Here is a 55,203-nt window from a genome sequence, read left to right on the forward strand (position 1 = left end):
GGACAGTCATGGCTTACAAGACGGATATCGAGATCGCGCGGGAAGCGAAGAAGAAGCCGATCCAGGAGATCGGGGCGAAGCTGGACATACCGAGCGAGCATCTTCTGCCGTTCGGTCATGACAAGGCGAAGGTCTCGAACGAGTTCATCCGGAGCGTTCAGGGCAACGCGGACGGCAAGCTGATCCTCGTGACGGCGATCAACCCGACGCCTGCGGGCGAGGGCAAGACGACGACGACGGTGGGTCTTGGCGACGGTCTGAACCGGATCGGCAAGCGCGCGGCGATCTGCATCCGCGAGGCGTCTCTGGGCCCGTGTTTCGGGATGAAGGGCGGGGCCGCGGGGGGCGGCTATGCGCAGGTCGTCCCGATGGAGGAGATGAACCTGCATTTCACCGGGGATTTCCATGCGATCACCAGCGCGCACAATCTGCTCTCGGCGATGATCGACAACCACATCTACTGGGGCAACGCGCTGGAGATCGACGAGCGCCGGGTGGTCTGGCGGCGGGTTCTGGACATGAACGACCGGGCGCTGCGCGACGTGGTCACCTCGCTGGGGGGCGTGGCCAACGGCTTCCCGCGGCAGACCGGCTTCGACATCACCGTGGCCTCGGAGGTGATGGCGATCCTGTGCCTGGCGACGGACCTGGCGGATCTGCAGCGCCGTCTGGGCGACATCATCGTGGCCTACACGCGCGAGAAGAAGGCGATCACCTGCCGCGACATCAAGGCCGACGGGGCGATGACGGTGCTCCTGAAGGATGCGATGCAGCCCAACCTGGTGCAGACGCTGGAGAACAACCCGGCCTTCGTGCATGGCGGCCCGTTCGCCAATATCGCGCATGGCTGCAACTCGGTCATGGCGACGACGACGGCGCTCAAGGTTGCCGATTACGTGGTGACCGAGGCCGGTTTCGGGGCCGATCTGGGGGCCGAGAAGTTCATGAACATCAAGTGCCGCAAGGCCGGCCTGGCGCCCTCGGTGGTGGTCGTGGTGGCCACGGTGCGGGCGATGAAGATGAATGGCGGCGTGGCCAAGGCCGACCTGGGCGCGGAGAACGTGGAGGCGGTGAAGAAGGGCTGCCCGAACCTCGGCCGTCATATCGAGAACGTGAAGAGCTTCGGGGTGCCGGTGGTGGTGGCGATCAACCATTTCGTGACCGACACCGAGGCCGAGATCGCGGCGGTGAAGGAATATGTCTCCGGGCAGGGCTCGGAGGCGATCCTCTGCCAGCACTGGGAGAAGGGCTCGGAAGGGGCGGCCGAACTGGCCACCCGCGTCGCCGAGATCGCCGATGCCGACATGGCCAATTTCGCCCCGCTCTACAGCGACGAGCTGTCGCTGCTGGCGAAGGTCGAGACGATCGCCAAGCGCATCTACCGCGCCGACGAGGTGCTGGCCGACCAGAAGGTGCGGAACCAGCTGCACGAATGGGAGGCGGCGGGGTACGGCCACCTGCCGGTCTGCATGGCCAAGACCCAGTACAGCTTCACCACCGACCCGAACCGGCGCGGCGCGCCGACCGGACACTCGGTGCCGATCCGCGAGGTGCGCCTGTCCGCCGGCGCCGGCTTCGTCGTCGTCATCTGCGGCGAGATCATGACCATGCCGGGCCTCCCGCGCGTGCCCTCCGCCGAGGCGATCATGCTCAACGACCAGGGCCAAATAGAGGGGCTGTTCTGACATCATGGCAAGGATTTACACCATAACCCTGCCGGTTCGCGGCGACGGCAAAGGCGACAATGTCTTCGCCCACGCCGCGGCCCTGGCCAGGCGCTTCGGCGCGCATGTGCAGGTCCTGCACTGCCGGCCGACCCCCGAGGATCTGATGCCCTATGGCGTCGTGGTCCCGAATTTCATGCGCCGCCAGATCGAAGATGCGGCCAAGAAAGCCTCGGAGGTGGAGGAGGACAAGCTGCGCGAGGAGTTCCGCGAACTTTCCGTCAAGCTGGGCCTGACGGAACAGGACCCCGATCCGGGCACGGCGACGACCGGCTTTGTGGAATATACCGGCAAACAGGTGGATGCCGTGCGCCATTACGGACGGCTGGCCGATCTGGTCTGCGTTCCTTCGCCCGACCGCAAGCGCAATCTCGGCGAGAACACGCTGAAATCCGCGCTCTACTCCACCGGCCGGCCGGTGCTGATCTGCCCGCAGCGCGACAGCATCCCGGACGATCTGGGAAGCCATGTCGCGATCGGCTGGAACGGCTCGCTGGAGGCCACGCGCGCCGTCGCCATGGCGATACCGTTGATCGAGGCGGCGTCGAAGGTGACGATACTGACCACCGGCAAAGAGGTTCACGCGGCCACGGCCGAGGAGCTTGTCGCCTATCTCGCCCTGCGCGGGGTAAGCGCGACAGTGAGTCGTTTCGAGCGGCGCGGCAATATCGGCCGCAGCCTGCTGGAACTGTGCAAGTCGGAAGGTGCAGATATTCTTGTCATGGGCGCCTATCACGAAAGCTACGAGCGCGAAACGATCTTCGGCGGCAACACGCAGGTTGTCGTGGATGAAGCGACCATTCCGGTCGTTCTGGTCCATTAGGAACGAGGGCCAGATATAAGAACGCCCGGACGGCCTCGAGCGGAAGAAAGCTGCCGGGCGAATCATCAAGCGGACAGAGATCCGCGAAACGGCCGCCGATCGGCGGCGCTAAACGGCCCTGAAGGGGTCACATACTTGGGAGGAAAGACATGAAGCTCATTAAAGTACTGGCAACCAGTGCCGCGGCTCTCGCGGTCATGGCGCCGGCGGCATTCGCGGAATGGCAGCCGCGCAAGCCCATCGAGTTCATCATCATGGCCGGCAAGGGCGGCGGCGCCGACCAGATCGCGCGCCTGCTGCAGGGCCTGATCGAGAAGAAGGACCTTTCGCCGCGCCCGTTCATCCCGATCAACAAGCCGGGCGGCTCCGGCGCCGAGGCGCTGCGCTACCTGCAGGACAAGGCCGGCGACAACCACACCGTCATGATGACGCTCAACAGCTACTACACCACGCCCGTGATCCAGGAGGGTCTTGGCGTGGACATCACCGAGTTCACGCCGATCGGCCTGATGGCGCTGGATACGTTCCTGCTGTGGGTCAACACGGACCGCGAGGACATCACCGATCTCGACAGCTATGTCGCGACGGTGAAGGAGGCCGGGCTTGACTGGAAAGTCGGCGGCACCGGCTCCGGTCAGGAGGATTCGATCCTAACCGCGATGATGGAGGCCGAGTTCGGCTATGAGGTGACGTATGTCCCCTTCCCGGGCGGCGGCACCGTGGCCAAGAACCTCGTCGGCAACCACATCGATTCCACGGTCAACAACCCAGCCGAGCAACTCGAATTCATGCGGGCCGGCAACTCCAAGCCGTTGGTCCAGTTCACGGATGAGCGCATGGCGGCCTTCCCGGACGTCCCGACCGCCAAGGAACTGGGCGTGGACATCGAGTACTACATGCAGCGCTCGGTGAACGGCCCTCCGGGCATGGATCCGGAAGCGCAGGCCTGGTACGAGAACCTCTTCCAGGAGCTCTATGATTCCGAGGAATGGCAGAGCTTCTGTGCCTCCGAGGGCCTGGACTGCGCAGGCATGATGCGCGGCGAGGAACTCGGCGAGTTCCACGAGAAGCAACTTGCCGCCCATATCAAGCTGATCGAAGAGGTCGGCGCAGACAAGATCACCGGCGAGTGATCGACCCGCCGGGCCGGGCACAAGACCCGGCCCGGCCCCCCGCCGGATGTATCTGAAACCCTGAAATCGGTCGCCCTTGCAACGGCGAAACGGGTGAGGTGCATCTTGCGGTCAATGACGAAATTCACGCAACGCGGCATTGGAGCGCTAGAATGACAGTCCGAACCGCAGAACTCTTGATGGCCATCGCGACGTTTCTGGCGTCCCTTGGGCTCATGCTGAATGTCTATGTGTCCGATCTGAACATCGGATGGGTCGAGGGCCGCGGACCCGGCGCCGGGATGTGGCCCTTCTGGCTCGCCTTCGTCATGGCGCTCGCGTCCTTCGCCACGCTCGTGCGCTGGATCCGCGGAATCACGCCGGAATCCCGATCGACCGAGGACTACGTCGACCGCGACACGCTCTTTCTTGTCGTCATCTCGGCCGTTGCGCTGCTCGTGCTACTGATCCTGTTCGAGATCATCGGCGCCTATTTCTCGCTGATGCTCTTCATGTTCTTCTATTTGCGCACGATCGGCCGCCACGGCTGGGTGGCCACCTGGTCGCTGGTGATCGGTACGCCGATCTTCGTCTATCTCCTCTTCGAGGTCGCGCTCACGAAGTACCTGCCCAAGGGGCTGCCGTTCTTCGAGAACCTCTTCCTCTATGTCGATGACATCCGCTACTCGCTCTTCTGAGCGGCGCGCCGAACAAAACAGGTAGACCATACCATGATGGAAACCGTTCTCTCTTCACTCGGTTCGGGGCTGCTGCAGTCATTTGAGCCGCTCAACCTCTTCATGATCTTCGCCGGGTGTCTGGCCGGGCTATTCGTGGGCGCCATGCCCGGGCTCGGTTCGGTCAACGGGGTGGCAATCCTGCTGCCGGTGACGTTCCTGGTGCCGCCCACCGCGGCGATCATCTTCCTGGCCGCTCTCTATTACGGGGCGATGTATGGCGGCGCGATCAGTTCGATCACGCTGGGCATACCAGGCTCGTCAACGGCCGTTGCGACAGTCTTCGACGGGCGACCGATGGCGCAGGCCGGCAAGGCCGACCAGGCCCTGACGGCGGCCGCCATCGCGTCTTTCATCGGCGGCACGATCTCGATCATCCTCTTCACGCTCTTCGCGCCGCCGCTAGCCGTCTTCGCCCTGAAATTCGGCCCACAGGAGGAATTCGCCCTCATGGTGCTGGCCTTCGCCACCTTCATCGGGCTGGGCGGGGACGACATTCCCAAGACGATCTTCTCGATCATGGTCGGCCTGGTGCTGGCGGCGGTCGGCTTCGACATCATCTCGGGCAAGCCGCGGCTGATCTTCTTCGACATGGTCGATTTCCAGCGCGGGATCGAGTTCCTGGTCCTGGCGATCGGCATCTACGGCATCGGCGAGATGCTCTGGACGCTGGAGAGCACCAAGGGCGCGATCACGCTTCACAAGGTCGATACGAGCTGGAAGAAGTTCCGCCATAATCTCGGGCAGGTGCGGGAATATATCGGGACCACCACGCTGGGCGCGATGATCGGCTTCTTCGTGGGCACCCTGCCCGCGGCGGGGGCGACGCCGGCCTCGCTGATGTCCTATGGCCTGGCCAAGACCTTCTCGAAGGACCCCGACAGCTTCGGCAAGGGCAACATCGCCGGTGTGGCTGCGCCCGAGGCAGGCAACAACGCGGCCTCCACGGGCTCCATGCTACCGATGATCACGCTGGGCATTCCCGGCTCGCCCACCACGGCGATCCTGCTGGGCGGGATGATCATCTGGGGGCTGCGGCCCGGCCCGCTACTGTTCACCGAAAGCCCGGATTTCGTCTGGGGGCTGATCGGGTCGATGTATGTCGCCAACACGGTCACGGTGTTGCTCAACCTCGCGCTGATCCCGGTCTTCATCCGGGTGCTGGCGATGCCCTTCACCATCCTGACGCCGATCATCTTCGTGCTCTGCGTCGTGGGCGTCTTCGCGACCACCGACCGGATGTTCGACACCTGGCTGATGCTGATCTTCGGGGTCGTGGGCTACCTGATGCGCAAGCTGAACTACCCGGTCGCGCCGGCCGTGCTGGCCATCGTGCTGGGGCCGTTGGCCGAACGCTCTCTGCGGCAGTCGCTGATCTCCAGCCGGGGGGACGCGATGACCTTCCTGGAACGGCCGATTTCGCTGGCCTGCATCCTGGTCGCGGCGGCGCTGGTGGCCTATCCGATCGTCAACGGGATGCGCCGCCGCCGCAGGGCGCGGGCGGCCCAGGAGTAACGAGCAGCGCACCGTCCCGCCCGCGCGGCGGGGCGGCGCAACAGGTGACGGAGTTTGCGCCGTCGCATGACGTGCATCGCCCCGCACGGAAACCGACAAGCGGGACGGTCGCGGACGGCGCAGAACCCGCAGGCCGGGCAGGGGGCCATCCTGCCCGGCCGCACGTATGAAAGGAACGTTATGGCCGATGCGGAGGAGCAACTCGACGCCTGGAACCCGGGACTGACATCGGAGATCCCGCGAAGGCTCCTGCCGCAGGTGACGCTCTACCGTCCCGAGAATGCGACCGTGGGCTACGAGGAGGCGCGCGATGCCGCGGATTTCTGCGGATTGAGGCCGCAGGACATGATCGCGCTCAATGCCGGGCGGCTGGTGATCCACGAAATGCTGATCCGCGTGACCGCCGATCTGCATGTGCCCGACGGCCCAAATTACGAGGAACTGGGCCTGAACCTGCGCAGCATGGCGGCGCGCATCCTCAACAAGCATATCCAGCCGCGGATGGGAGATCTGGAGACGCGCTTCGCTGAATTGCGTGCAGAGGCCCAGGTGCGGCTCGCGGAGATACTGGAGCGCGATATTTTCGCCCGCCACCAGCGCGGGCAGCAGGACGCGCCGGGATTCTTCGCCCGGCTCATGGGCCGCAAGCCCCCGCCGGCCGAGACCGAACGCCCGGAGATCCTGGCGCTGGCGGAGTGGAAAGCAGCCATCGGCGACGCGGCCGATCCGCTGGAGACCGCCTGCCTCGACGCGCTCCGCGCGATCGTTGGCGGCATGGTGGGCCAGCGCGGGCGGCTCTTCGCGGATCGCGAGACGATCCTGCGCCTTGCCGCCAACCGGGTGTGCAACGATTTCGGCAGTCGGCGGATCGGCGAATGGATCACGCCGATCATTGCCGAAGCGGCGGAGACCGAAGGCTACCGGATGCTGCCCTTTCAGGACAAACCCTTCATCATGAACGTCAAGGGCGCCTCGGCGGCGGGCAAGAGCACGATCCGCCCGCTGCAGAAGGAACTGGCCGAACGGCTTGAAATTCCCTGGCAGGATTTCGCGCTGATCAGCCCGGATTACTGGCGGAAATTCCTGCTGGACTACAAGAGCCTCGGGCCGGATTACAAATATGCCGCCATGCTCACGGGCCAGGAACTGGAGATCGTCGACAAGAAGCTGGACCGCTACATGCAGGACAAGGCGATGCGCCAGGAAATGCCGCATCTGCTGATCGACCGCTTTCGCTTCGACAGCTTCTCCTCGCCCAATTCCAATCAGGCCGACGGCAAGCTGCTCAGCCGTTTCGGGGATACCGTCTTCCTGTTTCTCATCATCACGCCGCCCGCGGAAACGGTGGAGCGTGCCTGGACTCGCGGGCTGACCACCGGGCGGTTCAAGGCGGTGGACGATCTGCTTTATCACAATATCGAGGCCTATATGGGGATGCCGCAGCTCTTCCTCTCCTGGGTCAACAAGAAGCGGCAGAAAATCCATGTCGAGTTTTTGGACAATTCCGTGCCGTTGGGTCAGCGCCCCCGGACCGTTGCCTTCGGCTGGAACGGTGAGGTCACGATCATCGACCCCGACTGCATGCGCGCCATGAACCGCTACCGCAACATCAATATCGACGCGCGCAGACCCGAGGACGTGTTCCTTGAGGCGAAAAATCCCGGCAAGGATATGCTGGCCGAATGCGTGGAGGCGGTTCCGAAGGTGACATTCGCCGATCCCGCGACGCTGGAGATACGCGGCCAGACGCAGGATGGCGTCTGCATCTACGAGGCGGACGGGTATTTCGAGCGGCTTGGTCTGGCCGGGATGCCGAGGCGGCCCGACGGGGACGCCCTTGGCAGCCCGCCGAACCCGGCACGCATTGATGCAGAGCGCGAGAGGCGCTTCACGGTCGGAGACTGGGACGGGGGCTGACCGCTCAGCCCTGCGGAGCCAGCAAAATCTTGCCGTGATGGCCGGCGCTTTCCATCATCGCATGGCCCGCCGCCGCCTCCTCGAAGGGAAAGACCTTGAAGGTCTGTGCCGAAAGCGCGCCCTTTGCGAAGAGCGGCCAGACCGCCTCTTCCAGGTCGCGGGCAACCGCGCTCTTGAACGCGGCGGGACGCGAGCGCAGGGTGGAGCCCGTATAAACCAGCCGCTTGAGCATGATCGGCATCAGGTTGATTTCCACCTTCGAGCCGGCGTTGAAGGCAATCTGCACGATCCGGGCATCGGGGCTCGCGGCCTTGACGTTTCGCGCCACGTAGTCGCCCCCGATGATGTCGAGGATCAGGTTCGCGCCGCCCGCCTCGCGCACCACATCGACGAAATCCTCGTCGTTGAAATTGATTGCGCGCTCGGCGCCGAGAGACCGGACATAGTCACAGTCGTCGGCCGTGGCGCAGGTGGTGAAGACGCGCAGACCAAGCGCCGCGCCAAGCTGCACGGCGGTGGAGCCGATGCCACCCGCGCCGCCATGGATCAGCAGCAGATCGCCCGCGTTGCGCGGCAACTCAAAGAAAAGGTTGCTCCAGACAGTGAAATAGGTCTCACAAAGCCCGGCGGCGTCCTGCTCGGACATCCCGCCGGGAAGGGGCAGGCAATGGGTCGCGTCCACCGCGACATATTCCGCGTAGCCCCCGCCATTGGTCAGCGCGCAGACGCGGTCCCCGACGGCCCAGCGTCGGGCGTCTTCGCCAAGCGCCACGACCTCACCCGAGACCTCGAGCCCCAGAAGGTCGGAGGCGCCCTTGGGCGGCGGATAATGCCCGCGCCGCTGCACCAGGTCGGGGCCGTTCACCCCCGCCGCCGTCACCCGGATCAGAACCTCGCCCGCGCCGGGCTGCGGCAGATCGCGCGTGCCTGTCTCCAGCACCTCCGGGCCACCGGGTTCGCGCATCTCGACCGTCTTCATCCTGGTTGGCAGCATGTCCTGTCTCCGCTTGGAAATCGCTGGATAATCGGGGCGGCGGCACTTATCCTGAGGCCGAAATTATGGCCTACCCCGAGGGATGGCAACCGGAAAGCCCCATGCTGCGATGACCGAAATCCGCGATCTCAAAATGCTGGTGGCGCTTTCGCAATACCGCCATTTTTCCAGGTCCGCCGATGCCTGCGGCATCTCGCAGCCCGCCTTCTCGGCGCGGATACGGAAAATGGAAGACGGGTTCTCCATCCCGCTGGTGCGGCGCGGAAACCAGTTCATGGGTTTCACCCGCGAGGGGGAGGTCGTGCTGAAATGGGCCCGCAAACTGCTGGCCGACATGGACGGCATGAACCAGGAGATCGCGTCGCTGAGCGACAATCTGGGCGGCAGGCTGGTGATCGGGGTGATCCCGACGACGCTGCCCTTCGCGGCAAGGGTCTCGGCCAATCTGCGGCGGCTCCATCCCAACCTGATGGTGGAGATCCTGTCGCTCTCCACCGGGCAGATCAAGGCGCAGCTCAACGACTATTCGATCGACGCCGGCATGATCTACTTCCGCGATGCCGAACCGGGCATGGCCGAGCGGCTCTATGACGAGAGTTACGTGCTGATCGCGCCGGGCGAACTGGCGCCGCGGAGCAGCGGCACCGCAACCTGGTCCGAGGCCGCCGCGCTGCCGCTTTGCCTGTTGACGCGGGACATGCGCAACCGTCAGCTCGTCGATGACATTTTCGCGCGGATTGAAAGGGTTCCGCAGGTGGTGATGGAGGCGAATGCCTTCACCGCGACGCTGGCGCAGGTGGCCAGCGGCAGCGCCGCGACAATCGCGCCGCTCAGCGTGGCCGAGACCTTCTTCACCTCCGACGCGCTGGTGCGCCTGCCGCTCGTGGAGCCGGAGGTCACCCATGCCATCGGGTTGTCGGTCAAGGACCAGGATCCCATCCTTCCGGTGATCGGCGCATTGCGCGTGGCGGTACGGGCGTCATTATAGCCAGGACAGATGGCGCCTTCGGAAATTCGTATTTGAATGTATGATGACTTTCCGCGATGTTCAGGCAACGAAGTGGAGGCGCTTTCATGAATGCACAAACACCGGGGGCCGGGGTCTGGAAATCCGGCCGTGGCAAGGGTCGCAAGACACCGAAGGGCCGCCAGATCGAGGATGCGGCGCTGGGGGAAGTGCGGACCCTTCTGGGCGACCGCCCGCGCCGGCGCGACCACCTGATCGAGTTCCTGCATCTCATCCAGGACGAATACGGCCATCTTTCCGCGGCGCATCTGCGTGCGCTCGCCGAGGAAATGCGCGTCGGCCAGGCCGAGGTCTACGAGGTCGCCACCTTCTACGCGCATTTCGACGTGGTGAAGGAGGGCGAGACGCCGCCGCCGGCGCTGACCATCCGGGTCTGCGATTCGCTGTCTTGCGAACTCGCCGGGGCGCAGCAGTTGCAGCAGGCGCTGGAGGATGGGCTCGACCCGGCGCAGGTACGTGTGGTGCGCGCGCCCTGCATGGGGCGTTGCGACACCGCGCCGGTGCTGGAACTGGGCCATAACCATATCGACCACGCCACGCCCGAGAAGGTAAAGGCCGCAATTGCCGCGGGCGAGACGCATCCGCATATCCCCGACTACGAGGCGCTCGGCGCCTATCGCGCCGGGGGCGGCTACGAGACGCTGGCGGAGTTGCGCAAGGGCGGCGATTTCGAGACCGTGCAGCAGACGCTGCTCGATTCGGGCCTGCGCGGGCTTGGCGGCGCGGGCTTCCCCTCGGGCCGCAAATGGGGCTTCGTGCGGGACGAGAGCGGGCCGCGCTACCTGGCTGTCAATGGCGACGAGGGCGAGCCCGGCACCTTCAAGGATCGCTTCTACCTAGAACGTGAACCGCATGTTTTCCTTGAGGGAATGCTGATCGCCGCTTGGGCGGTGGAAGCCGAGACCTGCTTCATCTACATGCGCGACGAATATCCGGCGGTCCTGAAAATCCTCGCCGACGAGATCGCCGGGCTGGAGGCCGCCGGGATCATCGCGCCGGGTTTCGTGGAACTGCGCCGCGGCGCGGGCGCCTATATCTGCGGCGAGGAAAGCGCGATGATCGAGTCGATCGAGGGCAAGCGCGGGCTGCCGCGCCATCGTCCGCCCTTCGTCGCGCAGGTCGGCGTCTACAACCGCCCGACACTGGTGAACAATGTCGAGACGCTCTACTGGGTCGCGCGCGTCCTGCGCGACGGCAAAGAGGTTCTCGCGGGCGTGGAGAAGAACGGCCGCACGGGCCTGCGCTCCTACTCGGTCTCGGGACGGGTCAAAAAACCTGGCGTGCATCTGCTTCCTGCAGGCTCCACCATCCTTGACATCATCGAGGCCGCCGGGGGTATGCTGGACGGGCACGAATTCAAGGCCTACCAGCCCGGCGGGCCGTCCTCGGGGCTTCTGCCGGCGACGCTGGATGACGTGCCGCTCGACTTCGACACGCTTCAGCCGCACGGCACGTTCATCGGCTCCGCCGCGGTCGTGGTGCTGTCGGACAAGGACAGCGCGCGGGCTGCCGCGCTGAACATGCTGCGCTTCTTCGAGGATGAGAGTTGCGGCCAATGCACGCCCTGCCGGTCCGGTTGCGAGAAGGCGGTGAAGCTGATGCAGGCCGACAGATGGGATCAGGGACTTCTTGAGGAACTCTGTCAGACCATGGCCGATGCCTCGATCTGCGGGCTTGGACAGGCCGCCCCGAACCCGATCCGGCTGACCATGAAGCATTTCGGCGACGAGATCGGCTGACCGCGCCGCACGCAACGCCCAGCGAAGGAACTTTCCGATGGCTGATGGAAACGCACTCAAGACGATCACATTCACCCTCGACGGCGAGGAGGTCACGGTGCCCGATGGCTGGACCATCTGGGAGGCCGCGCAGGGCAGGGGGCTGGTGATCCCGCATCTCTGCCACAAGCCGGCGCCGGGCTACCGCCCCGACGGCAATTGCCGGGCCTGCATGGTCGAGGTGGAGGGCGAGCGCACGCTCGTCGCCTCCTGCATCCGGCAGGCCGCCGAGGGGATGGTCGTCAAGACCGACAGCGACCGGGCGGAAAACTCCCGCAAAATGGTGATGGAGCTTCTGCTGGCCGACCAGCCCGCGCAGGAGGAGGCGCATGACGCGTCCTCTCATCTGTGGGAGATGGCGAAGCTCAACGGCGTCAGCGAGAGCCGCTTTCCCGCGCTGGAAGAGACGCGCGTGCCGCTGCTCGACGACAGCCATGTGGCGATGCGCGTCAATCTGGACGCCTGCATCCAGTGCAATCTCTGTGTGCGCGCGTGCCGCGACGTGCAGGTCAACGACGTGATCGGCATGGCCGGGCGCGGCCATGACAGCTTCCCGGTCTTCGATTTCGACGACCCGATGGGCGAGAGCACCTGCGTGGCCTGTGGCGAATGCGTGCAGGCCTGCCCCACCGGCGCGCTGATGCCCGCCACGGTTCTGGACGACCGGCAGCAGGGCGACAGCGCCGATTTCGACAGCGAGGTGGAAAGCATCTGCCCCTTCTGCGGCGTGGGATGTCAGGTCTCGCTCAAGGTCAAGGACGGCCGCGTCAAGTATGTCGAGGGTATCAACGGCCCGGCGAACGAGGGGCGGCTCTGCGTGAAGGGCCGCTTCGGGTTCGATTATATCCATCACGACCACCGGCTGACGAAACCGCTCATCCGGCGCGAGGATGCACCCGTCAAGGGTCTGAACGTGGACCCGTCGAACTGGAAGGACTTCTTCCGTGAAGCAAGCTGGGACGAGGCGCTGGATTTCGCCGCCGGCGGTTTCAAGCGGCTCAAGGACGAACATGGCGGCAAATCCGTCGCGGGCTTCGGCAGCGCCAAATGCACCAACGAGGAAGCCTATCTCTTCCAGAAGCTCATCCGCCAGGGGTTCGGTCACAACAACGTGGACCACTGCACGCGGCTCTGCCACGCCTCGTCGGTGGCCGCACTTATCGAGAATGTCGGCTCCGGCGCGGTGACCGCTACCTTCAACGAGATCGAAAACGCCGATGTGGCGATCATCATCGGCGCCAACCCGGTCGAGAACCACCCCGTCGCGGCGACCTATTTCAAGCAGTTCACCAAGCGCGGCGGCAAGCTGATCGTGATGGACCCGCGGGGCGTGGGCATGCGCCGGTTCGCCACCCATATGCTGCAATTCAAGCCCGGCGCGGATGTCTCGATGCTGAACGCGATCATGCATGTGATCGTCGAGGAAGGGCTCTACGACCAGCAGTATATCGAAGCCTTCACCGACAACTGGGAGGCCGAGAAGGCGCATCTAGCGCAGTTCCCGCCCGAGAAGATGCAGGAGCTTTGCGGCATTCCCGCCGAGACGCTGCGGCAGGTGGCGCGCGAATTCGCGACCGCCAAGGCCGGCATGATCTTCTGGGGCATGGGGATCTCCCAGCACATTCACGGCACCGACAATTCGCGCTGCCTGATCAGCCTCGCACTGATGTGCGGGCATATCGGCCGTCCGGGCACCGGCCTGCACCCGCTGAGGGGCCAGAACAACGTGCAGGGCGCGTCCGACGCGGGGCTCGTCCCCATGTTCCTGCCCGATTACCAGAGCGTCACCGATGACGGGGTGCGCCGCGCCTTCACCGAAGTCTGGCAGTCGGGCGATTTCAGTGCCGAGAAGGGCCTGACCGTGACCGAGATCATGGACGACGTGCATGCCGGCAATACCCGCGGGATGTATATTCTGGGCGAAAACCCGGCAATGTCGGACCCGGATGTGGAGCACGCCCGCGATGCGCTGGCCAAGCTGGAGCATCTGGTGGTGCAGGACATCTTCATCACCGAGACGGCCAATTATGCCGACGTGATCCTGCCCGCATCCGCCTTCTTCGAGAAGTCCGGGACGGTGACCAACACCAACCGGCAGGTCCAGATGGGCCGCCCCGCCGTCAGCCCGCCGGGCGAGGCGCGCGAGGACTGGGTGATCACCGTCGATCTCGCCAACAGGCTGGGGCTCGGCTGGGAGTATGACAGCCCGGCCGACGTCTTCGCGGAGATGAAGAAGAACATGGGCTCGCTCGACAACATCACGTGGGATCGGCTGGAACGCGAGAACGCCGTGACCTATCCCTCGCTCAGCCCCGAGGATCCGGGCCAGGCGATTGTCTTCGGCGACGGTTTTCCGCGGGCGGAGGGTCGCGCGCGATTCACACCGGCCAGCGTGATCCCGCCCGACGATCTGCCCGACGCCGATTATCCGATGGTTCTGACCACCGGGCGGCAACTGGAGCATTGGCATACCGGCTCGATGACCCGGCGCGCCAGCGTGCTCGACGCGGTGGAGCCCGAGGCCAACTGCTCGATGCACCCTGCGACGCTGCGCAAGATGGGGGTGGAGCCTGGCGAAATGGTGCGGCTGACGACCAAGCGCGGCTCGATCCGGATCATGGCGCGCGCCGACCGTGCAATCGCGCCCGACATGGTGTTCCTGCCATTTGCCTATGTGGAGGCGGCGGCGAATATCCTGACCAACCCGGCGCTCGACCCCTATGGCAAAATCCCGGAATTCAAGTACTGCGCCGTGCGGGTCGAGGCCGACCAAAGCATCGCCGCGGAGTGACGGAGGACGCCGCGAAGCACGGCGGGGCGGACGCGCTCCGCGTGGGCGTGGCGGGCACCGGAGCGATCGGCTTTGCGGTCATGGCCGCGCTCGACGCGGGCGGCATCGCGGGCTGCAGGCTTGTGGCCTTCGCGGCCAGTTCGTCCGGGCGCGGGGGCGAGATCAACGCGAAGCTCACGCATCCGGTGCCTATCCGGGCGCTGGCCGATCTGGCACAGGATTGCGATCTGGTGGTCGAATGCCTGCCGCCGGATCTCTTTGCGCAGATCGCCAAGCCCACGCTTGAAGCCGGGCGCGTGCTGGTCGTGCTCTCGGCCAGCCAGATTCTGGAGCGCGCCGACCTGATCGTGCTGGCGCGGCGTACCGGCGGGCGCATCGTGGTGCCCTCGGGCGCGATCCTGGGGCTCGACGCGCTGCGCGCGGTGCGGGAGGGAACCATCGCCTCGGTCCGGATCGTGACGCGCAAGCCGGTGGCGGGGCTGGTTCGGGCGCCCTTCGTGCGGCGCAGCGGTATCGAGTTGGAAGGAATTTCCGAGCCGGTCCGCATCCTGGAGGGATCGGTGAGCGAAGTGGCGCGGGAATTCCCGGCCAATGTGAATGTCGCCGCGGCGGTCAGCCTGGCGGGGATCGGCCCCGAAGAGACCCGCATGGAGATCTGGGCCGACCCGGCGCTGACGCGCAACCGGCACGAGCTGCGGGTCGTCTCGGACAGTTCAGATTTCACCGTCACGATCGAAAATCGTCCCAGCCCGGAGAATCCGGCCACCAGCCAGATCACCGCGCAGAGCGTCATCGCCTATTTGCGCGGGCTCGGCAGCCCGTTGCAGGTCGGCATTTAGCCCGTCGCGTTGGATCGGAGCCCCCGCCCATCCGGCGATGGCCCCCCGGATCAAGTCCTGGGGGCGCGCGCGAATCCGAATCGGCGCAGTTCGCCATAGTTTCTGCGGAGGTGTCCCTAGCCGGGCGCGCGCCGCAAAGCCTGCGCCATGCAGTGGATGCCGCCGCCGGTCTTCGATATTTCGGCCGTGTCGACCGCAGCCACCTCGAAGCCCAGCGCGCGCAGCTTTTCAATGAGCATGGCGGAGGTGGCGGGCGCGATCACCCGCCCGCCTCCCAGCGCCATGAAGTTGCAGCCCAGCGCCATCGTGTCGGGGAAAGGCACGTCAATGATCTCGTGCCCCTTGGCGCGGAGCCAGGCGACGATGGCGGGGTCGGTGCAGGTCTCGCAGACCGCGGTCAGCTTCTCGGCAATGGGCACCACCATCAGGTCGATATGAACGTAATATTCGTCGATGAAGGCCAGCCGCGTCTCCCAACCTTCGCTGTCGAACCACGCCTTGACCTGGCGCGCGCCTTCCTCCTGCGTGCGCGCGCCGCCGCAGCCGATCAGCACGCAGCCCTCCTCGATCACGTTGAAATCGCCACCCTCGAACGTGCCCGCAGTCACCATGTCGTAGATCGGGATGCCCAGCGCCTCGTAGGCGCCGATCGCGGCATAGTTCTCGCCCCGCCGCCACCATTGCGCCATCGCGGTGATGATTGCGCCATAGGGCGTCATCACGCTGCTGTCGCGGGCATAGACCTGCATTGGCAGTTCCGGCTCCGGATCCAGCATGTGGACCGTGACGCCGAAATGCTCATAGGCCGCGACCAGTTCGGCGTGCTGGGCCTGCGCCACCTGGATGTTGCAGGGCGCTTCGCGGAGATGCTTGCGCGACAGCGACGAGGTCGCCAGATGCCGCAGATGTGCGGGCGAGCCCAGAAGTACATCGGTCAGCCGGTCGGTCTCGTTGGCCAGCCCCCAATGCGAAAGCGGAGCGGTCCCGCCGCCCGGCGCGCGGCGTTGCAGGCAGAAGTCTTCGGTCTGATGTGCCGTGTCGGCGGACATGGTCGTCTCCCGGTCTGCTGGTCCGCGCCAAGGCTAGCGCGCTCGCGCGCGCAGAGCAAAGCAATCCGCTCGGGCCGCGCGGGCGTGACCTCCCCGCGCGCCGTGCTAGATTGCGGGAAGACAATCAAGGGAGCTACGCCATGCGCAGACTGATCGCCGTTCTCGTGTTGATCCTGGCTCCCCATGCCGGTGCGGCGGCCTCGCTCGACAGCTCGGTGGGGCAGCTCGACATCTCGCCGGTGGTGCGCGGACTGGAAGAGCCCTGGGGGCTGGCCTTCCTGCCCGGCGGTAGCTTCCTGGTGACAGAGCGCGGCGGGCGGCTGCTGCATTTCGACCCGCAGGGCGAACGCAGCACCGTGAAGGGCACACCCGAGGTCTGGGCGCGCGGGCAGGGCGGCCTGCTCGATGTGATGGTGCCGCGGGATTTCTCACAGACGCGGGAAATATTCCTGAGCTACTCCAAGCCGCAATCGGGGGGCGCGGGCACGGCGCTGGCGGTGGCGCGGCTCTCGCCGGACAATACGCGGCTGGAAAGGCTGCGCGTTCTCTTCGAGATGCAGCCGGGCACCAGCGGCGGGCGGCATTTCGGCAGCCGCATCGTCGAGGCGCCGGACGGCACGGTCTTCCTGACGGTGGGGGAGCGCGGGGACCGGCCGGCGGCACAGGATCTCGGCCGCCATAACGGCTCGGTCATCCGTATTGCGCGCGACGGCACGGTGCCGCCCGACAACCCCTTCAGTGACCGACAAGACGCACGGCCGGAAATCTGGTCCTACGGGCATCGCAACCCGCAGGGTGCGGCGCTCGACGCGCAGGGCTGGCTCTGGGTGGTGGAGCATGGCGCGCGCGGCGGCGACGAGGTCAACCTGGTGCGCAAGGGGGCCAATTACGGCTGGCCGGTGATCAGCTATGGCCGGCACTATTCGGGGCAGAAGATCGGCGAGGGCACGTCGAAGCCGGGCATGGAGCAGCCCGCGCATTACTGGGACCCGTCGATCGCGCCCTCGGGCATGATCGTCTATTCCGGGCGGCTCTGGCCGGAATGGCAGGGGGATTTCTTCGTCGGCTCGCTGAAATTCGACCTGATCTCGCGGCTGGAGCGCGAGGGCGACACCCTGCGCGAGCCCGAGCGGCTGGAGGCGCCCGAGACCGGGCGGGTGCGCGACATCGTGGAGGCGCCCGACGGCACGATCTGGTTTCTGTCGGTACGGCACGGCACGGTCTACCGGATCGCACCGGGCGGCTGAGCGCCGTCAGGTGGCCAGGCGGCTGGACTGGGTTCCCCGCTCGCGATAGGGCGTGGTGTTGTAATGCGCCCGGTAACATTTCGAGAAATGCGAGGGCGAGGCGAAGCCGCAGGCCAGCGCCACGTTGATGACGCTCATATCGGTCTGCATCAGCAGGTTGCGCGCCTTCTGGAGCCGCAATTCCATGTAATAGCGCTTGGGGCTGCGGTTGAGATAGCGCCGGAAAAGCCGTTCGAGCTGGCGCGTGGACATGCCCACCTTCTTGGCCAGGATCGAGGGCGAGACGGGTTCCTCGATATTGCGCTCCATCATCTGGATGACGGACGAGAGCTTAGGATGGCGCACGCCGATGCGCGTCGGGATCGACAGCCGCTGCGTGTCCTGATCGGTGCGGATCGAGGTGTAGATGAGTTGGTCCGCGACCACATTGGCCAGCGACTCGCCGTGATCGTCGGCGATGATCTTGAGCATCAGGTCGATGGAGGAGGTCCCGCCCGCGGTCGAGAGCCGATGGCCGTCCATCACGAAGACGGATTTCGTCAGTTCCACCTCTTCGAAGGCCTCGGCGAAACTGTCCTGGTTCTCCCAGTGGATGGTGGCGCGCTTGCCATCGAGAAGACCCGCCTTGGCCAGCACGTAGGACGCGGTGCAGAGCCCGCCCACGGTCACGCCGCGGCGCGCCTCGCGGCGCAGCCAGTTCAGCACCGGTTTGGTTGCGGCCTTCTGGACGTCGTTGCCGCCGCAGGCCAGGATCACGTCGTCGCGCCCGACCTCGCCAAGGTTCATGTCCAGTTTGAACTCCGCCCCGTTGGAGCACCTCATGAACTCGCCGTTCTCGCCGGCCAGCGACCAGGTATAGAGCGTCCGGCCCGCCTGCGCGTTGGCGATGCGCAGCGGTTCGATGGCCCCGGCAAAGGACAGGAGCGTGAAATTCTCCAGCAGCAAGAAGACGAAATGTCTCGTCCCGGCTTCAGACTTGCCTGCCATGAAGCTGTGCTCCTCCAAGTATCCGCCGACCGGAATGCCACCTCCCGGAACCGGCCTGCGATCCGCGAACCGAAAGCAGGTTTATCGACCGGGATCAAGTAAGACTTGTCCCAGCATACAGACAATTTCGGCGCTGGCCATGCGCGAGCGGGATGCCTATATATAGGCCCTCATTCTGAAGATTTGCAGGAGCAGGCCCAATGACACGCGGCTGGAAGAAATCGGACTGGAGGACCAAGCCTCGGATCCAGATGCCCGACTATACCGACGCCGCCGCACTGAAGGCAGTCGAGGAACAATTGTCCAAGTACCCGCCGCTTGTCTTCGCCGGCGAGGTGCGCAATCTCAAGCGCCAGCTTGGCGAGGTGGCCGAGGGCCGCGCTTTCCTGCTGCAAGGCGGCGACTGCGCCGAGAGCTTCAACGAATTCAGCGCCGACAGCATCCGCGACACATTCCGGGTGATGCTTCAGATGGCCGTCGTGCTGACCTATGGCGCGAAATGTCCGGTTGTGAAAGTGGGGCGCATGGCTGGCCAGTTCGCCAAGCCGCGCTCCGCCCCGACCGAAACGGCGGGCGGCGTCGAGCTGCCCAGCTACCGCGGTGACATCGTCAACGACATCGCCTTCACGCCCGAGGCGCGGATCCCCGATCCCAACCGGATGCTCCAAGCCTATACGCAGGCGGCGGCCTCGCTCAACCTGCTGCGTGCCTTCAGCCAGGGCGGCTATGCCGATATTCACCGCGTGCATTCCTGGACGCTGGGTTTCACCGAAGGCGACGAGGCCGAGAAATACCGCGACCTGGCCAACCGGATCTCCGACGCGCTCGACTTCATGACCGCGGCGGGGATCAATGGTGAGACATCGCACAAGCTGCATACGGTCGATTTTTACACCAGCCACGAGGCGCTGCTTCTGGAATACGAGGAGGCCTTGGCGCGGGTGGACAGCACCTCGGGCCTGCCGGTGGCGGGCTCGGGCCACATGATCTGGATCGGCGACAGGACCCGGCAACCCGACGGCGCGCATGTGGAATTCGCCCGCGGTGTGCAGAACCCGGTGGGCCTGAAATGCGGCCCGTCTATTTCCACCGATGATCTGAAGGTGCTGATCGAGCGGCTCAACCCCGAGAACGAACCGGGCCGCCTGACGCTGATCGCGCGGTTCGGCGCGGGCAAGGTGGGCGAGCATCTGCCGCGCCTTATCCGCGCGGTGGAGGAGGAGGGCGCCAAGGTCGTCTGGTCCTGCGACCCGATGCACGGCAACACGATCAAGTCGGAAAGCGGCTACAAGACCCGGCCCTTCGAGGCGGTGCTCTCGGAAGTGCGGGAGTTCTTCGCGATCCACAAGGCCGAGGGTACCTATCCCGGCGGCGTGCATTTCGAGATGACTGGCAAGGACGTGACCGAATGCACCGGCGGGGTGCGCGCGGTGACCGACGAGGATTTGTCGGACCGCTATCACACCGCCTGCGATCCGCGGCTCAATGCCAGCCAGTCGCTGGAACTGGCCTTCCTGGTGTCGCAGGAATTGTCACGCCAGCGCGAACCCAAGCGCGCGACGGGCTGACCGGCGCGCGGCGGGCGGTCAGTCTTCCTCGCGCATGTAGACCAGGCGCAGGTGCGGACCGGTTTTTCCTTCGGTCGGGGTGAAGCGTGGTGCGGGTTCGGCGAAACCCGGTGCGGCATGGGGGGCCGGGGCTCCCGAGACGATCCGGGTGATCCGCTGGCGCGCGATGGCGAAACGGCGAGGCGGCGCGCCGATGATGCCGTCGGTGACGAGACAGCCCAGCGCACGCGTCATCTCGCCCAGGTCGCTCCGCATCGGAAGCAGGATCATCCGCGCACTGAGCGACATGCGCCCCTGCGCCCGCGCGACAAGGTCAAGCTCGATGATCTCCCGTCCGGCGAAAAGACGGTCGAGCAGGGCGCCGAAGCGTCCGCGATCGGCCGGCTCCAGCAGGCTTGCGGGGGACATGCCGCGTGTCTCCATCCCCATCAGGTCGCACAGGTGCATCCCGGCGATGCGGATGCGGGTGGTGCCCGGTCCGGCGCGTTCCAGAATGAAGGTGTATTCCAGCGCGTCCTCGATCCGGCGCGGATCGAGTTCCGAGCGCATCGGCGCGGCGCGCCCGGCGCGCAACGTTTCCCAATAGTCGAGAACCTGTTTGAGACATCGGTCACTCATCGCGCGCCCCCGCCGAGGAAATGACAGAACCTTGCGGTTCCCGCAAACCGGCTGTTGCATATCACAGCGTACCCTTTCCCTTTCCGATCCGGGTCGCGGCGTTGTCGAAGCGCAGCAGGTCTGTTAACCCTATGATCGAAATACTTACCCAAGTGTTAATTTGCCCGATTCCGGCGCGCAACGAGAGGCAAAAAGTCTTAAATGGTTAATTCCATGACCGGGTTCGCCAGTGCCTCGGGTACGGCGGAGGGACTCGACTGGACCTGGGAGATGCGCGGCGTGAACGCGCGCGGGCTGGATATCCGGCTGCGCCTGCCGGAGGGAATACCGGGGCTGGAACCGCGGGTCCGCGCCGCCGTGGTGGAGCGCGTGGCGCGCGGCAATGTCACGATCGGCCTGCGGCTGCGGCGCGCGGAGGGCGCGGCGGTCGGGCGGCTCGACAGCGACCGGCTCGCCGCGGCGCTCGATGCACTCTGTACCGTGCGCGCGGAGGCGGAGCGGCGCGGGCTAGCCCTGGGGCCCGACACGCCCGCCTCGGTGCTGGGCCTGCGCGGGGTCTTCGAGCCCGGCGGCGAGGCCGACGCGGAACTGACGCCAGACATGCTGGCCGCGTCGCTTGACACGCTCCTCGCGGATTTCGTTGCGATGCGCGCCGAGGAAGGCGCGGCTTTGCAGCGTATCCTGATTGGCCAACTCGACATGGTGGCGGAATTGCTGACCTGCGCGCAGGATGCCGCGGCCCTGCGCGCCGAAGAGACCGAAGAGAATTTCCGCGCCGCGCTCGCCCGCGTGACCGGCAATGCCGAGGGCGTGGAACCGCAGCGCATCGCGCAGGAGCTTGCAGTCATGGCCGTCAAGGCGGACGTGACCGAGGAGTTCGACCGGCTGGACGCGCATGTCGCCGCGGCGCGGGACTTGCTGGGCGCGGGCGGCCCGGTGGGCCGCAGGCTCGACTTCCTGACGCAGGAGTTCAACCGCGAGGCCAACACGCTCTGCTCCAAATCAGGGCACGAGGCGCTGACCCGCATCGGCCTTGACCTCAAGGCGGTGATAGATCAGATGCGCGAACAGGTTCAGAACGTGGAGTGACCGATGTCCGACCGACGCGGCCTGCTTATCATCCTCTCCTCGCCTTCGGGCGCCGGCAAATCCACGCTGGCCCGGCGCCTGCGCGATTGGGACCCGACGATCCGCTTCTCGGTCTCCGCCACCACCCGCAAGCCCCGCGCGGGCGAGGCTGAGGGCAAGGATTACCATTTCCTGAGCGAGGACGAGTTCAAGCGCCAGGTCGCGGCGGGCGAGATGCTGGAACACGCGCATGTCTTCGGCAACTTCTATGGCTCGCCGCGCGGACCCGTGCAGGCGGCGATCGACGCCGGGCGGGATGTGCTTTTCGATATCGACTGGCAGGGCGCGCAACAGATCCGGAATTCGGCGCTGGGGCAGCACACGCTTTCGATCTTCCTGCTGCCGCCGTCGATTCCGGAGCTGCGCCGCCGGCTGGAGAGCCGCGGCCAGGACAGTGCCGAGGTGATCGCCAAACGGATGCAGAAGAGCTGGGACGAGATCAGCCACTGGGACGGCTACGATTTCGTGCTGGTCAACGACGATCTGGACGAGACCGAGGCGCGGCTGAAAAGCATCGTCACCGCCACGCGCCTGCGCCGCAGCCAGCAGCCGGGGCTGACCGAGCATGTTCGCAAGCTGCAGGCGGAGTTCGAGGAGCAGTCATGACGATATACGCACTGGACGGGATCGAACCGAAGCTGGGCGCGGACGCCTGGGTCGCGCCGGACGCCAATATCATCGGCAACGTGGTGCTGGAGGATGCTGCATCGGTCTGGTTCGGCTCGACACTTCGCGGCGATAACGAGCAGATCACGCTGGGGCGCGGCAGCAATATCCAGGAAAACTGCGTACTGCACACGGACATGGGCTATCCGCTGGTGATCGGCGCGGATTGCACGATCGGCCATAAGGTAATGCTGCACGGCTGCACGATAGGCGAGAACAGCCTGATCGGCATGGGTGCGATCGTCCTCAACGGCGCGCGGATCGGGCGCAATTGCCTGATCGGCGCGGGCACGCTGATCACCGAGGGCAAGGAATTTCCCGACGGCAGCTTGGTGATGGGCACGCCCGGCAAGGTGGTGCGCAGCCTTGATGAGGCGGCCATTGCGGGGCTACGCGCGGCGGCGGCGCATTACCGCGAGAACGCGGAGCGCTACCGCGCCGGAATGACCGAGATCGGCTGAGCCGGAGGGCTCAGAACCGGACTTCGATCGCGCCCTCCGTGATTTCCGCCGCCAGCGCCGGACGGTGCGCGCTTCCCAATTCCCGCAGCAGCCCGAAATGCACGTCCGCCGGGGTTAGTGGCACCTCGGCGTGCGGATCGGTCAGCGCCTGCCAAAGCTGCATGCGAATCCGGAACTTCTCGGCCCGGGCCACGACCCGCCAGCCCGCCGGACCGCGCATGGCGCGAATCTCGCCGCCATAGGGCATCGCGCCCTCCAGGCACATGAGCGCCAGGAAGGCCAGTTTGACATCCATGCGCGGCAGGTTCTCGCGCGGCTCCCAGATGACGCCGATCCGCGATCCGCCGAAGCTTTCGTCGATGATGCGCGCCAGATCGTTGCGCGCCAGGGTTGCATCTGGCACGGCCATTCCGAAGGCGATGCGGAAGAAGCGGATGCGGGCATTCGCGTGGCTCACGCTCTGCGCGATGAGCGACATTTCCGGGCTTTGCGGAACACCGCCCAATTCCAGAAGCTCCAGCCCATTGCCGATCGCGCCCAGCGGGCTTATCAGGTCATGACAGATGCGCGAGCCGAGCAGCGCCGCCAGTTCCGTGCTGTCAGCAGGCATGGCGCATCTCCAGCGCCAATTTGAAAGGGCGCCCGATGAATTCGAACGATTTTCTGGAACCCGGTATGCTGGTGCGCCATCCGGACGCGCCGGAATGGGGCACTGGCCAGGTCCAGTCGGTCATCGGCGGCCGTATCACGGTGAATTTCCAGGAAGCAGGCAAAGTGGTGATAGACGGCGCGCGTGTTGAGCTCATTGTAATCCCCGACCCTTGATGTGGAACAACCGTTCCAGTTATCAGAGTAGGGACAACTCTGGGTGGTGTCCAGCTTCGATGCCAGCCGACGCATGTTGCATTCGGGCGGCTGCGAGCCTATCAGGTGGCTGACCTCAGGGATGGGAGCGGACAGTCCGCCGACATGCACTCCGACGACCGCCATTTCGAGCTTCGGCTCGCCCGTTCAGAGCGTGACCTGAAGGCCGCGCAGCGCCTGCGCTACGAGGTCTTTGTCGAAGAACTCGGCGGCGACGGGCCCGGCGTGGATCACGCGGCGCGGCTGGAGAGCGACCGGCACGATCCCTACTTCGACCACTTGCTGCTCATCGACCGGCGGCGCGATGCCGAGGCGCTGGAGGACGTGGTCGGGGTCTACCGGCTGCTCAAGGGGGCGGATGCGGAACGCGCCGGCGGTTTCTACAGCGCCGCCGAATACGACCTCACGCCGCTGCTGGCGAGCGGACGCAGCCTGCTGGAGCTTGGCCGATCCTGCGTGCATGCAGACTATCGCGGCGGCACGGCGATGTATTATCTGTGGAACGCGCTGGCCGCCTATGTGCAGGAGCACGGGATCGAGATCATGTTCGGGGTGGCCAGCTTTCACGGCACCGATGTGGACGCACTGGCGCAGCCGCTGGCCTTTCTCTATCACAACTACCTGGCGCCCGAGGATATCAGGGTGCGGGTGCACGATCATGTGCGCACCGAGATGAACCGCATCCCCGCCGACCGCGTGGACCGCCGCACGGCGATGCAGGAAACGCCGGCGCTCATCAAGGCGTATCTGCGACTGGGCGGTTTCGTGGGCGACGGGGCTTATGTCGATCATGCGTTCAACACCACCGATGTCTGTCTGCTGATGGACACCGCCCGCATGTCCGAGCGGCACCGCAGTTTCTACGTGCGCAGCCGCGGGAGCTGACCCGATGAACCCCACATGGCAGTCGGAGGAGCCGCCCGAGATGCCGCAGATCGACGCGGCGGGCTGGGTCAGGGCGCTGCTGCGCGGCATCGTGCTGGGTGTCGTGGTCTATGGCGGGCTGGCGGTTTTCCTGCTTATCCGGCTTTTCGAGTGGCCCTTCGGCCGGCCGGTCACGCCCTGGATCACGCAAGGGGTCTGCAAGGCGTCCTTCGCGATCCTGGGGATAGGGTTTCGCTGGCGCGGTCGGCCCATGACGGCGCGCGGCGCGGTTGTGGCCAATCATGCGTCCTGGCTCGATATCTTCGCGCTCAACGCGGCGCAGCGCATCTTCTTCGTCTCCAAGGCCGAGGTGCGCGGCTGGCCGGGGATCGGCCCGCTGGCGCGCGCGACGGGCACGGTCTTCATCGAGCGCGACCGCCGCCATGCCAGCGCCCAGAAAACCATCTTCGAAGACCGGCTGCGGCGCGGCGACAAGCTGCTCTTCTTTCCCGAGGGCACCAGCACCGACAGCACCCGCGTCCTGCCGTTCAAATCGACGCTTTTCCAGGCATTCTTCGCGCCCGAGATCGTCGAATTCATGCATGTCCAGCCGGTCACGGTGGTCTATCACGCGCCGCGGGGCGCGGATCCCCGCTTCTATGGCTGGTGGGGGGACATGGATTTCGGGCGCCATCTTCTGAAGGTGCTGGCCGCCCCGCTACAGGGCGAGGTGGAGGTCGTCTTCCACACGCCGGTGCGGGTCGCGGAGTTTCCGCACCGCAAGGCGCTGACGCTCTATTGCGAGGCGCGGGTGCGCGAGGGCATGGATCTGGAGTGAGGCTGGCTCAGTCCAGCGGCGCGACGAGGCGCAGCAGGGCGGCCAGAGGGTCTTCCTCGGACCAGATCTCGGGACCGATCCCGAAGAAATCGGCCACCGGCGCGAAGTCTTCGATCAACTCGTGCGTCAGCGCGCCTTCGGCCACCACAGGCAGCTCGATCATCTCCGACCACCAGCGGAAGAGATCGCGTTCCGCTACCGTGCCGTCGCCCAGCGGCGTCGCGCCCACCGGCCCGAAGGAGACATAATCCGCGCCCGCCTCGCCGGCGTTCAGACCGGCATGGCGCGAGGCGCCGCAATGCGCCCCGATGATCGCGTCGCCGCCCAGGTCCTTGCGGACCGTGCGCAGGTTCCGGCCGCCATCGGGCAGGTGCACGCCGTCGAGGCCCAGCCGTTCGACAAGCCGGAAATGCGTGTCGATAACCAGCGGGATGTCGCGGTCATGCGCGATCGGGCGCAGCGCGTCGGCGGCGCGCGCGATATCGTCCTCGTCGTCGGCGGCCAGCGCCAGGCGCAGGCAGGCGATGTCGCGCCCGTCCATGACCCGCGCGAGCGTGTCGGGAAAGCTCGACAGCGCGATGGCGGGCGGGGTGATGAGGTAGATCTGCGGCTGTTCTGCGTCGCTCATGGCGGGTACTTCTTCAGGATTCCGGCCCTCTTAGCGCGGATCGCGCGGCTTGGCTACTTCGGCGGCAGCGTGGTCACGAAATTCTTTGCCAGCCCCAGCCAGGTGGCGCGGGCCGCGTCGTCGGCCAGCACCTCCAGGTCCGTTTCTATGATCCCGCCCATCTTCCGCCCGGTGAAATCCATCGGGCGCGCGCCGGGGATCGCAAGTGCGGCAGGCTCGCTGGCCTTGCCGACACGGTACATCGCGCCGCGCGCATGGATCCCGCAGAGCATGTGGCCGTGCCAGAGGAAACAGAGCCCGCCGAACATCCGGCGTTCCGTCAGCCCGTCGAGATCGGCCAGATCCTCGCGCATCGTCTCGGCGGCGCCTTCGTCGTAAGCCATTGCCGTGGCTCCCTTGCATGGGCGGGGTGGCCAGCGTATCACGCCTGCGGCGGGGGCGGGAGAGGGCGCAGGCATGACGGGCGACGACAGGGACGAGACTTGGGACGGGCCGCAGCCCGCCTTCGTGCTGGTCAATCCGCAGATGGGCGAGAATATCGGCGGCGCGGCCCGCGCGATGTGGAATTTCGGGCTGGAGCGGATGCGCGTCGTGGCCCCGCGTGACGGCTGGCCCAACCCCAAGGCGGTGGCGATGGCCAGCGGGGCGGGGCGGCTGCTGGACAGGGCGGGGCTCTTTGCGGGCACGTCCGATGCCGTCGCCGACCTGAACTTCGTCTTCGCCACGACCGCGCGGCCACGGGAACTGACCAAGCCGGTCGTCTCGCCCGAACGCGCGATGGAACAGGCCCGCTCGATGATCGCCGAAGGCCAGCAGGTGGGTGTGCTCTTCGGCCCCGAACGCGCGGGACTGACCAATGACGACGTGGCGCGCGCGAACGCCATCATCTCGGTACCCGTGAACCCGGCCTTTCCGTCGCTAAACCTGGCGCAATGCGTCTTGCTGACCGCCTATGAGTGGCGGCGGCAGAGCGCGGAAATAATCCCCGAAGCGGCCGAGATGGCGCGCACCCGCTATGCCAGCGCGGGTGAGGTCGCGAAGCTGGTCGAGCGGTACGAGAACACGCTGGAAGCGGCGCATTTCTTCTGGCCCGAGCACAAGGCGGCCAGCATGCGCCGGGCGCTGCGCAACATGTTCGGGCGGTTGCCGCTGACCCTGACCGATGTGCAGATGCTGCACGGGATCATGCGCCGGATGGCGCGGCGCGACGGCACGGGCAGAGACGGCGACGAAGAGACCTGACGGCTTGAAGGGGGCAGGGGCGCGGCCTATCGTCTGCGCGACGGTCCGGGGAGAGGCAGATGAGCGGCAAGCGCAGTATTTTCGAGGAAGTGGACAAGGCGGATCGCGGGCAGGACGCACCGCAGGGCGGCGTGATCGACCGTGCCCGGCGCGGGGCGCGCGGGCCGATCCGCGCCTGGCTGATCCTGCTCTTCGCGCTGGTGGTCGCGATGATCGCCGTGGGCGGTCTGACCCGGCTGACCGACAGCGGCCTGTCGATCACCGAATGGAAGCCGGTCACCGGCGCGCTGCCGCCGCTTTCCGCCGCCGAGTGGCAGTCGGAATTCGACAAATACCGCGCCAGCCCGGAATACCGGCTGGTCAACAGCGGCATGACGCTGGAGGCGTTCAAGACGATCTACTGGTGGGAATGGGGCCACCGCCAGCTTGGCCGGGTGATCGGCGCGGTCTGGGCGCTGGGGTTCCTGTGGTTCCTCCTGCGCCGGCGCATTCCCGCGGGCTGGACCGGGCGGCTGCTGGGGCTGGGCGCGCTTGGCGGGCTTCAGGGCGCGATCGGCTGGTGGATGGTGTCGTCCGGGCTGACCGGGCAGATGGTGGACGTGGCGTCCTACCGGCTGGCGGTGCATCTGGGTCTGGCCTTCGCGATCCTGGCGCTCATAGCCTGGTACGTGCTGGCCCTTGGCCGGGAGGAGCGCGACCTGATGCAGGCCCGCCGCAGCGCCGAGACCCGCCTCAAGGGACTGGCGACGGGGCTGCTGCACCTGGCCATTCTTCAGATACTCCTCGGCGCGCTGGTCGCCGGCATCGACGCGGGCCGCGGCTTTCCCACCTGGCCGCTGATGAATGGCAGCTTCTTCCCGGCTGACGCCTTCTACGTGCCGGGCGGCGGCGCGGGCTGGCGGGCCTTCTTCGAAAACCCCGGCCTCGTGCAGTTCGTGCACCGGATGACGGGCTATCTGCTGCTGGCCTTCGCGATCTTCGCCTGGTGGCGCAGCCGGTCGAGTGCGCGCGTCGCCACGCGCCGCGCCTTCGACTGGGTCGCGGTTGGGCTCTTCGGGCAGGTCGTGCTGGGCATCGTCACGGTGCTGTACGCCGCCGCCTGGCCGGTTGCGATCCTGCACCAGTTGGGCGCGGTGGCGGTCGTCGTGCTGATCCTGCGCGCCCGGTTCCAGGCGCTCTATCCCCGCGCGCAGGCCCTGCGATGAGCGCCTTCGACGATCTGATGGCCTTCCAGCGCGAGACCGAGGCGCTGTCGGGCATCGCGGGGCTCCTGTCCTGGGATCAGGAAGCAATGATGCCGCGCGGCGGTGCCGCCCAGCGGGCCGAGGCGATGGGCGCGATAGAGTCGGTCCTGCATGCAAGGCGCACCGACCCGCGCATGGCCGACTGGCTGGCCGCGATCGACGATGCCGCGCTGGACGCGACGGGCCGCGCGAAGATGCGCCATATCCGCCGCGACCATGCCCGCGCGGTGAAAGTGCCCGCAGCGCTTGCCGCCGAGATCGCCCGCGTCACCTCGCGCGCGCAGGGTGTCTGGGCCGAGGCGCGGGCGGCGGAGGATTTCGCCGCCTTCGCGCCGGTCCTGGCCGAGGTCGTCGCGCTCCGCCGCGAGGAAGCGGCGGCGCTGGCCGAGACGGGCACGCCCTATGACGCGTTGCTCGACGATTACGAGCCGGGCGCGACCGGGGCGGAGTTGGAGGCGCTCTTCGGGCGGCTGCGCCCGCGCCTCGTGGCGCTGCAAGACGCGGTTCTGGACCGCCCGCAGCCCGAAATGCCGCGTTTCGAATTCGCGCCGGAGCATCAGATGCACATCGCGCGCGAAATGGCGGCGGTTTTTGGGTACGACTTCACTCGCGGGCGCATCGACAAGTCGGTGCATCCCTTTTCCTCGGGCTCCGGGGACGATGTGCGGATCACGACCCGCGTCGATCCGCGCGATCCGTTCAACTGCTTCTACTCGACCATCCACGAGGTCGGCCACGCGACCTATGAGCAGGGGATCGACCCGGCATATCGCCTCACCCCGCTTGGGCATGGCGTGTCGATGGGCGTGCATGAAAGCCAGAGCCGGATCGTCGAGAACCAGCTTGGCCGCGGGCGGCCCTTTACCGGATGGCTCTACGGGCGTATGCGCGACCTCTTCGGCGATTTCGCCATTCCGGATGCCGAGACGTTCCACCGCCTCGTCAACCGCGTCCATCGCGGCTTCATCCGGACCGAAGCCGACGAGGTGCAGTACAATCTGCATGTGCTGCTGCGCTTCGACCTGGAGCGCGCGCTGGTCGCGGGTAGCCTCGCGGTGAACGATCTGGAGGATGCATGGAATGCCCGGTTCGAGGAGGATTTCGGTTATGCGGTGGACCGGCCCGCGAACGGCGTGCTTCAGGACGTACACTGGTCGGTCGGGCTGTTCGGCTATTTCCCGACCTACACGCTGGGCAATGTCTATGCCGGCTGTCTCTACCAGGCGCTGCGTGATGCGGTGCCGACGCTCGACGTGGATCTGGCGCGCGGCGATGCCGGGCCGGCGATGGCCTGGCTCCGGCAGAACGTGCAGCGCCATGGCGGGCTTTACACCCCCCGCGCGCTGATCGAGCGCGCCACCGGCCACAGCCCGACCGAGGCGCCGCTGCTGGACTACCTGGAAGCCAAGTTCGGCGCCGCCTGAGGGCGGGCGGCTATTCCGGCCAGTCGGGCTTGCGTTTCTCGATGAAGGCGCTGATGCCCTCCTCGGTGTCGCGGTGGAGCATGTTCTCCACCATCACCGCGCCGGTATGGGCATAGGCGGCTTCGAGCGGCATCTCGATCTGCTCGTAGAAGGCGCGTTTGCCGATCTTCACCGCGCTCGACAGCTTGGCCGCCACGATCTCGGCAAGTTCGCGGGCCTCGCTTTCCAGCATGTCCGGGGCCACGGCGCGGTTGATGAGGCCCTGACGTTCGGCCTCCACCGCCTCGATGAAGCCGCCGGTGGTCAGCATCTCGAAGGCTTTCTTGCGGTGGATGTTGCGCGACAGCGCCACCATCGGGGTCGAGCAGAAAAGCCCGATATTGACCCCGTTGACGCCGAAACGGGTGCCCTCGGCCGCCACCGCCATGTCGCAGCTCGCCACGAGCTGGCAGCCCGCCGCGGTGGCAATGCCGTGGACCTGCGCGATCACTGGCTGGGGCAGGGCGGGGATGGTCGTCATCATCCGCGCGCATTTGTCGAAGAGTGCCTTGAAGGCGGCGCGCCCGCCATCGGGGGACTGGCGCGCGGCCGTCATCTCCTTCAGGTCGTGGCCGGCGCAGAACGCCTTGCCGTTGCCGCGCAGGACGACCGCGCGGATGGAACGGTCCTGCGCCAGCGCATCGAATTCGGATTGCAGGGCATCGAGCATCGCATCGGAGAGCGCGTTGAGGCTGGCCGGTGCGTTCATGGTCAGCGTCCGGACATGCCCGGCATCGTCGCGCAGAAGGATCGGATCGGCCATTCAGCCCCCCCTTGTACCTGGATGGATTTGCGGCAAGTCTAGCGCCCGGCAGGTTCAAGGGAAAGGCAGGACATGGCAGTAAAGATGACCGGCGCCGAGATGGAGGCGCTTCTGGTCCGCGAGTACCCGCAGGTGGCCGGGGATTTCAAGGTCGAGAGCGTCTCGGAGACCAGGCTGGTTTTGCGCATGAAGGTCAATAACAGCCATCTGCGGCCCGGCGGTACCGTCTCGGGGCCGTCGATGTTCACGCTGGTCGATCTGGCGATGTATCTCGCCACCATGGCGCTGATCGGGCCCAAGGTGCTGGCGGTGACGACCAATTGCAGCATCGACTTCATGCGCAAGCCCAAGCTGGGCGATCTGTTGGGCGAGGCGCGGGTTCTGAAACTGGGCCGGCAACTGGCGGTGGGCGATGTGGTGATCTATTCGGAAAGGATGGACAAGCCTGTGGCGCGGGCCAGCCTGACCTATTCCATTCCGCGGGAGACGTGACGGAAACCGGCCGGATTATGGGGTATTTTGATACCTAATTTTCAACACATTGAAAATACGCGCATAAATCCGCCGAGGATGCCTTGACTGCGTCGCGCAATAGGATAGAACGCCGCCTCAGTTGACTTCGTGGCGCGGGGCTCCGCGCGCGTTCCATCTATCCAGGGCAGACCAGATGAAAACCTTTACGGCAAAACCGGCCGATATCGAGAAGAAATGGATCCTGATCGACGCTGAAGGCGTCGTTCTGGGCCGTCTCGCTTCGATCATCGCCATGCGGCTGCGCGGAAAGCACAAGCCGTCCTTCACCCCCCATATGGACATGGGCGACAATGTGATCGTCATCAACGCGGACAAGGTGCAACTCACCGGCAAGAAGCGCGACGACAAGATCCATTACTGGCACACCGGTCATCCCGGCGGCATCAAGAGCCGCACCGCGGGCCAGATCCTCGAGGGCGATCATCCCGAGCGTGTCGTCACGCAAGCGGTCAAGCGGATGCTGCCCGGCGGCAAGCTCAGCCGCCAGCAGATGACCAACCTGCGCGTCTTCGCCGGCGCCGAGCACTCGCACGACGCCCAGCAGCCGGAAGTGCTGGATGTCAAAGCGATGAACCCGAAGAACACCCGGAGTGCGAAGTGATGGCCGAAGAAATCAAATCCCTCGACGACTTGAAATCGGCGGTCGATACCTCCGCGATGGAAGATACCGCGGCACCCGAGGCCGCGATCGAACGCACCCCGCAGCGCGACGAATTGGGCCGCTCCTACGCGACCGGCAAGCGCAAGGACGCGGTGGCCCGCGTCTGGATCAAGCCGGGTTCCGGCAAGGTTGTGGTCAACGGCAAGGAGATCGGCACGTATTTTGCGCGTCCGGTGCTGCAGATGATCTTGCGCCAGCCCTTCACCGTGGCCGGTGTGGAAGACCAGTTCGACGTGCATGCGACCGTCAAGGGCGGTGGCCTGTCGGGACAGGCCGGCGCGGTCAAGCACGGCATCAGCCGCGCGCTGCAACTCTACGATCCCAGCCTGCGCGCGCCGCTCAAGGCGGCCGGTTTCCTGACCCGCGACGCCCGCGTGGTGGAGCGCAAGAAGTACGGCCGCCGCAAGGCCCGCCGCAGCTTCCAGTTCTCGAAGCGCTGATATCCGGTCCGATGGACAAGGGCAGGGGGCCGCGCCAGTCGCGGCCCCCTTCTTCTATGCGCAGTGTCAGTCACCGCAGCGTCACGGGCGCGTCATATTGCTGGAATGGACAGGGCGATTGCGCTATCCGGATGGCACGTGTGATCGGGTATCGGAACGGGGATATGGACCGGCGCGCATTGGCCACGCGGGAAATCAGCTATGCCTCCTCGGCGCAGACGCGGGGCGGACGGGCCGTCATCCGTGCCGTCGAGAACGCGACCGGGCGCCTGCGGCTGATCCGGCGCGCCGAAGGCTATGAGCGCGAGGTCGCCACGGGCCGCGATTTCTGGGAGGTGATGGTCGGCCGCTACGGGCTCTCGCTGGAGTTGACCGGCGGAAGCCTGGAAAACATCCCCGCCGAAGGCCCGCTCGTGGTGATCGCGAACCATCCATACGGCATCCTGGACGGGCTGATGCTGGGCCATATCCTGAGCCGCACGCGCGGCGATTTTCGCATCCTGGCGCATCGCGTTTTTCGCCGCGCCGAGGAGATCAACCGCGTCATCCTGCCGATCAGCTTCGACGACACGAAGGACGCGATCCGCCAGAATATCGAGACCCGCCGCGACGCACATGACATCCTGGGCCGGGGCGGCTGTATCGGCGTCTTTCCGGGTGGTACCGTTTCCACGGCACCCACGCCCTTCGGCGCGCCGATGGACCCCGGCTGGCGCAACTTCACCGCGCGGCTGATCGCGAAATCCGGCGCCGCGGTGGTGCCGGTCTTCTTCGAGGGTGCCAATTCGCGGCTTTTCCAGTTGGCCAGCCACGTCCATTCGACCCTGCGGCTGGCACTTCTGATTCAGGAGTTCCGAAAACGGGTGGACAATCCGGTGCGTGCCGGCATCGGCGCACCGATCCCGCGGGACAGGATGTCGCTCCATGACGGCAACCCGCGCGCTATGATGGATTTCCTGCGTGCAGAGACGTATAAGCTGTCACCGAGCCCGTTGAAAACGCTCGGCTACGGCTTCGAGTTCGAGGAAAGACACAAGCACTGATGGCAGTAGGCATTTTCGATTCGGGCCTGGGCGGGCTCACGGTTCATGAGGCCATCACCCGTGCTTTGCCGGACCTGCCGCTGGTCTATTTCGGTGACAGCGCCAATGCGCCCTACGGCGTGCGCGATCCCGACGATATCTATGCGCTGACCTGCAAGGGTGTGGCGCGGCTCTGGCAGGAGGGGTGTGATCTGGTCATCCTGGCCTGCAACACCGCCTCGGCCGCCGCACTACGCCGGATGCAGGAGGCCGGCCTGCCCGAAGGCAAGCGCGTGCTGGGCGTGTTCGTGCCGCTGATCGAGGCTGTGACAGAACGGCAATGGGGCGACAACTCGCCGCCGCGGGAGGTGGCTGTGAAGCATGTGGCGCTTTTCGCGACGCCCGCCACCGTGTCGAGTCGCGCCTTCCAGCGTGAGCTGGCATTCCGCGCCGTGGGCGTCGATGTCGAGGCGCAGCCCTGCGGCGGGCTGGTCGACGCGATCGAGCAGGGCGACCTGATCCTGGCGGAGGCGCTGGTGCGCTCGCATGTGGAGGCGTTGCAGCGGCGGATGCCCAGGCCGGAGGCGGCAGTGCTGGGATGCACCCATTACCCGCTGCTGGAGGAGATTTTCCAGGACGAACTCGGCCCGCATGTTCGTGTGTTCAGCCAGGCGAGCCTGGTCGCGGTCAGCCTGACCGACTACCTGGAGCGGCATCCCGGGATGCGCGGCTCCGGCGCCGGCGACATCTACCTGACCACGGGTGACGCGGCGCGCGTCTCGCGCCAGGCCACGCGCTTCATGCGACGCAAGATCGCGTTTGTCGCGGCCTGAATTGCATCGCGCCGCGCGCGCGCCTACATCACCGTTAACCAAGGAAAGTCACGCTTCATGACGACGCAGAATATCGCCATCCTCGGGGCCTCCGGCTATACCGGCGCCGAACTCGTCCGCCTGATCGCGACACATCCCTCGATGCGCGTCACGGCGTTGGCGGCGGACCGCAAGGCGGGTCTCGCGATGGGCGATGTCTTCCCGCATCTGGCGCATCTCGACCTGCCGGCGCTGGTGCGGATCGAGGAGATCGACTTCGACGGTGTCGATCTTGTCTTCTGTGCACTTCCTCATGCTACGAGCCAGTCCGTTATCAAGGACTTGCCGGGCGATGTTAAGGTTGTTGACCTGAGCGCCGATTTCCGCCTGCGCGACATTGCCGCCTATGAAGCGTGGTACGGGCAGCCGCATATCGCGCCGGAATTGCAGGAAGAGGCCGTCTATGGCCTGACGGAGTTCTACCGCGACGATATCCGCGTGGCGCGGCTGGTTGCCGGCACCGGCTGCAACGCGGCGACGGGCATGTATGCGATCCTGCCGTTGCTGGCGGCGGGCGTGATCGACCCCGACGAGATCATCATCGACCTCAAGACCGGGGTGTCGGGCGCCGGGCGTTCGGCCAAGGAAGGCCTGTTGCACAGCGAGGTATCGGAGGGCGTGCATGCCTATAACGTGGCCAAGCACAGGCACCTGGCCGAGTTCGACCAGGAGTTCAGCCGTGCGGCTGGGCGCGATGTGCTCGTGACCTTCACGCCGCATTTACTGCCTCAGAACAGAGGGATACTGGCCACGGTTTATGTGCGGGGCGAGGCAGATGACATTCAGGCCGCACTGGAAGCGCGCTACGGCGCGGAGCCGTTCCTGCACGTCCTGCCAATGGGCGGGACGCCGGCCACGCGGCATGTGCGTGGCTCCAACCTGGTGCATCTGGGCGTGGTCGCCGACCGGGTGCCGGGCCGCGCCATCGTCTTCGCCGCGCTTGACAATCTGACCAAGGGCTCCAGCGGGCAGGCGATCCAGAACGCCAACCTGATGCTGGGGCTGGAAGAGACCGCGGGGCTGATGCTGGCCCCGCTCTTTCCATGAGGTAGGACATGCACGGGCTCAAGAAGAAACGCAGAATCCAGTTGATCGTGATCGCCTTCGTGGCCCTTGCCGTGGCCACCGGGCTGGTCGGCTATGCGCTGCGCGACGGCATCAACTTCTTCCGCAGCCCCTCGGAGGTGGCGGCGACCCCGCCCCCCGACAGCGAGGTGTTCCGCCTGGGCGGACTGGTGGAAACGGGCACGCTGACCCGCGGCGCGGGCGAGACGGTGAGCTTCAGCGTCACCGATGGCGGCGCGTCGGTCCCCGTCACCTATCGCGGCGTGCTGCCCGATCTCTTCGCCGAGGGGCAAGGCATGATCGGCACCGGTTCCTACGTGAACGGTATCTTCGTAGCCACTGAAATCCTTGCCAAACATGACGAGGATTACATGCCGAAGGAAGTGACCGACGCGCTCAAGGAACAGGGCGTCTACAAGCCGGCGAACGCTGCGGAAGGCGGATATTAACATCGGCTTAGGGATCATGGACGCGCAACTGGGCAAGGATGCGCGGCATGAAAACGGTAGAACAACTGGCACGTGAGATCGTCGCCCGCGAGGGCGGCTTCGTGGAGGATCCCGACGATCCGGGCGGGGCGACGAATCATGGGGTCACGATCGGCACGATGCGTCGGCTAGGGCTCGACCTGACGGACGACGGGCAGGTGGATGCGGGGGATGTGAAACTCCTGACCCAAGCGCAAGCCGTGGAGATATTCGTCGAGCATTTCTTCCGCCGACCCCGCATCGACGCGCTGCCGGCGGCTGTTCAGGCATCCGTCTTCGACATGTATGTGAACGCGGGCGGGAATGCCGTGAAGATACTGCAACGGCTGCTGCGTGACATGGGGCTGGAGGTCGCCATCGACGGCGCGGTCGGGCCACGGACCATCGCCGCGGCGGAGGCTGCGACCAACATGGCGCCGGAGCATCTGACCGACGCCTACGGGATCGCGCGGCGCAACTACTATTACGCGCTGGCCGATCGGCGCCCGGCCTCGCGCAAGTTCGCCCGCAGTCGCGACGGTGGCAAGGGCGGATGGATCCGGCGGGCCGAGGAATTCATCGCGCCGCGCTATCACCTGACAGAGGCCGAACACAAGGCGCGGGTGGCGTCATGGGCGTGATCGGGACGGTTCTGGGCGGGCTCTTCGGGGCCGGGCGCAATGTCATCACCGAGACCGCCGAGGTCTTCACCCCGAACGCCACGCGGCGGATGGAATTGGGGCACGAAGCCTTCACCGCCGTTCTGGATCAGGCAGCGGCGGAGTACGCGCAGGCCCCGGCGGGCGGGTTCGACCGTTTCGTCAACGGGCTGAACAGGCTGCCGCGCCCGGCGCTGGCGCTCGGCACGCTGGGGCTCTTCGCCTATGCGATGGCCGATCCGCCGGGCTTTGCGGAACGCATGCAGGGGCTGGCCCATGTGCCCGAGCCGCTCTGGTGGTTGCTGGGCGCGATCGTGAGCTTCTATTTCGGCGCACGGGAGATGCATTACCAGCGCCGCCCGCGGCCGGAGACCGCAATGCCGGCGCGCATCGCCGGATCGGACAGTTCGGACAACCCCGCGCTGGCCGACTGGGAAAACTCCCGCCCCCGAGACCAATGATCGCAATGTGATTTCCCGCTGATCGGGTTATGTCTATGCTCAATGGGGCGTAGCCATGCTGGAGCGGCAACATGATCACTGAACTTGGGCATTTCGCGCTTGTGCTGGCCTTCCTGATCTCACTGGTGCAGGCCACCGTGCCGATGATCGGAGCGGCCCGTGGATGGGGCGGCTGGATGGACGTGGCGGTGCCTGCGGCATCGGCACAGTTCTTTCTGGTCGCCTTCTCCTTCGGGGCGCTGACCTGGGCTTTCGTGACCTCCGATTTCAGCCTCGATCTGGTGGTGGCCAACAGCCATTCCGCGAAGCCGATGCTCTACAAGGTGACGGGCGTGTGGGGCAATCACGAGGGCTCGATGCTGCTCTGGGTGCTGATCCTGGTACTGTTCGGCGCCATGCTGGCCTGGTTCGGCGGGAACGTGCCGCCACGGCTCAAGGCGCGCGCGCTGGCGGTGCAGGCGATGATCGGCGCGGCCTTCATGGCCTTCACGCTGCTGACGTCGAACCCGTTCCTGCGCTCGGCCGTGGCGCCGCTTGACGGGCAGGATCTGAACCCGCTCCTGCAAGACCCGGGCCTGGCCTTCCACCCGCCCTTCCTCTACCTGGGCTATGTCGGGCTTTCCATGTCCTTCAGCTTCGCGGTCGCGGCGCTGATCGAGGGGCGGGTCGACGCCGCCTGGGCGCGCTGGGTGCGGCCCTGGACGCTGGCGGCCTGGATGTTCCTGACCGTGGGCATCGCGTTGGGATCCTGGTGGGCCTATTACGAACTGGGCTGGGGCGGCTTCTGGTTCTGGGATCCGGTCGAGAACGCCTCCTTCATGCCCTGGCTCATCGCCGCGGCCCTGCTGCATTCCGCGATTGTGGTGGAGAAGCGCGAGAGCCTGAAAAGCTGGACCATCCTGCTGGCGATCATGGCCTTCGGCTTCTCGCTGATCGGCACGTTCATCGTGCGTTCCGGCGTCATCACCTCGGTCCATGCCTTCGCCAACGATCCTGAGCGCGGGGTATTCATCCTGGCGATCCTGGGTGTCGCGCTCGGCGGGGCGCTGACACTTTACGCCGCACGGGCCGGCGCGCTGGAGGCCAAGGGTGTCTTCGGCCTGCTCAGCCGCGAATCGGCACTGGTGCTCAACAACATCCTGCTGGCGGTGGCCTGTTTCGTCGTCTTTTTCGGTACGATCTGGCCGCTGGTGGCGGAACTTGCCTTCGACCGCAAGCTGTCGGTCGGGGCGCCCTTCTTCGACATGGCTTTCACGCCCTTCATGATCGCCATCGCGATGGCCCTGCCGATCGGCGCGATCATGCCCTGGAAACGTGCGCGGATGGGCCGCGTGATGCGCCCGCTCTGGGGCGCGGCGGCGCTGTCGGTGGCGCTCGGGGCACTGATCTGGGCAATGCAGACTGGCGGCTCGGCCCTGGCGCCGGTGGGCGTGGCGCTGGCGGCCTGGCTGCTTCTGGGCAGCGCCGTCGATCTTTGGCAGAAGGCGGGGAGCGGTAAGGCTGGCCTTGCTGGCAGCCTGCGACGGCTGGCGCGGCTGCCGCGCGCCGACTGGGGCAAGGCGCTGGCGCATGGCGGGCTGGGCCTGACGATCTTCGGCGTGGCCACGATCACCGCCTGGCAGGTGGAGGATATCCGCGTCGCGCAGGTGGGCGATCGGTTCGACGTCGCCGGTTTCGAGATCGCATTCGACAGCGTGGAGGAGGTCGAGGGACCGAATTACCTCTCCACCACCGGGCATTTCACGGTCCGCCGCGATGGCTCCGACATCGCCCGTCTGGCGCCGGAGAAACGGGTCTACCCGGTGGCGGCCATGCCCACGACCGAGGCCGCGATCCATCAGAGCCTGGCGCGGGACATCTATCTGGTGATCGGTGACGCGCAGGCGGGCGGGGGCTATGCGGTGCGCAGCTACATCAAGCCCTTCGCGAACTGGATCTGGCTGGGCTCCATCATCATGGCCCTGGGCGGGCTCCTCAGCCTCAGCGACCGGCGCTACCGGGTGGCGGCTGGCGCGCGGCGCGCGGCCCCCGGCGCAGTCGCGGCGGAGTAGGGGCGATGAAGCTCCTGATCCTGATCCTGCTACTGCTGGCCATGCCGGCCTTTGCCGTCCAGCCCGACGAGATTCTGGACGACCCCGCGCTGGAGGCGCGCGCGCGCGACATCTCCGCCGGGCTGCGCTGCCTCGTCTGCCGCAACGAGAGCATCGACGAGTCCAACGCCGATCTGGCACGCGACCTGCGGCTTCTGGTGCGCGAGCGTCTGGTGGCGGGCGACAGCGATGCGGAGGTCGTCGATTTCATCGTAGCGCGCTACGGGGAATACGTACTGCTCCAGCCGCGCGCGACGGGCTCGAGCATCGTGCTCTGGGCGGCGGGGCCGGTCATGCTGCTGATCGGCCTGGGCATCGGCGTGGCGTATCTGCGCCGCCGCCGGGACGCTGCGCCCCCGCCCGCCGAGGCGCTGAGCCCCGAGGAGGAGGCGCGCCTGAAGGAGATCATGAAGGACTGACCCCGCGTCGCCCTTTCGCCGGGCATAATCTTCGCTAAGCTGCCCACCGACCGCAGACAGGAACCCCGCCCGATGCAATACGACACGATCCGATATTCCCTGCGCGACGACATCGCGATCGTCACCTTCCGCCGTCCGGAAGTGATGAACGCGCTCAACACGCAAATGCGCGCCGAACTGACCCATGCGGTCAAGTCCGCGGGCGAAGAGGCGCGGGTGCTGGTGCTGACGGGCAAGGGGCGGGCCTTCTGCTCGGGCCAGGATCTGGGCGACCGGGCGGCGGTCTCCAATATCGACCTGGAGCGGGTGCTGCGCGAGGAATACGAGCCGCTCCTGCGCGAGATCACCGATTGCCCGATTCCGACAATCTCCGCCGTCAACGGTGCGGCCGCGGGGGCAGGGGCCAATCTGGCGCTGGCCGCCGATGTGGTCATCGCCGCCGAATCCGCGAGTTTCCTGCAAGCCTTCGCCCGGATCGGGCTCATCCCCGATGCCGGCGGCACCTACTGGCTGCCGCGTCAGGTCGGGCTGGCGCGCGCCATGGGGGCGGCTTTATTCGCCGAGCCGGTGAGCGCCCGGCAGGCCGCCGAGTGGGGCATGATCTGGGAGGCGGTGCCGGACGCGGATTTCGAGGCGCATTGGTACGCGCGCGCTGCGCAACTGGCGCAGGGGCCGACCGCGGCCTATGCGCGGATCAAGCAGGCGATGCGGGCGAGCTTTGCCAACGACCTGGAGGCGCAGCTCGATCTGGAGGCGCATCTACAGGGCGAGGCGGGCAGAACCCGCGACTTCAAGGAAGGCGTTCTGGCCTTTCTGGAAAAACGGCCGGCGCGTTACGAAGGGCGCTGAGCGTTCATTCGGTGCCCCGGTAGGGCTCCACATATTGCAGGGCCATGTCCCAGGGGAAGAAAATCCAGGTGTCCTGGCTGACCTCGGTGACGAATGTGTTGACCTGCGCCCGGCCCTGCGGCTTGGCATAGACGGTGGCCACATGCGCCTTGGGCAGCAGGGCGCGGACGACCTCCAGCGTGCGGCCGGTGTCCACGAGATCATCGACGATCAGAACACCCGTGCCATCGCCCATGAGATCCATATCCGGCGACTTGATGACGCTCGGTTCGCTCTGGGTCTGGTGGTTGTAGGATTTGACCGAGATTGTGTCGACGGTGCGGATGTCGAGCTCGCGCGCGACGATCATCGCGGGCGCCATTCCGCCGCGGGTGATCGCCACCACCGCGCGCCAGCCGCCATCCACGGGGCCGTGGCCGTCGAGCCGCCAGGCCAATGCGCGCGCGTCGCGGTGCAATTGATCCCAGCTTACATGGAAGCCCTTCTCGTGCGGCAGCCGGTCGTTCATGTTACTGCCCGTCCGGCTTGACCGGCGCCACCGCGTCCATGTCCGGCGCGTCGGCCCGCTTCATGCCCACGATATGATAGCCGGCATCGACGTGATGCACCTCGCCGGTCACGCCCGAGCCCATATCGGAAAGCAGGTAGAGCGCCGAACTGCCGACCTCGCTCTGGTCGATATTGCGCTTGAGCGGTGCATTCAGTTCGTTCCATTTCATGATGTAGCGGAAATCGCCGATGCCCGAGGCCGCCAATGTCCGAATCGTTCCCGCCGAGATCGCGTTGACACGGATGCCTTTGGGGCCCAGATCGGACGCGAGATAGCGCACCGAGGCTTCGAGCGCGGCTTTCGCGACCCCCATGACGTTGTAATGCGGCATCACCTTCTCAGCGCCGTAATAGGTCAGCGTCAGCATCGAGCCGCCTTCGCGCATCAGCTTCTCCGCCCGCGCCGCGACCGCGGTGAAGGAATAGACCGAGATATCCATGGTGGAGCGGAAGTTCTCCGGCGTGCAATCGACGTAGCGGCCGCGCAGTTCGTCCTTGTTGGAATAGCCGATCGCATGGACGACGAAATCCAGCCCGCCCCATTCTTGTTCCAGCGTCTCGAAAAGCGCGTCCATGGACGCGCCGTCGGAGACGTCGCAGGGCAGCACATGCTTCACCCCGATGGAGGCGGCCAGTGGGTCCACCCGTTTCTTGAGTTGTTCACCCTGGTAGGAGAAAGCCATTTCCGCGCCCGCTTCCGCGCAGGCGCGTGCGATGCCCCAGGCGATGGACTTGTCGTTCGCGACGCCCATGATGAGCCCGCGCTTTCCCTGCATCAACCCGGTTGACATTGACATCCCCTGAACGACCTTAATGTACGGAACCGTTTAGGCGAAAGCGCGCAGCGCATCAAGGCTGGTCACGGCCTGTGTGGCGCCTGTGGCGGGGTTGCGCCGGGCATTGCGTCCGGTTCGGGATCGGGAGGCAGGCATGGCGGATCGCAGCGGTATCTTCGGCGGTGACGATCCTTTCGCCATCGCGCGCCGCTGGCTGGACGAGGCCGAAGCGACGGAACCCAACGATCCCAACGCGATAGCGCTGGCGACGGTGGATGCCTCCGGCATGCCCAACAGCCGCATGGTGCTGCTCAAGGAGATCGAGGCGGCGGCGTTCGTCTTCTATACCAACTACGAGAGCGTGAAGGCGCAGGAGATCGAGGCGGCGGGCAAGGCGGCGTTTGTGATGCACTGGAAATCCTTGCGCCGGCAGATCCGCGTGCGCGGTCTGACCAGCCGCGAGGAAGGCCCGAAGGCGGACGAATATTTCGCGTCGCGCTCGCTCAAGAGCCGTCTGGGCGCCTGGGCCTCGCGCCAGTCGCAACCGCTGTCGTCGCGCGCTGCGCTGATGGCGGAAGTGGCGAAGGTGACCGCACAGCATGGCCTGTCGCCGCCCCGGCCGCCCTTCTGGGGAGGGATTCGGATTACGCCGCTGGAGATCGAGTTCTGGGCCGATGGCGCCCACAGGTTGCATGACCGTTTCCGCTGGGTTCGCGCAGAGGTGGAAGCCCCTTGGAACATTGCCCGCCTGAGCCCGTGAAATTCACGCATCGCGAATTGCGGGCTTGCGTCACCGGCCAATTTCTCCCTTGAATCGGTCTTCCGGTTAACCAATACAGGTTAACGGGGGTGACGTTTAAGCGTATCCAGCGCTTGCAATGGAGGAAAACCAGACTTGACCGATGAGGAAAAGATTTGGGGACAGGTCAAATGGTTCGACGCGACGAAGGGATTCGGTTTCGTTGTTGCCGATGAAGGCGGGCCGGACATCCTCCTTCACGCAAATGTGCTGCGCAATTTCGGCCAAAGTTCGATCGCGGACGGCTCGGTCGTGTACATCGCCGTGCAGGCGACCGAACGCGGCAAGCAGGCGACGGAAGTCTTCGAGATATCCGCCCCGCGCGACGCGGAGGGCGGCGCCGAACCGGCCACATCGCCCGAACTGCCGGCTGATCTGAGTGACGTTCCGTTGGAGCCCGCGCGGGTGAAATGGTTCGACAAGATCAAGGGGTTCGGCTTTGCCAATGTTTATGGCCGGCCCGAGGATGTCTTCATCCATATGGAAGTGCTACGCAGTTGCGGCATGGCCGATCTGATTCCGGGCGAGGCGATCTGCATTCGGGTCATCGAAGGCCCGCGCGGCCAGATGGCCGGCGAAGTCCGCAGTTGGGAATTCGGCCAGAAGGAAGCCGAAAAGTGACACGTCTTCTTCTGCTGTTGCTGGTACTCGTCCTGGGCGGTCCCGCGATTGCCGAAAGCTGTGCGCCCGACCGTGTCGATCTGCGCGGCGACTGGGGCCGCGCGAGTTTCACGGTGGAGGTCTCCGACACGCCCGAGACCCGCGCCCGCGGCCTGATGTATCGCAAGAAGATGGACCGTTTTGCAGGGATGCTCTTCGTCTTCGATGCACCGATGCACGCGCGGTTCTGGATGAAGAACACGCTGATCCCGCTCGACATGCTGTTTCTCGGGCCGGACGGCCGGGTGCGCCGGATCGTGGAGAATGCCGAACCGCAGAGCCTGGAGCCGCGCGACGGCGGACCGGGCGTGGCCTATGTGCTGGAGATCAACGGCGGGACGGCGGCACGTCTGGGTATCGCGCCGGGCAACGCCCTCAGGCATCCGCGAATCGACTCGGAAACCGCCGCCTGGCCCTGCCCGTGATGGCATCGGCTCTTTCCAAGGGGCCGCGCTGGTTGTAGAGACAGCGCGTCGGGGCGTGGCGCAGCCTGGTAGCGCGACGGTTTTGGGTACCGTAGGTCGTGAGTTCGAATCTCGCCGCCCCGACCACTCCCTTTTCGGACTTCCAGACCCCCTTCCGCGCGCCGCCATCTTCAGGCCCGGCCGAAGGAATTGCGGCTAACGCGCCGGGCTCCAAACGAAAACCCCGACACTGCCGCGCCGCGCGGCCGCACGGCCCCTTTACGGCGACTCGGCGCGGCCCCGACGAATACCCTCGGGTCAACTGGAAAATTGGCCGTGATCGAAAACTTTTCCGTTGACCGAAGTGCCCAACATACGTCAATTTGTGTGGGCCGACGCGATAAACACCATATCTAGTGTGAGGGCCGTCAGCATCTCTAGGGGGCTGCATCCCGCCGGTCAGGGTAGACGACCGGATCAGGCGGGCACCTGCCGGAGTACAGGCAGGAAGACAGAACCGGAGACGATGAGGACAGGGAGGCACTGTAGCCTTTCGAAAAACGACCCGAATGCCGGCACGGCGGGACAACCGCGGGCCGGGAACAGAAGAATTGCGACTATGGGGCAGAAATGAAGATTGACCGCAGATTCACCACCGAAGCCGCCGACGCCTACGCGGCGCTGGAGTTCACCACGACGGCGTCTGAGATTCGCAACCCGGACGGCACGGTGGTGTTCCGGCTCGATGAAATCGAGGTTCCCAAGTCCTGGTCGCAGGTCGCCTGCGATGTGCTGGCACAGAAGTATTTCCGGAAGGCCGGTGTGGCTGCGCGGTTGCGTCGGGTGAAGGAAAAGGGCGTGCCGGAGTTTCTGTGGCGCTCCGTGCCCGACGAGGCGGCACTAAAGGACATGCCCGAGGACGAGCGCTATGGCGGCGAGACCTCGGCCAAGCAGGTCTTCGATCGGCTGGCCGGCGCCTGGACCTACTGGGGCTGGAAGGGCGGCTACTTCACCACCGAGACCGACGCGCGCGCCTATTTCGACGAGATGCGCGTCATGCTGGCCCGCCAGATGGCCGCGCCCAACTCGCCGCAATGGTTCAACACGGGGCTGCACTGGGCCTATGGCATCGACGGTCCGGGGCAGGGCCATTTCTACGTCGATTTCAAGACCGGCAAACTGACCCGCTCCAAATCCGCCTATGAGCATCCGCAGCCGCATGCCTGCTTCATCCAGTCGGTCAAGGACGACCTGGTGAGTGATGGCGGCATCATGGATCTCTGGGTGCGCGAGGCGCGGCTCTTCAAATACGGCTCGGGCACCGGCACCAACTTCTCGTCGCTGCGCGCCGAGGGCGAGCGGCTGTCGGGCGGCGGCAAGTCCAGCGGTCTCATGGGCTTCCTGAAGATCGGCGACCGTGCGGCGGGTGCGATCAAGTCGGGCGGCACCACGCGGCGCGCGGCCAAGATGGTGATCTGTGACATGGATCACCCCGATATCGAGGAATTCGTCAACTGGAAGGTCCGCGAGGAGCAGAAAGTGGCGAGCCTGGTGGCCGGCTCCAAGATCCACGAGGCGCATCTCAACGAAATCTTCGCGGCGATCGGCGCCTGGGACGGGCTGGCCAAGGACGCCGCCGATCCGGCAAAGAACGCGGCCCTGAAATCCGCGATCCGGGCGGCCAAGAAGATGCGCATTCCGGAGACCTACATCAAAAGGGTGCTGGATTACGCGCGGCAGGGCTATAGCGCGATCGAGTTCCCGACCTATGACACGGACTGGGATTCGGAAGCCTATTCAAGCGTTTCCGGGCAGAACTCCAACAACTCGGTGCGCGTGACCGATGCCTTCCTGAAGGCGGTGCGCGACGATGCCGACTGGGAACTCTTGCGCCGCACCGACGGCAAGGTCGCCAAGACCGTCAAGGCGCGCGCGCTGTGGGAGGATGTGGGCCACGCCGCCTGGGCTTGCGCCGATCCCGGCATTCAGTTCCACGATACCGTCAACGACTGGCACACCTGCCCCGAGGACGGGCCGATCCGCGGCTCCAACCCGTGCTCGGAATACATGTTCCTCGACGATACGGCCTGCAATCTGGCCTCGATGAATCTGCTGAGCTTCTATCGCGATGGCGCGTTCCGGTCCGAGGATTACGTGCATGCCTCGCGGCTCTGGACGCTGACTCTGGAAATCTCGGTGCTGATGGCGCAATTCCCGTCGCGCGAGATCGCGCAGCGCTCCTATGACTTCCGGACGCTGGGACTGGGCTACGCCAATATCGGCGGGCTGCTGATGACCATGGGCTATGGCTACGATTCCGACGAAGGGCGCGCACTCTGCGGTGCGCTGACGGCGGTGATGACCGGCGTGGCCTACGCGACCTCGGCCGAGATCGCGGGCGAGGTGGGGCCGTTTCCGGGCTATGCGCGCAACGCCGATCACATGCTGCGGGTGATCCGCAACCATCGGCGCGCCGCCTATGGCCATGCCGACGGCTACGAGGCGCTGGCCACCAAGCCGGTGGCGCTGGACTACAACAATTGTCCCGATCAGGGGCTCGTCGCGCTGGCGCAGTCCGCTTGGGACGAGGCGCTGCGGCTGGGCGATCTGCACGGCTACCGCAACGCGCAGGCCACCGTGATCGCGCCCACGGGCACGATCGGGCTGGTTATGGATTGCGACACGACAGGGATCGAGCCGGACTTCGCCCTGGTGAAGTTCAAGAAGCTCGCGGGCGGTGGATACTTCAAGATCATCAACCGCTCGGTCCCGGCCGCGCTGGAGGCGCTTGGGTATTCTCCCGCCCAGGTCGAAGAAATCGTCTCCTACGCGGTCGGGCATGCCAGCCTCGGCAATGCGCCGGGTATCAACCACACCGCGCTGCTGGGGCACGGCTTCGGCGAGGCGGAGATCGCCAAGATCGAGGGCGCGCTGCCTTCGGCCTTCGACATCCGCTTCGTCTTCAACCAGTGGACGCTGGGTGAGAGCTTCTGCACCGAAGTCCTTGGCATACCGACGCAAAAGCTGAACGACCCCACTTTCGACATGCTCCGCCACCTGGGCTTCTCCAGGGCGCAGATCGAGGTTGCGAACGATCATGTCTGCGGGACCATGACGCTGGAGGGCGCGCCGCATCTGAAGGCCGAGCATTACCGGGTCTTCGACTGTGCCAATCCCTGCGGCAAGAAGGGCCGCCGCTTCCTGGGCGTGGCCAGCCATATCCGCATGATGGCGGCGGCGCAGAGCTTCATCTCCGGCGCGATCTCCAAGACGATCAACATGCCCAACGACGCCAGCATCGAGGATTGCCAGCGCGCCTACGAGCTCTCGTGGTCGCTGGGGGTCAAAGCCAATGCGCTCTACCGTGACGGCTCGAAGCTCAGCCAGCCGCTGGCCGCGAGCCTGGTGGAGGATGACGAGGAGGCCGAGGAAATCCTCGCCACCGGCAGCAACCAGCAGAAGGCGCAGGTGCTGGCCGAGAAGATCGTCGAGAAGGTCGTGGTCAAGGAGATCATCAAGTCCCACCGCGAGAAGCTGCCCGAGCGCCGCAAGGGCTACACCCAGAAAGCCATCGTCGGCGGCCACAAGGTCTATCTGCGGACCGGCGAATACGAGGACGGCAATCTGGGCGAAATCTTCATCGACATGCACAAGGAAGGTGCGGGCTTCCGCGCGATGATGAACAATTTCGCCATCGCGGTCTCGGTCGGGCTCCAATACGGCGTGCCGCTGGAGGAGTTCGTGGAAGCCTTTACCTTCACCCGGTTCGAGCCGGCGGGCATGGTGCAGGGCAACGACTCGATCAAGAACGCGACCTCAATCCTCGACTACATCTTCCGGGAACTGGCGGTCAGCTATCTCGACCGCACGGACCTGGCCCATGTGAAGCCCGAAGGCGCCGCGTTCGACGATCTCGGACAGGGCGAGCAGGAGGGCAAGCCGAACGTCGCCAATGTCTCCGACACCTCCGCCTCGCGGTCGATCGAGTGGCTCAAGCAGGTCTCCTCTACCGGTTATCTGCGCAAGCGTCTGCCGCAGGAACTGGTGGTGTTGCAGGGCGGGATGGACGTGGCCGCCACCGCCAGCGCCGCGGCGGTGTCGATGGATGCCGATGTCGCGCTCCAGGCCCTGGTGCCGGACACCGGCGGGGCCACACGGATCGACGCCCGCACCAAGGCCAGAATGCAGGGCTACGAGGGCGATCCCTGCGGGGAATGCGGAAACTACACGCTGGTGCGCAACGGCACCTGCATGAAATGCAACACCTGCGGGGGGACCAGCGGGTGTAGTTGAAAGGACATACGGGTCACGGGGCGGGTGCGCTCGCCCCTGACGCTCGCCAGGCCGCAGGCAGAAATATTCCGAGCGGTACAATGATGAGCCTGGTCAGCGAGACTTAACGGGGCGCCTTCGGGCGCCCCTTTTTCCTTCCCGCATCGCCGGACGTCACCCGGATGTGACGCGCGCGTGCCTTGCCGCGGGGCAGGGGGCGCCTAGTATTTCGGTCAGAGACCCAAACCTGCCCGGAGGATGCCCGATGTTCGCTACGCTCGACCGCCGCCATCTCCTGGCCCTCTCGCTGGGCGCAGGGGCAGCCGCGTTCCTGCCCGCTCTGCCGCTCGCCGCTGAACCCGCGCCGATCCTGCCACGCCTCGCGGTGCTGCGCGGGGGCGTGCGCGTGCCGATCCTCGATGCGCTCGGTCCCGCGCCGAAGCTCACACGCCGCATCTTCGATCTCTCCATGCCCGAGCGCGGCATCTCGCTGCGCCGCTTCCCCGAAAGCCTGGCCATGTTCGCGCAGTTCGATGCGACCGGGGAGGGCTTCCTGGAGAAATACGAGGCGATGCTGGGCTGGACCGCGCTGACCGCGGGCTGGGCGATGGGGCTCGATGGCCCGGCCGAATTGCGCTACCGGACCGATGACGGTCGGTGGGCGCGGCCGCAGCTCTTCTGGATGCGCCAGGCCGAACGGCGCTACCTGTCGGGCGTGGCGGAGCGTTACCCGGAGGGCCGCGCGGCCAAGCGCGCGATGACGACCTTCATGTACCGCCATGCCAAGACCAGCGGCGATCCGGTCTGGATCGACGGCCGCCGCGTGGGCGGGATGATCAGCGGCGGCGGGGGCGAGCGCAACAACTGAGCGCCGGTGCGGGCCTCATTCCTCGCGCCCGTGGGCCTTGAGCCGCGCATGCAGATCGCCCGCCTGCGGGTCGCCATCCTCCAGCGCGAAGATATAGGCATGCGTCCAGTAGAAACAGGCCGCGTCGATATCGCCCATCTCATCGGACTTGCCGCCCGCCTCGGCGTAAAGCCGGACCAGCGCCGCCTGGTCGCCCCGCGAATGGGCGTCCAGCAGCGCGTGGTCCAGCGCCGCGTCGCTGCGCGTCATTCGGCGGCCATCTGCCCGCGTGCGGCGCTCAGCCGTTCCGCCACCCAGGCATGGAAGTTATGCGTGGGCCCGTCCATCGCGGGCGAGAAGCGGCCGCCGTCGAACGCGTCGCCGTGGCGGCCCTTCTGCATGCCTTCAACCACGCCGATATCTTCCTCGAAGACCGTCTTCCACAGCACGGCATTGGCCTCGCGCAGGCCGGGATCCGTCGCGTCAGTGGCATAGTAAAGCTCGATATGCTCGATCGTCCTCTCGGGACCCTTGGGTTCCAGGAGGATCGCGAAGGCGTGGTCGCGATGCACCCCGAAGAGCACATTGGGATAGAAAGCCACATATTCCGCGCCTTCGTTCCATTTCGGCGACAGCCCGGCGAAATCCGGAAAAAGCTCGCCGTTGCGGCCCCGGAACTGGCGGTAGACCATCGTGCCCTGGCCGGAATAGGCGCCGGGCTGCTCGATATTGTAGTGATCCTCCAGCCGCGAATAGCTGTTGAGGCCGGGATGGACCCAGGGCAGGTGATAGCTTTCGCAGTAATTCTCCACCGCCAGTTTCCAGTTCGTGTTCACCTCCAGCTTGAACCCCGACTCCGGGCCGCCGTGGAAGACCGGCTGATCGAATTCCTTCCAGCGCTCCATCAGGTCGGAGGCGTACGCGGCGAAGTCCGGCGCGTCGCCCGAGATGTTGACGAAGACGACATCGCGCCAGACATGGCTGCGCATCTCCACGAGGCCCAGCGTATCCCGGTCCACCGCCGCATGGGTGTTGTGGCCCGGCCCGCCGACATGGGGCGTGGCCACCAGCTTGCCCTTCAGGCTGTAGGACCAGCTATGGTAGGGGCAGCGGATCATGCCCCTGAGCTTGCCCTTGCCCTGCACCAGGATCATGCCGCGATGGCGGCAGGTGTTCTGGAAGACGCGCACCTCGCCGTCATTGTCGCGTACGATCACCAGCGGCAGGCCCAGGAAATCCACCGGGTTGGCATCGCCCGGCTCCGGCACGTCCTTGCCGAAGCCCAGCCCGGCCCAGGTGCCGTGGAGGATCGTCTTCTTCTCCTCCTCGAACATGGCCGGATCGACGTAATGCGCGTTGGGCAGGCCATTGGCATGGGTGACGTCGCGCAGGACGGCGGACAGGTCATCGTGACGGGGCATCAACTCACCTCTGTGCTGACTTATGCGGTGAGGCTAGATTTGCGGCTCCGTCGCTGCGTGTAAATTTCCGACACGGCGATCTTGAAACGCGCCGCAAACAAACTTTCCGGTCACGACCATTCATCGCCCAGAAGCGACATCACCGTGTCGTCTTCGCCCAGCGCGAGTTCCGCACGCAGCGCCCGCCGCGCGCGCGAAAGGCGCGACATGACGGTGCCCGGCGCGATGCCTTGGGCGCGGGCGAGGTCGCGGTAATTGTCGGTGCCCTGTGCGATCATCGTCAGCAGCGCCCGGTGATGCGGCGCGAGCCGCGCGATGGCGGCCCGCACGTCGCGGCAGGCCAGCCCCGCGCTGGCGGCGTGCGGGGTCTCCGCGGGCGGCTCCTCCTCCAGTGGCTCGCCCTGTCGCGCCGCGCGCCGGTAGCGGTCGCGCCAGAGATTTCGCAGCACGCTGAAGCCATAGCGGCGCGGATCGCTGATCCGCCCGTCCGACCGAAGCCGCGCCAGCAGCCGCAATGCGGCGTCCTGCGCAAGGTCGTCAGCCTGTTCGCGCGGGCCGCCCAGATGTCGCGCCACGGCGCGAAACTCAGGGGCAAGGCGGGCCACGATCTCATCGGGGGAGGGGGGCAAACCGGCCGGGCGCATGACTCAACACTCCATCCTCTTGGATGGCTCAATAATGGTAAATCCACGCGAAAACAGCAAGTTGGCGAATTTCCGCCAGAGCGTGTTCCGGGGCCGGATCCTGCCGGATTTCCGCAGGATGCCGCCGATCCGTGCATCCTGGCCCGGCGGTTATCGGCTCAAGTCGCGGGATCGGACGGGTTCCGTTCCAGGGCAGGGAATAGACGGCGCTCCGGGGCGTCTACTTGGGTGGAAGGCACGTATCGGCCTTCCAGACGGTTCTTGAAAGGAGACCTAATATGACTCTGCGACTGATCACCCTGACCGCCGCCATCGGCCTTGGCGCCGCCTCTCTCGCCTGGGCCGAAAGCGCCGACAGCGACGGTGACGGAATGCTCTCGCTGGGCGAGGTGCTGGCGGCCTATCCCTCCATTGACGAGGCCACCTTCACCGCCATGGACGGCAATGGTGACGGGGTCCTCGACGAGACCGAGATCCAGGCCGCCAGGGAGTCGGGCACGCTGCCCGCCCAACAGGACGGCTGACGCAGACGAAACCGCCCCGGCCCGCGTGCGGGCCGGGGCGTGCGTTTCTCACCCGTGCAATCAGGCCTCAGGCCCCGCGCGAGATGGCGGCGACGCCGGTGCGCGCCACCTCGATCAGGCCCAGCGGGCGCATCAGTTCGGCGAAGGCGTCGATTTTCTCGCTCGTGCCGGTCATCTCGAAGACGAAGCTCTCCAGCGTGGAATCGACGACATTGGCGCGGAAGATGTCGGCCAGCCGCAACGCCTCCACCCGCTTTTCACCGATGCCTGCCACCTTGATCAGCGCCAGTTCTCGCTCCACCGCCGGACCCTCCACCGTCAGGTCGTGGACCTCGTAGACCGGTACCATGCGCCCAAGCTGCGCCTTGATCTGCTCGATCACCGCGGGCGTGCCGGTGGTGACGACGGTGATGCGCGAGCGGTGGCCCTCGTGGTCCACTTCGGCCACCGTCAGGCTCTCGATATTGTAGCCGCGCCCCGAGAAGAGCCCGATTACCCTCGCCAGCACCCCCGCCTCGTTGTCGACGATCACGGCCAGGGTATGGGTCTCCATCACCTCGGCATTGGGGTCGCGCAGGTCATAGGCCGAATGCCGCGACGTGCCCTTCTTGATTTTCAGCGGAGACATCTGCCCATCACCTCGTCTTCATCTTTCCTGAAATACTCCCGGGGCGCGCGGGGGGCAGGCAGCCCCCCGCTCCTCCGTCTCAGACAAGCACCGCGCCCGACGACCCGATCGCGTCCGAGGTCGAGGCCTCGCCCAGCAGCATCTTGTTGTGCGGCTCGCCGCTCGGGATCATCGGGTAGCAGTTCTCGTGCTTTTCCACGACGCAGTCGAAGATCACCGGCCCGTCATAGTCCAGCATCTCCTGGATCGCGTCGTCCAGATCGCCGGGCCGGTCGCAGCGGATACCCTTGGCCCCGAAAGCCTCGGCCAGCTTGACGAAATCGGGCAGGCTTTCCGACCAGCTATGCGAATAGCGCTCGCCATGCAGCAGTTCCTGCCACTGGCGCACCATACCCAGGCGTTCGTTGTTGAGGATGAACTGCTTGACCGGCAGCCGGTACTGCATCGCGGTGCCCATCTCCTGCATGTTCATCAGCCACGACGCCTCGCCCGCCACATTGATGACCAGGCTTTCGGGATGCGCGACCTGCACGCCGACCGAGGCCGGCAGCCCGTAGCCCATCGTGCCCAGCCCGCCGGAGGTCATCCAGCGATGCGGGTCCTCGAAGCCCAGATATTGGGCGGCCCACATCTGGTGCTGGCCGACCTCGGTCGTGATATAGCGGTCACGCCCCTTGGTCAGCGCCTCCAGCCGTTGCACGGCGAATTGCGGCTTGATGGTCTTGGCGGAGTTCTTGAAGCTCAGGCAATCGACGGCGCGCCAGTCCGCGATCTGCGTCCACCATTTCGCGACCCCCGCCTTGTCGGTCTTGGCGCCGCGGGATTTCCAGATCCGCAGCAGATCCTCGAGAACGTGGGTCACGTCACCCACGATCGGGACATCGACATGGATCGACTTGTTGATCGAGCTGGGGTCGATGTCGATATGGGCCTTGCGCGATTTCGGGCTGAAATCGGCGACCCGCCCGGTAATCCGGTCGTCGAAACGCGCGCCGACATTGATCATCAGGTCGCAGCCATGCATCGCCAGATTGGCCTCGTAGGTGCCGTGCATGCCCAGCATCCCCAGCCAGGCCGGCCCGCTGGCGGGGTAGGCGCCCAGACCCATCAGGGTCGAGGTGACAGGGAAGCCCGTCGCCTCGGCCAGTTCGCGCAGCAAGCGGCTGGCCTCGGGCCCGGAATTGATGACGCCGCCGCCGGTGTAGAAGACCGGGCGCTTCGCCGTCTCCATCATTTCGGCCAGTTCCGTGATCGCGTCCACATCGCCCTTCACCTTGGGCGCGTAATGGCCCATCCGGGCCTTCTGCGGCGGGGTATAGGTGCCGGTTGCGAACTGCACGTCCTTGGGCAGATCGACGACCACCGGGCCGGGCCGGCCGCTCGTGGCGACCTGAAACGCCTGGTGGATCGTCTCGGCCACCTTGTCGGGGTCCTTGACCAGCCAGTTATGCTTGGTGCAGGGGCGGGTGATGCCCACCGTGTCGGCTTCCTGGAAGGCGTCATTGCCGATCATGAAGGTCGGCACCTGCCCGGTGAGCACGACAATCGGAATGCTGTCCATCAGCGCGTCGGTGATCCCGGTCACCGCGTTGGTCGCGCCGGGCCCCGAAGTGACCAGCACCACGCCCGGCTTGCCGGTGGAGCGGGCATAACCCTCGGCCGCGTGGACCGCGCCCTGTTCGTGGCGCACCAGGATGTGGCGGATGTCGTTCTGCTGGAAAATCTCGTCATAGATCGGAAGCACCGCGCCGCCGGGATAGCCGAAGACCACGTCCACCCCCTGATCCTTGAGGGCCTGAACCACCATTTTTGCGCCGGTCATGACCTTGGTCATCGCTTTCGTCTCCGTTTTCCGTGTCGGTACGGGCGCCGGGGCGTCCGCATAAAAAAGCCCCCGAAGTTTCGGGGGCGCATGGGGTACGGGCAGGTTGCCGTTACTGGCCCATGCGCTGTCGTCCTGCAAGTACGAGAATGCCCATCTTCTCTCCGGTATGTGTCGCGGTTGCTCCGGTTTTCCGCCCAGACCTTATGCACGTGCAGCAAGGGGCGTCAATATGACCGGCTGGAGAAAATGTCGCAAACGGCGCCTCTGCGGCAATTTTCTTTCCGAATTTCCGGGCGGCCCTCAAAAATCGACGCCGGTGCCCTGGAGCACGCCATGCTCCAGCGCGTAGCGTGTGAGCCCGGCGGTCGAGGAGATGCCCAGCTTGCGCTTGATGTTCTTGCGATGCGTCTCCACCGTGCGCACCGAGATGTCGAGCCCCAGTGCCACCTCCTTGTTGGACTTGCCCTGGGCCAGTTCAAGCAGGATCGTCTGTTCGCGGCTGGTCAGCGGCTCACGCCCGTCGGCGGTGGCGGGCTTCAGCCGCGCACTGGCCCCGGTGCAGAGATACTGCCGGCCCGCATGGACGGCGCGGATCGCCACGCAAAGCTCCTCGGTCGGCACGTCCTTGAGCACATAGCCCATCGCGCCGTGGCGCAGGGCCGTGGTGATGTATTCGGGACTGTCATGCATCGACAGGATCAGCACCCGCGTTCCTGGCGTGCGTTCCTGGATGATCTCGGTCGCCGAAAGCCCGCTGACGCCCGGCATGTTGAGGTCGAGCAGGATCACGTCCGGCGCCAGGTCGCGGAACCGGTCCAGCACTTCCTGCCCGGAAGAAAGCGTCGCGATCACCTCTATATCCTCGTAGGTTTCGAGTATCGCGCGGATGCCTTCGACGACCATCGGGTGGTCATCGGCGATCAGAATCCGGATCGGTGTCATTGTGCTGGAACCTTCATTGGTTTTTCGGGGGGCAGCATGTGGCTGAGCGGGACCTTAGCCTCGATCAGCGTGCCGTCGGAGGTGGAGAGGATGCGCAGCGCGCCGCCCAGCCGGTCCATGCGTTCCTGCATGTTGCGCAGGCCCAGGCCGGGGTTGTGATTGTCGCTGCCTTCGGCCATGCCGCAGCCATTGTCGCGGATGCGCAGCGTGGCGCCGGATTTGTGGCCGAAGGCCTCCAGCGTGACGCGGGTGGCGCCGGAATGGCGTTCGATATTGGTCAGCGCCTCCTGCGCGATCCGGTAGAGCGCAATCTTCGCGTCCTTGTCCAGACGGTTGCGGAAGACCACCGTCTCGAATTCGGTCTCGATGCCGGTACGCCTGGCGAAATCGTCGGTCAGGGTCTGAAGCGCGGGACCCAGCCCCAGATCGTCCAGCACGCCCGGACGCAAGTCGCGGCTGATCCGGCGGACCTCCTGGATGGCGCCG

The 55,203-nt window shown here is 66.0% G+C and carries 56 protein-coding genes and 1 tRNA gene (1 of these 57 only partly in view); 40 read left to right on the forward strand and 17 right to left on the reverse strand.

Features of this window, described 5'->3' with window-relative positions; translation table 11 throughout:
- The first annotated feature begins 8 nt into the window (after positions 1–8).
- The 6 genes from DDZ14_RS06355 (at position 9) to DDZ14_RS06380 (ending at position 7,828) form a co-directional block, all read left to right on the forward strand.
- Positions 9–1,685, forward strand: a complete 1,677-nt coding sequence (locus tag DDZ14_RS06355; RefSeq protein ID WP_109424121.1) for a formate--tetrahydrofolate ligase — start codon at positions 9–11, stop codon at positions 1,683–1,685.
- A 4-nt stretch (positions 1,686–1,689) separates the two neighbouring features.
- Positions 1,690–2,547, forward strand: a complete 858-nt coding sequence (locus DDZ14_RS06360; RefSeq protein ID WP_109424122.1) for a universal stress protein — start codon at positions 1,690–1,692, stop codon at positions 2,545–2,547.
- Positions 2,548–2,696: 149 nt separating this feature from the next.
- Complete coding sequence (locus DDZ14_RS06365; RefSeq protein ID WP_109424123.1) at positions 2,697–3,680, forward strand: tripartite tricarboxylate transporter substrate binding protein; 984 nt, start codon at positions 2,697–2,699, stop codon at positions 3,678–3,680.
- A gap of 152 nt (positions 3,681–3,832) precedes the next feature.
- Positions 3,833–4,357 (forward strand): tripartite tricarboxylate transporter TctB family protein, encoded by a 525-nt coding sequence (locus DDZ14_RS06370; RefSeq protein WP_109424124.1) that lies wholly within the window; start codon positions 3,833–3,835, stop codon positions 4,355–4,357.
- Between the two features lie 33 nt (positions 4,358–4,390).
- Positions 4,391–5,911: a tripartite tricarboxylate transporter permease gene (locus DDZ14_RS06375; protein ID WP_369914592.1), complete on the forward strand. Its 1,521-nt coding sequence runs from the start codon at positions 4,391–4,393 to the stop codon at positions 5,909–5,911.
- A gap of 180 nt (positions 5,912–6,091) precedes the next feature.
- Positions 6,092–7,828: a hypothetical protein gene (locus DDZ14_RS06380; RefSeq protein WP_109424125.1), complete on the forward strand. Its 1,737-nt coding sequence runs from the start codon at positions 6,092–6,094 to the stop codon at positions 7,826–7,828.
- Positions 7,829–7,832: 4 nt separating this feature from the next.
- Here DDZ14_RS06380 and DDZ14_RS06385 read toward each other — a convergent pair whose 3' ends face one another.
- Positions 7,833–8,822 (reverse strand): NAD(P)H-quinone oxidoreductase, encoded by a 990-nt coding sequence (locus DDZ14_RS06385; RefSeq protein ID WP_233252507.1) that lies wholly within the window; start codon positions 8,820–8,822, stop codon positions 7,833–7,835.
- 109 nt (positions 8,823–8,931) lie between these two features.
- Here DDZ14_RS06385 and DDZ14_RS06390 point away from each other — a divergent pair, with 109 nt between their 5' ends.
- The 4 genes from DDZ14_RS06390 (at position 8,932) to DDZ14_RS06405 (ending at position 15,257) form a co-directional block, all read left to right on the forward strand.
- Positions 8,932–9,810, forward strand: a complete 879-nt coding sequence (locus DDZ14_RS06390; protein ID WP_158275466.1) for a LysR family transcriptional regulator — start codon at positions 8,932–8,934, stop codon at positions 9,808–9,810.
- A gap of 86 nt (positions 9,811–9,896) precedes the next feature.
- Complete coding sequence (locus DDZ14_RS06395; RefSeq protein WP_109424128.1) at positions 9,897–11,588, forward strand: NAD(P)H-dependent oxidoreductase subunit E; 1,692 nt, start codon at positions 9,897–9,899, stop codon at positions 11,586–11,588.
- Positions 11,589–11,625: 37 nt separating this feature from the next.
- A complete protein-coding gene (gene fdhF / locus DDZ14_RS06400) occupies positions 11,626–14,418 on the forward strand; it encodes a formate dehydrogenase subunit alpha (RefSeq protein ID WP_109424129.1) in 2,793 nt (930 codons plus the stop codon).
- Positions 14,415–15,257, forward strand: coding sequence for an aspartate dehydrogenase (locus tag DDZ14_RS06405; RefSeq protein WP_109424130.1), 843 nt, complete (start codon positions 14,415–14,417; stop codon positions 15,255–15,257). Before fdhF ends, DDZ14_RS06405 begins: the two co-directional genes overlap by 4 nt.
- Before the next feature lie 116 nt (positions 15,258–15,373).
- Here DDZ14_RS06405 and DDZ14_RS06410 read toward each other — a convergent pair whose 3' ends face one another.
- On the reverse strand, positions 15,374–16,306 hold the full coding sequence (locus DDZ14_RS06410; protein ID WP_109424131.1) for a dimethylarginine dimethylaminohydrolase family protein: 933 nt from the start codon (positions 16,304–16,306) through the stop codon (positions 15,374–15,376).
- Positions 16,307–16,446: 140 nt separating this feature from the next.
- Between DDZ14_RS06410 and DDZ14_RS06415 the strand changes: the two genes are divergently transcribed.
- A complete protein-coding gene (locus DDZ14_RS06415; RefSeq protein WP_109424132.1) occupies positions 16,447–17,553 on the forward strand; it encodes a PQQ-dependent sugar dehydrogenase in 1,107 nt (368 codons plus the stop codon).
- Positions 17,554–17,559: 6 nt separating this feature from the next.
- Here the strand turns inward: DDZ14_RS06415 and DDZ14_RS06420 are convergent, their stop codons facing one another.
- The gene (locus DDZ14_RS06420; protein ID WP_109424133.1) at positions 17,560–18,540 is read right to left on the reverse strand and encodes a GlxA family transcriptional regulator; all 981 of its coding nucleotides are present in this window, start codon (positions 18,538–18,540) and stop codon (positions 17,560–17,562) included.
- A 200-nt stretch (positions 18,541–18,740) separates the two neighbouring features.
- Between DDZ14_RS06420 and DDZ14_RS06425 the strand changes: the two genes are divergently transcribed.
- Positions 18,741–20,108 (forward strand): class II 3-deoxy-7-phosphoheptulonate synthase, encoded by a 1,368-nt coding sequence (locus tag DDZ14_RS06425; protein WP_109424134.1) that lies wholly within the window; start codon positions 18,741–18,743, stop codon positions 20,106–20,108.
- Positions 20,109–20,126: 18 nt separating this feature from the next.
- On the opposite strand, the gene DDZ14_RS06430 is transcribed toward DDZ14_RS06425, so the two are convergent.
- Positions 20,127–20,726, reverse strand: a complete 600-nt coding sequence (locus DDZ14_RS06430; protein ID WP_158275467.1) for a PAS domain-containing protein — start codon at positions 20,724–20,726, stop codon at positions 20,127–20,129.
- Between the two features lie 213 nt (positions 20,727–20,939).
- On the opposite strand from DDZ14_RS06430, the gene DDZ14_RS06435 reads away from it, so the two are divergent.
- Genes DDZ14_RS06435 through DDZ14_RS06445 form a run of 3 tightly spaced genes read left to right on the forward strand, consistent with a single transcriptional unit; the run spans position 20,940 to position 22,981 of the window.
- Positions 20,940–21,815 carry a YicC/YloC family endoribonuclease gene (locus DDZ14_RS06435; RefSeq protein ID WP_233252508.1) on the forward strand — a complete coding sequence of 292 codons (876 nt, stop codon included), beginning with the start codon at positions 20,940–20,942 and terminating at the stop codon, positions 21,813–21,815.
- A 3-nt stretch (positions 21,816–21,818) separates the two neighbouring features.
- The gene (gene gmk, locus DDZ14_RS06440; RefSeq protein ID WP_109424137.1) at positions 21,819–22,460 is read left to right on the forward strand and encodes a guanylate kinase; all 642 of its coding nucleotides are present in this window, start codon (positions 21,819–21,821) and stop codon (positions 22,458–22,460) included.
- The gene (locus DDZ14_RS06445; RefSeq protein WP_109424138.1) at positions 22,457–22,981 is read left to right on the forward strand and encodes a gamma carbonic anhydrase family protein; all 525 of its coding nucleotides are present in this window, start codon (positions 22,457–22,459) and stop codon (positions 22,979–22,981) included. Before gmk ends, DDZ14_RS06445 begins: the two co-directional genes overlap by 4 nt.
- Positions 22,982–22,991: 10 nt before the next feature.
- Here the strand turns inward: DDZ14_RS06445 and DDZ14_RS06450 are convergent, their stop codons facing one another.
- A complete protein-coding gene (locus DDZ14_RS06450) occupies positions 22,992–23,591 on the reverse strand; it encodes a histidine phosphotransferase family protein (protein WP_109424139.1) in 600 nt (199 codons plus the stop codon).
- A gap of 35 nt (positions 23,592–23,626) precedes the next feature.
- Here DDZ14_RS06450 and DDZ14_RS06455 point away from each other — a divergent pair, with 35 nt between their 5' ends.
- The 3 genes from DDZ14_RS06455 to DDZ14_RS06465 all read left to right on the forward strand — a co-directional run bounded on the left by DDZ14_RS06455 (position 23,627) and on the right by DDZ14_RS06465 (position 25,547).
- Entirely contained in the window at positions 23,627–23,806 is a 180-nt protein-coding gene (locus DDZ14_RS06455) for a DUF3553 domain-containing protein (RefSeq protein ID WP_109424140.1), read from the forward strand.
- Between the two features lie 144 nt (positions 23,807–23,950).
- Entirely contained in the window at positions 23,951–24,730 is a 780-nt protein-coding gene (locus DDZ14_RS06460; RefSeq protein WP_109424141.1) for a GNAT family N-acetyltransferase, read from the forward strand.
- Positions 24,731–24,734: 4 nt separating this feature from the next.
- Entirely contained in the window at positions 24,735–25,547 is an 813-nt protein-coding gene (locus tag DDZ14_RS06465) for a 1-acyl-sn-glycerol-3-phosphate acyltransferase (protein ID WP_109424142.1), read from the forward strand.
- Positions 25,548–25,554: 7 nt separating this feature from the next.
- Here the strand turns inward: DDZ14_RS06465 and DDZ14_RS06470 are convergent, their stop codons facing one another.
- Together DDZ14_RS06470 and DDZ14_RS06475 are read right to left on the reverse strand one after the other, a co-directional pair.
- Complete coding sequence (locus DDZ14_RS06470; RefSeq protein WP_109424143.1) at positions 25,555–26,175, reverse strand: thiamine phosphate synthase; 621 nt, start codon at positions 26,173–26,175, stop codon at positions 25,555–25,557.
- A gap of 53 nt (positions 26,176–26,228) precedes the next feature.
- Complete coding sequence (locus DDZ14_RS06475; RefSeq protein WP_109424144.1) at positions 26,229–26,558, reverse strand: TfoX/Sxy family protein; 330 nt, start codon at positions 26,556–26,558, stop codon at positions 26,229–26,231.
- A gap of 73 nt (positions 26,559–26,631) precedes the next feature.
- On the opposite strand from DDZ14_RS06475, the gene DDZ14_RS06480 reads away from it, so the two are divergent.
- Genes DDZ14_RS06480 through DDZ14_RS06490 form a run of 3 tightly spaced genes read left to right on the forward strand, consistent with a single transcriptional unit; the run spans position 26,632 to position 30,085 of the window.
- Positions 26,632–27,417 carry an RNA methyltransferase gene (locus tag DDZ14_RS06480; protein WP_109424145.1) on the forward strand — a complete coding sequence of 262 codons (786 nt, stop codon included), beginning with the start codon at positions 26,632–26,634 and terminating at the stop codon, positions 27,415–27,417.
- A 59-nt stretch (positions 27,418–27,476) separates the two neighbouring features.
- Positions 27,477–28,622: a heme A synthase gene (gene ctaA / locus DDZ14_RS06485; RefSeq protein WP_109424146.1), complete on the forward strand. Its 1,146-nt coding sequence runs from the start codon at positions 27,477–27,479 to the stop codon at positions 28,620–28,622.
- Complete coding sequence (locus DDZ14_RS06490; RefSeq protein WP_109424147.1) at positions 28,619–30,085, forward strand: carboxypeptidase M32; 1,467 nt, start codon at positions 28,619–28,621, stop codon at positions 30,083–30,085. Before ctaA ends, DDZ14_RS06490 begins: the two co-directional genes overlap by 4 nt.
- A 10-nt stretch (positions 30,086–30,095) precedes the next feature.
- On the opposite strand, the gene DDZ14_RS06495 is transcribed toward DDZ14_RS06490, so the two are convergent.
- Positions 30,096–30,887 carry an enoyl-CoA hydratase gene (locus DDZ14_RS06495; protein WP_109424148.1) on the reverse strand — a complete coding sequence of 264 codons (792 nt, stop codon included), beginning with the start codon at positions 30,885–30,887 and terminating at the stop codon, positions 30,096–30,098.
- Between the two features lie 72 nt (positions 30,888–30,959).
- Here DDZ14_RS06495 and DDZ14_RS06500 point away from each other — a divergent pair, with 72 nt between their 5' ends.
- The 12 genes from DDZ14_RS06500 to DDZ14_RS06555 all read left to right on the forward strand — a co-directional run bounded on the left by DDZ14_RS06500 (position 30,960) and on the right by DDZ14_RS06555 (position 40,426).
- Positions 30,960–31,379: a PaaI family thioesterase gene (locus DDZ14_RS06500; protein WP_109424149.1), complete on the forward strand. Its 420-nt coding sequence runs from the start codon at positions 30,960–30,962 to the stop codon at positions 31,377–31,379.
- A 175-nt stretch (positions 31,380–31,554) separates the two neighbouring features.
- Positions 31,555–32,022 carry a 50S ribosomal protein L13 gene (gene rplM, locus DDZ14_RS06505; RefSeq protein WP_109424150.1) on the forward strand — a complete coding sequence of 156 codons (468 nt, stop codon included), beginning with the start codon at positions 31,555–31,557 and terminating at the stop codon, positions 32,020–32,022.
- Positions 32,022–32,522: a 30S ribosomal protein S9 gene (rpsI, locus tag DDZ14_RS06510; protein WP_109424151.1), complete on the forward strand. Its 501-nt coding sequence runs from the start codon at positions 32,022–32,024 to the stop codon at positions 32,520–32,522. The genes rplM and rpsI overlap by 1 nt, the downstream gene beginning before the upstream one ends.
- A gap of 164 nt (positions 32,523–32,686) precedes the next feature.
- A complete protein-coding gene (locus tag DDZ14_RS06515) occupies positions 32,687–33,565 on the forward strand; it encodes a lysophospholipid acyltransferase family protein (protein ID WP_109424287.1) in 879 nt (292 codons plus the stop codon).
- Entirely contained in the window at positions 33,565–34,377 is an 813-nt protein-coding gene (locus DDZ14_RS06520) for a glutamate racemase (RefSeq protein WP_109424152.1), read from the forward strand. The genes DDZ14_RS06515 and DDZ14_RS06520 overlap by 1 nt, the downstream gene beginning before the upstream one ends.
- Positions 34,378–34,434: 57 nt before the next feature.
- Positions 34,435–35,463 (forward strand): N-acetyl-gamma-glutamyl-phosphate reductase, encoded by a 1,029-nt coding sequence (gene argC / locus DDZ14_RS06525; RefSeq protein ID WP_109424153.1) that lies wholly within the window; start codon positions 34,435–34,437, stop codon positions 35,461–35,463.
- A gap of 8 nt (positions 35,464–35,471) precedes the next feature.
- The gene (gene ccmE / locus DDZ14_RS06530; protein WP_109424154.1) at positions 35,472–35,930 is read left to right on the forward strand and encodes a cytochrome c maturation protein CcmE; all 459 of its coding nucleotides are present in this window, start codon (positions 35,472–35,474) and stop codon (positions 35,928–35,930) included.
- Positions 35,931–35,977: 47 nt separating this feature from the next.
- Positions 35,978–36,589 carry a holin-associated N-acetylmuramidase gene (locus tag DDZ14_RS06535; RefSeq protein ID WP_109424288.1) on the forward strand — a complete coding sequence of 204 codons (612 nt, stop codon included), beginning with the start codon at positions 35,978–35,980 and terminating at the stop codon, positions 36,587–36,589.
- Entirely contained in the window at positions 36,580–37,068 is a 489-nt protein-coding gene (locus tag DDZ14_RS06540; protein ID WP_109424155.1) for a holin family protein, read from the forward strand. Before DDZ14_RS06535 ends, DDZ14_RS06540 begins: the two co-directional genes overlap by 10 nt.
- 71 nt (positions 37,069–37,139) lie before the next feature.
- Positions 37,140–39,119, forward strand: coding sequence for a heme lyase CcmF/NrfE family subunit (locus DDZ14_RS06545; protein ID WP_109424156.1), 1,980 nt, complete (start codon positions 37,140–37,142; stop codon positions 39,117–39,119).
- Between the two features lie 5 nt (positions 39,120–39,124).
- Entirely contained in the window at positions 39,125–39,577 is a 453-nt protein-coding gene (locus DDZ14_RS06550; protein ID WP_109424157.1) for a cytochrome c-type biogenesis protein, read from the forward strand.
- Positions 39,578–39,649: 72 nt separating this feature from the next.
- On the forward strand, positions 39,650–40,426 hold the full coding sequence (locus tag DDZ14_RS06555; protein WP_109424158.1) for an enoyl-CoA hydratase-related protein: 777 nt from the start codon (positions 39,650–39,652) through the stop codon (positions 40,424–40,426).
- Between the two features lie 4 nt (positions 40,427–40,430).
- Here DDZ14_RS06555 and gpt read toward each other — a convergent pair whose 3' ends face one another.
- Positions 40,431–40,934: a xanthine phosphoribosyltransferase gene (gene gpt / locus DDZ14_RS06560; RefSeq protein WP_109424159.1), complete on the reverse strand. Its 504-nt coding sequence runs from the start codon at positions 40,932–40,934 to the stop codon at positions 40,431–40,433.
- Between the two features lies 1 nt (position 40,935).
- Positions 40,936–41,766, reverse strand: a complete 831-nt coding sequence (gene fabI, locus DDZ14_RS06565) for an enoyl-ACP reductase FabI (protein WP_109424160.1) — start codon at positions 41,764–41,766, stop codon at positions 40,936–40,938.
- 139 nt (positions 41,767–41,905) lie between these two features.
- Here fabI and pdxH point away from each other — a divergent pair, with 139 nt between their 5' ends.
- The 6 genes from pdxH to DDZ14_RS06595 all read left to right on the forward strand — a co-directional run bounded on the left by pdxH (position 41,906) and on the right by DDZ14_RS06595 (position 48,754).
- The gene (gene pdxH, locus DDZ14_RS06570) at positions 41,906–42,511 is read left to right on the forward strand and encodes a pyridoxamine 5'-phosphate oxidase (protein WP_109424161.1); all 606 of its coding nucleotides are present in this window, start codon (positions 41,906–41,908) and stop codon (positions 42,509–42,511) included.
- Positions 42,512–42,646: 135 nt separating this feature from the next.
- Positions 42,647–43,171, forward strand: coding sequence for a cold-shock protein (locus DDZ14_RS06575; protein WP_109424162.1), 525 nt, complete (start codon positions 42,647–42,649; stop codon positions 43,169–43,171).
- Positions 43,168–43,635, forward strand: a complete 468-nt coding sequence (locus DDZ14_RS06580) for a DUF192 domain-containing protein (protein WP_233252509.1) — start codon at positions 43,168–43,170, stop codon at positions 43,633–43,635. The genes DDZ14_RS06575 and DDZ14_RS06580 overlap by 4 nt, the downstream gene beginning before the upstream one ends.
- Positions 43,636–43,684: 49 nt before the next feature.
- Positions 43,685–43,761, forward strand: a tRNA-Pro gene (locus DDZ14_RS06585).
- A 483-nt stretch (positions 43,762–44,244) separates the two neighbouring features.
- Positions 44,245–47,907 carry a vitamin B12-dependent ribonucleotide reductase gene (locus DDZ14_RS06590; RefSeq protein ID WP_109424163.1) on the forward strand — a complete coding sequence of 1,221 codons (3,663 nt, stop codon included), beginning with the start codon at positions 44,245–44,247 and terminating at the stop codon, positions 47,905–47,907.
- Positions 47,908–48,151: 244 nt separating this feature from the next.
- Complete coding sequence (locus DDZ14_RS06595; protein ID WP_109424164.1) at positions 48,152–48,754, forward strand: hypothetical protein; 603 nt, start codon at positions 48,152–48,154, stop codon at positions 48,752–48,754.
- Positions 48,755–48,769: 15 nt separating this feature from the next.
- Here the strand turns inward: DDZ14_RS06595 and DDZ14_RS06600 are convergent, their stop codons facing one another.
- The 3 genes from DDZ14_RS06600 to DDZ14_RS06610 form a co-directional block, all read right to left on the reverse strand.
- Positions 48,770–49,003 carry a hypothetical protein gene (locus tag DDZ14_RS06600; RefSeq protein ID WP_109424165.1) on the reverse strand — a complete coding sequence of 78 codons (234 nt, stop codon included), beginning with the start codon at positions 49,001–49,003 and terminating at the stop codon, positions 48,770–48,772.
- A complete protein-coding gene (locus DDZ14_RS06605; protein ID WP_109424166.1) occupies positions 49,000–50,154 on the reverse strand; it encodes an aromatic ring-hydroxylating dioxygenase subunit alpha in 1,155 nt (384 codons plus the stop codon). The genes DDZ14_RS06600 and DDZ14_RS06605 overlap by 4 nt, the downstream gene beginning before the upstream one ends.
- 110 nt (positions 50,155–50,264) lie before the next feature.
- Positions 50,265–50,759 (reverse strand): RNA polymerase sigma factor, encoded by a 495-nt coding sequence (locus DDZ14_RS06610; protein ID WP_158275468.1) that lies wholly within the window; start codon positions 50,757–50,759, stop codon positions 50,265–50,267.
- Positions 50,760–51,076: 317 nt separating this feature from the next.
- Between DDZ14_RS06610 and DDZ14_RS06615 the strand changes: the two genes are divergently transcribed.
- On the forward strand, positions 51,077–51,322 hold the full coding sequence (locus tag DDZ14_RS06615) for a hypothetical protein (RefSeq protein ID WP_109424168.1): 246 nt from the start codon (positions 51,077–51,079) through the stop codon (positions 51,320–51,322).
- 67 nt (positions 51,323–51,389) lie between these two features.
- On the opposite strand, the gene ilvN is transcribed toward DDZ14_RS06615, so the two are convergent.
- From ilvN to DDZ14_RS06635, 4 genes are all read right to left on the reverse strand, one after another.
- Entirely contained in the window at positions 51,390–51,950 is a 561-nt protein-coding gene (gene ilvN, locus DDZ14_RS06620) for an acetolactate synthase small subunit (RefSeq protein WP_109424169.1), read from the reverse strand.
- 79 nt (positions 51,951–52,029) lie between these two features.
- Positions 52,030–53,784 (reverse strand): acetolactate synthase 3 large subunit, encoded by a 1,755-nt coding sequence (locus tag DDZ14_RS06625; RefSeq protein WP_109424170.1) that lies wholly within the window; start codon positions 53,782–53,784, stop codon positions 52,030–52,032.
- 291 nt (positions 53,785–54,075) lie between these two features.
- Entirely contained in the window at positions 54,076–54,717 is a 642-nt protein-coding gene (locus DDZ14_RS06630; protein WP_109424171.1) for a response regulator transcription factor, read from the reverse strand.
- A protein-coding gene (locus tag DDZ14_RS06635; RefSeq protein WP_109424172.1) for a cache domain-containing protein crosses the window boundary here: on the reverse strand, positions 54,714–55,203 show its 3' portion. It continues 914 nt past the right edge of the window; only the last 490 of its 1,404 coding nucleotides appear in the window; its start codon lies off the right edge, out of view; its stop codon occupies positions 54,714–54,716. Before DDZ14_RS06635 ends, DDZ14_RS06630 begins: the two co-directional genes overlap by 4 nt.

This window comes from Maritimibacter sp. 55A14, assembly GCF_003122205.1.
In the GTDB taxonomy this organism is placed as follows: Bacteria; Pseudomonadota; Alphaproteobacteria; order Rhodobacterales; family Rhodobacteraceae; genus QEYE01.

Bases quoted from the DNA above. Each gene is read 5' to 3' on its own strand.
- DDZ14_RS06355 (WP_109424121.1), top strand. From the start codon at position 9: ATGGCTTACAAGACGGATATCGAGATCGCGCGGGAAGCGAAGAAGAAG.
- DDZ14_RS06360 (WP_109424122.1), top strand. From the start codon at position 1,690: ATGGCAAGGATTTACACCATAACCCTGCCGGTTCGCGGCGACGGCAAA.
- DDZ14_RS06365 (WP_109424123.1), top strand. From the start codon at position 2,697: ATGAAGCTCATTAAAGTACTGGCAACCAGTGCCGCGGCTCTCGCGGTC.
- DDZ14_RS06370 (WP_109424124.1), top strand. From the start codon at position 3,833: ATGACAGTCCGAACCGCAGAACTCTTGATGGCCATCGCGACGTTTCTG.
- DDZ14_RS06375 (WP_369914592.1), top strand. From the start codon at position 4,391: ATGATGGAAACCGTTCTCTCTTCACTCGGTTCGGGGCTGCTGCAGTCA.
- DDZ14_RS06380 (WP_109424125.1), top strand. From the start codon at position 6,092: ATGGCCGATGCGGAGGAGCAACTCGACGCCTGGAACCCGGGACTGACA.
- DDZ14_RS06385 (WP_233252507.1), bottom strand. From the start codon at position 8,822: ATGCTGCCAACCAGGATGAAGACGGTCGAGATGCGCGAACCCGGTGGC.
- DDZ14_RS06390 (WP_158275466.1), top strand. From the start codon at position 8,932: ATGACCGAAATCCGCGATCTCAAAATGCTGGTGGCGCTTTCGCAATAC.
- DDZ14_RS06395 (WP_109424128.1), top strand. From the start codon at position 9,897: ATGAATGCACAAACACCGGGGGCCGGGGTCTGGAAATCCGGCCGTGGC.
- fdhF (WP_109424129.1), top strand. From the start codon at position 11,626: ATGGCTGATGGAAACGCACTCAAGACGATCACATTCACCCTCGACGGC.
- DDZ14_RS06410 (WP_109424131.1), bottom strand. From the start codon at position 16,306: ATGTCCGCCGACACGGCACATCAGACCGAAGACTTCTGCCTGCAACGC.
- DDZ14_RS06415 (WP_109424132.1), top strand. From the start codon at position 16,447: ATGCGCAGACTGATCGCCGTTCTCGTGTTGATCCTGGCTCCCCATGCC.
- DDZ14_RS06420 (WP_109424133.1), bottom strand. From the start codon at position 18,540: ATGGCAGGCAAGTCTGAAGCCGGGACGAGACATTTCGTCTTCTTGCTG.
- DDZ14_RS06425 (WP_109424134.1), top strand. From the start codon at position 18,741: ATGACACGCGGCTGGAAGAAATCGGACTGGAGGACCAAGCCTCGGATC.
- DDZ14_RS06430 (WP_158275467.1), bottom strand. From the start codon at position 20,726: ATGAGTGACCGATGTCTCAAACAGGTTCTCGACTATTGGGAAACGTTG.
- DDZ14_RS06435 (WP_233252508.1), top strand. From the start codon at position 20,940: ATGACCGGGTTCGCCAGTGCCTCGGGTACGGCGGAGGGACTCGACTGG.
- gmk (WP_109424137.1), top strand. From the start codon at position 21,819: ATGTCCGACCGACGCGGCCTGCTTATCATCCTCTCCTCGCCTTCGGGC.
- DDZ14_RS06445 (WP_109424138.1), top strand. From the start codon at position 22,457: ATGACGATATACGCACTGGACGGGATCGAACCGAAGCTGGGCGCGGAC.
- DDZ14_RS06450 (WP_109424139.1), bottom strand. From the start codon at position 23,591: ATGCCTGCTGACAGCACGGAACTGGCGGCGCTGCTCGGCTCGCGCATC.
- DDZ14_RS06455 (WP_109424140.1), top strand. From the start codon at position 23,627: ATGAATTCGAACGATTTTCTGGAACCCGGTATGCTGGTGCGCCATCCG.
- DDZ14_RS06460 (WP_109424141.1), top strand. From the start codon at position 23,951: ATGCACTCCGACGACCGCCATTTCGAGCTTCGGCTCGCCCGTTCAGAG.
- DDZ14_RS06465 (WP_109424142.1), top strand. From the start codon at position 24,735: ATGAACCCCACATGGCAGTCGGAGGAGCCGCCCGAGATGCCGCAGATC.
- DDZ14_RS06470 (WP_109424143.1), bottom strand. From the start codon at position 26,175: ATGAGCGACGCAGAACAGCCGCAGATCTACCTCATCACCCCGCCCGCC.
- DDZ14_RS06475 (WP_109424144.1), bottom strand. From the start codon at position 26,558: ATGGCTTACGACGAAGGCGCCGCCGAGACGATGCGCGAGGATCTGGCC.
- DDZ14_RS06480 (WP_109424145.1), top strand. From the start codon at position 26,632: ATGACGGGCGACGACAGGGACGAGACTTGGGACGGGCCGCAGCCCGCC.
- ctaA (WP_109424146.1), top strand. From the start codon at position 27,477: ATGAGCGGCAAGCGCAGTATTTTCGAGGAAGTGGACAAGGCGGATCGC.
- DDZ14_RS06490 (WP_109424147.1), top strand. From the start codon at position 28,619: ATGAGCGCCTTCGACGATCTGATGGCCTTCCAGCGCGAGACCGAGGCG.
- DDZ14_RS06495 (WP_109424148.1), bottom strand. From the start codon at position 30,887: ATGGCCGATCCGATCCTTCTGCGCGACGATGCCGGGCATGTCCGGACG.
- DDZ14_RS06500 (WP_109424149.1), top strand. From the start codon at position 30,960: ATGGCAGTAAAGATGACCGGCGCCGAGATGGAGGCGCTTCTGGTCCGC.
- rplM (WP_109424150.1), top strand. From the start codon at position 31,555: ATGAAAACCTTTACGGCAAAACCGGCCGATATCGAGAAGAAATGGATC.
- rpsI (WP_109424151.1), top strand. From the start codon at position 32,022: ATGGCCGAAGAAATCAAATCCCTCGACGACTTGAAATCGGCGGTCGAT.
- DDZ14_RS06515 (WP_109424287.1), top strand. From the start codon at position 32,687: ATGGACCGGCGCGCATTGGCCACGCGGGAAATCAGCTATGCCTCCTCG.
- DDZ14_RS06520 (WP_109424152.1), top strand. From the start codon at position 33,565: ATGGCAGTAGGCATTTTCGATTCGGGCCTGGGCGGGCTCACGGTTCAT.
- argC (WP_109424153.1), top strand. From the start codon at position 34,435: ATGACGACGCAGAATATCGCCATCCTCGGGGCCTCCGGCTATACCGGC.
- ccmE (WP_109424154.1), top strand. From the start codon at position 35,472: ATGCACGGGCTCAAGAAGAAACGCAGAATCCAGTTGATCGTGATCGCC.
- DDZ14_RS06535 (WP_109424288.1), top strand. From the start codon at position 35,978: ATGAAAACGGTAGAACAACTGGCACGTGAGATCGTCGCCCGCGAGGGC.
- DDZ14_RS06540 (WP_109424155.1), top strand. From the start codon at position 36,580: ATGGGCGTGATCGGGACGGTTCTGGGCGGGCTCTTCGGGGCCGGGCGC.
- DDZ14_RS06545 (WP_109424156.1), top strand. From the start codon at position 37,140: ATGATCACTGAACTTGGGCATTTCGCGCTTGTGCTGGCCTTCCTGATC.
- DDZ14_RS06550 (WP_109424157.1), top strand. From the start codon at position 39,125: ATGAAGCTCCTGATCCTGATCCTGCTACTGCTGGCCATGCCGGCCTTT.
- DDZ14_RS06555 (WP_109424158.1), top strand. From the start codon at position 39,650: ATGCAATACGACACGATCCGATATTCCCTGCGCGACGACATCGCGATC.
- gpt (WP_109424159.1), bottom strand. From the start codon at position 40,934: ATGAACGACCGGCTGCCGCACGAGAAGGGCTTCCATGTAAGCTGGGAT.
- fabI (WP_109424160.1), bottom strand. From the start codon at position 41,766: ATGTCAACCGGGTTGATGCAGGGAAAGCGCGGGCTCATCATGGGCGTC.
- pdxH (WP_109424161.1), top strand. From the start codon at position 41,906: ATGGCGGATCGCAGCGGTATCTTCGGCGGTGACGATCCTTTCGCCATC.
- DDZ14_RS06590 (WP_109424163.1), top strand. From the start codon at position 44,245: ATGAAGATTGACCGCAGATTCACCACCGAAGCCGCCGACGCCTACGCG.
- DDZ14_RS06595 (WP_109424164.1), top strand. From the start codon at position 48,152: ATGTTCGCTACGCTCGACCGCCGCCATCTCCTGGCCCTCTCGCTGGGC.
- DDZ14_RS06600 (WP_109424165.1), bottom strand. From the start codon at position 49,003: ATGACGCGCAGCGACGCGGCGCTGGACCACGCGCTGCTGGACGCCCAT.
- DDZ14_RS06605 (WP_109424166.1), bottom strand. From the start codon at position 50,154: ATGCCCCGTCACGATGACCTGTCCGCCGTCCTGCGCGACGTCACCCAT.
- DDZ14_RS06615 (WP_109424168.1), top strand. From the start codon at position 51,077: ATGACTCTGCGACTGATCACCCTGACCGCCGCCATCGGCCTTGGCGCC.
- ilvN (WP_109424169.1), bottom strand. From the start codon at position 51,950: ATGTCTCCGCTGAAAATCAAGAAGGGCACGTCGCGGCATTCGGCCTAT.
- DDZ14_RS06625 (WP_109424170.1), bottom strand. From the start codon at position 53,784: ATGACCAAGGTCATGACCGGCGCAAAAATGGTGGTTCAGGCCCTCAAG.
- DDZ14_RS06630 (WP_109424171.1), bottom strand. From the start codon at position 54,717: ATGACACCGATCCGGATTCTGATCGCCGATGACCACCCGATGGTCGTC.